Source organism: Providencia sp., from assembly GCF_052096715.1.
Lineage (GTDB): Bacteria > Pseudomonadota > Gammaproteobacteria > Enterobacterales > Enterobacteriaceae > Providencia.
Genome location: NZ_JBQDNB010000003.1, coordinates 138,129 through 195,799 on the forward strand (window position 1 = coordinate 138,129; position 57,671 = coordinate 195,799).

A 57,671-nucleotide genomic window follows, 5' to 3' on the forward strand; every position below is an offset into this window, starting at 1 on the left:
TTTTTCCGTTAAACCCACTAAGTCCATCAACTCTTCGACCCGTGCTTTGCGTTTCTTTTTATTGAACCCTGAAATTTGTAATGGGAATTCAATATTTTCTCTGACGGTTCGTGACCATAATAAATTAAAGTGCTGAAATATCATGCCAATAGAGTGACGAATTTTTAGAATCGATGTTTCATCGCTGAGTGTAATATTATGCTGACCAACAATAATTTCACCATCAGTTGTTTCTTCTAAGCGATTTAATAAGCGTATTAGGCTACTTTTTCCTGCGCCGCTATAGCCAATAATGCCAAAAATATCACCTGCTGCAATATTGAGATTAATATTATCAACAGCAATAGTTTGCTTTTTGCTCTGGCTATATATTTTGCTGACATTTTTTAGTGTTATCACAATCTTCTTATACCTTTGATGAACTAGAAACATCATTAAAACAAAATGGATGTTTAGACGTCTATACTTCCAAATTAATATGAAATGTGAGGAATGTCAAATAAATGATTTAAATGAGTTAGAACAAAAAAATCTAACATTATTCGTAGGGAATAATCTCAGTAAATGCGAGAGGTGAGTTTTATTTTCATTTTATTATCAGTGTATTAAGCGTCACTTAGTGTAGTAGAGCCGAGGGGGGAATTTATATGGCGTCATCGACTCACTCGCGAGTCAACTTACACTAGCCTGTCATCTTTCAATCATAAAACTGTCATCAAGTTGACGTATTTCTTTCGTAGCATCGTCTATAACGATTAAATCCCAAAGAGGATACAATTTATTATGCGATCTACTCTCTTTTCATCGAATGAGAGTCGTGATGTTTTGCCTAATGCAACGTTAACGGGCAATACCTCTATGATTTCAATTCAAAATCTATCTCAAGCTTTCGCCAATCAATATGTGCTCAAAGGTATCGATTTAACGGTGACTAAAGGTACCGTTTTAGCGTTATTGGGACCATCGGGTTGCGGTAAAAGTACATTACTCAAATTGCTAGCGGGTTTATTACAACCGACTGATGGTGCAATTTATTTCGCAGATAGGCTTGTCGCCAATGCTTACCATCTGACCCCCCCTGAACAACGTAATCTGGGTATGGTATTCCAAGATTATGCACTGTGGCCTCATATGACCGTTTTCCAAAATGTTGCCTTTCCTTTGCGGATGCGAGGTGTTGCGCGTCATGCGGTACAGGAACGTGTAGATGTCGCGTTAGAGCGGGTAGGGTTAATTGATTTTGCAAAACGAAAACCCGCAGATCTGTCTGGTGGTCAGCAACAACGGGTTGCTTTAGCCCGTGCCATTATTGCAGAGCCTGAAATTTTGTTGTTTGACGAACCGCTTTCCAATCTCGATATCGCATTACGCCAATCACTGTGTGAAGAAATGGCTCAGCTATTGAGAACATTAGAAATTACCGCGATTTATGTCACCCATGATCCAAAAGAAGCAACCACACTGGCTCACCAAATTGCGCATATGCAAAATGGAACAATTGAAAGCCTGACAACATTATGAAAAGAGGTTCTGTGATGCAAAAGTTAACTCAAAAAAACGTATTTTCAATATTCAAAAATAGTTCGTTGGCTGGTTTTTCACTAAAAGGTGTAGCGATGAGTATTGGGCTTTCCTGTGCGATGTTTTCGGTATCTTCTCAAGCAATTACAGTTTATACCGCAGGTCCTGGGGCGATGGCGAAACAACTTGCCGCAGGTTTCGAAAAACAAACAGGTACCAAAGTCGATATTTTTCAAGCTACTACCGGTAAGGTGATGGCACGTTTAGAAGCGGAACAAGCTAATCCACGGGCTGATGTGCTGATTTCAGCCTCTTGGGATACTGCTGTCGATCTACAACAAAAAGGCTGGTTACTGCCTTATGAAAGTGCTAATGCAGCTCAGGTGCCTGAGCGTTTTAAAACGCCCTATTATGTCGCGCAAGGTATCTCAGCATTAGGTATTGTGTGGAATAGCAAAAGTGGCACACCAAAGCCGACTGATTGGAGCGACCTTGCCCAGCCAGCGTTTAAAGATAAAGTGACGATGCCCGATCCTGCGCTTTCCGGTGCCTCACTGGATTTAGTCTTAGGGCTACAAAATGCCAAACAAGATGCCGCATGGGCACTTTTTTCTGAATTAAAAGCCAATGGCATGGTGATTTCTGGACCGAATGCCCAAGCATTGACACCCGTACTACAAGGCGCAAAAGCGGCCGTATTCGGTGCGGTGGATTATGTGGCTTATGGCAGTATTGCTAACGGCGAGTCTATCGAAGTGATTTTTCCAACTAGTGGAACGGCGATTGCCCCGCGTCCAATGATGATTTTAAAAAGCAGTAAGCAACCGGATGACGCCAAAGCCTTTATTGATTACGTATTATCACCAGAAGGGCAAACTATTGTTGCGAATGCATGGTTAATGCCAGCGAGAACCGATATAGCAGGTAAACGACCTGATTTTTCAGCGCTGACATTATTACCGGAACCTACTGCAAATAGCGCTGAACGTAGCGATATTTTATCCCGCTTTAGCACACTGTTTCGTTAAGTTTCTTTTTTATTAAGATATGTATTGATGAGAAAAATTCGTTTTTTGCCTTTGGTTGTGGTCACCGCATTAATTATTTTAGTGGTGATCCCGCTGTGCTTTATTGTTCTTCAAGCGTTTTTCCCCCTATTAAGTCAGGGGGTATTTAGTCGACCGTTTGAACCTATTATTGATTTGTTTAATGAATCGGAACTGCCGTTGTTATTGCAGAACACCTTATTTTTAGGCGTTGGTGTTGCGGTGATTAGTGGGGTTATTGCTATTCCATTAGGGGCATTAAGAGGTTTATTTAATCTTCCATTCGCACGGGGCTGGGATCTATTATTTTTAATTCCATTTTTGATCCCGCCTTATATTGCAGGGCTTTCATGGATGCTAACCTTGCAACCGAATGGTTATTCACAACAATTATTTGGTGTCAGCCCCGGGAGTGCCATTTTTTCATTGGGCGGCATGATGTGTATTATGGCGCTAAATTTATTTCCTGTGCTTTATTTTGCGGTATCTCGCAGCATGGCAGCTAATGGTAATCGCCTAGCTGATGTAGCACGTGTACATGGCGCTTCGGCTTGGCAAGCCTTCTTTAAAGTCACCATACCATTATCATTACCATCAATGGCGGCTGGATTATTATTGATTTTCACGTTAGCTATTGAAGAATATGGTATACCTGCGGCAATTGGTTCGCCTAATGGCATACGGGTACTAACGACAGATATCGAACAGCGGTTAGCTGATTGGCCTATTGATTTACCGGGCGCAGCTTCTTTGTCACTATTATTGGCAAGCGTGGCCATTTTTGCTTATACGCTACAACGCACGTTGGTTTCAGGGCGCAATGTCGCGACAACAACAGGTAAGGCGGCGGTATTGGTGACTCGTTCCCTTGGTGTTTGGCGTTGGCCTGTAATGGGGTTGTTTGCTTTTGTCACTTTTTTTGCAGTGGGAATGCCGTTATTAGCCATGTTTGGTACTGCTTTTTCTTCTACGGTGTCGGGTGGACTTTCATTTGATAACTTAACCTGGCGGCATTTTTCGGGGCTAATAGATACTCAAGCGGAAGCGTTAGACGCATTATTTACTAGTATTTCATTGGCAACAGCAACGGCAATCTTAACGGGGTTACTCGGCTTTTTATCTGCATGGTTAGTAGTTTCACAGCGAATACGTGGCGCTGTTATTATTGATGCGCTCTCTTTATTACCTATTGCTATCCCCGGTATTGTTATTGCCGTGGGTTTGATATTGGCATGGAATCAGCCTTTTTGGCCAGTGACGCCTTATCACACATGGGGTATTTTAGTGCTCGCCTATAGTTGTTTATTATTGCCTTATCCTGTTCGTTATTGCAGTGCTGCGTTGACCCAAATTGGCGGTAGTTTAGCTGATGCAGCTAGGGTTCATGGCGCTGGAGCGATAACCACATTACGATTAATTTTATTTCCATTGGTTTTTCCGAGTTTAATTGCAGCGATGATGCTTGTTTTCGCGGTAGCATCCCGTGAATTAGTGTCTTCGTTATTATTAGCGCCTGCTGGAATGCAAACCGTGTCTATTTTTGTTTGGCGACAATTTGAGCAAGGGTCCATTGGCAGTGGAATGGCGATGGCTTGTCTGGCTGTTTTGATAAGTCTGACATTAATGCTATGTGCCCAATGGGTTCAACAGCGATATCATCGAGAATAATTTATTTGTTAAATAAAATAAAAACCCGCAATGAATAGAAGGCGGGTTTTTTGCTATTTATAAACTATCGATTTAATTTATATTGCTATTACGCATTGGCAAGTTGAGCTTCACTTGGCATTTTTTCTTGGCGATTACGTTCGAGTTCTAATGCCCCGAAGTGAGATAAAATGCAGAAGACAATGCAACAAACAATACCACCTAGTAACAGATAGAAACCTGCATGCCACCCCATACGGTCGACAATGAATCCGAATAAACTTGTTCCGAGTGTTGCTCCGAGGATGTAACTCAAGAAACCACGTAGGCCAACGGCTGAACCGACAGCAAAGCTCGGAACGATCTCCATAGTTTGTACGGATGCTAGGAATTGTGGCACGTATATTAGACAACCGACAACGGCAGCGAAGAAAGTAACCATCGCAAGAGACTGGCTCTGCCAGTAACCAATTAAGCAGAAGAAGATCAAGACCATACACATAATAGCTAATGGCATTCTACGACCTTTGAACAACTTATCTGTTAACCAACCTGCAAGTAAAGTCGAAGGAATAGCTGCCCATTCGAAGAATAAAAATGCCACACTCATTTGATCTTTAGAGAAGTTCTTTTCGGTTAGCAAATAAATGGGTAACCAGCTAATCACGCCAAAACGAACCATATAGACGAAAACGTCAACGAATGAGATATACCAAGCATTTTTATTTTTTAATACATAAGTACAAAAAATCTGAAATGCGGTCATGTTCTCGGGTGATTGCTCTTGCTGAGCGGTGGTTAACACCACTTTTTCTTCAGGCATCATTTGGTCAAGAGCGGGTAAACCTTCTTGAACAGGGGAGCCTTTACCGAGCACTAAGACAATGATGGCGAATAAAATTGCAATAACAGCAGGAACCATATAGCTGGCACTTTGCCAATGAGCTGTCCCAAGTACGGCAAAAGCAGCGCCAACGATAGGGGCTACAATACCACCGCCAACATTATGTGAAATATTCCAAAATGCACCGATACGGCCGCGTTCTCTGCGCGGGAACCAGTTGGCGATAGTAATAAATGAAGGGCCAACTCCCATTCCTTGGAATAAACCATTAAGTACTACAAATCCGGCAAATAACCAGAAAGCGTTACTGAAACCCATACCGAAGTTTACGACGGCACAGAGGATCAAACCGAAGGCCATGAAAGCTTTCGGGCTGGCTTTATCTGCAAGGGTACTCATGATCCCTTTACTGATGCCATATGCAATAAGCATGCAACTGGTTAATAAGCCAATTTGTGTTGTACTTAAATCTAAATTTTCTTTTAAGTAAGGAGTCGAAAGTGTGAAGTTATTACGCACAATATAATAGGCTAGGTAGCCGAGAAATACGCTGAGAAGTGCTTGAACGCGGTAACGTTTGTAAGTTGCTGGAACTTGTCCTGCTGGAACTGGTTTTTTTGCCACAGCTGGTTTTAAAAATGACAGCATAGATTCACCTGTGAAATAGATATAAAAATAAAATCGTTGAGTTTTTTGTCGTTTTTTTTCTGACGAGGCCATCATGTTCTGCTTTAAAAAATATCTCAACATCCTGTTTTTGTGTCACTTTTGACTCAATTTTGGAAAGGTAACGGTCAAATTGACTCATAACAATCAAGGCTATAAATGATTTTTTATTTATGACGATTTAATGGTTGCTTTAATGATTGAAGAGTGAGATTAAAGGTTTGGTGATTAGTGGGCTGATTTTGTTTTGTTGAAAGTTTGGCAGACTTTTAGTCGCGCAGCGGAGGTATTTATCACTAATGACCTTAAGAATAAAAATAAATAATCCATTGTTTATGGGCTGGTTATTTAACTTAAATTTGTCTCTATCCTGAAAAGGGTAAGATTTGCCCCAAATAGACTTTTGGACAAAATAAAAAGATTGTCACTTTTTTGATGTGAATCACATCTGTCAGCAGGAGAGAGAAATCGATGATAAAAATAAAGCGGCTCCAGACTGTTATTACGTCCATCATGCTGGTTATTATTGGCGTTAGTTTTAGCCAACTGGGCTATGCAACTATAGCGAAAAATGATGAATTAGTAGTGGCAACGACATTTTCCCCCGAGGCTACAACTTATATTATGAACAGTTGGAAGGTGCAGCCTGAAGCGGTTCCTATTCGTACCATAAATCGTACAAGCGCATCTTTAGAACGTTTATTAGATACCCAAGCACTCGAGAATGTCGATTTAGTTCTCACCTCTTCTCCTATGTTAATGCAGCATTTACAACAGCATGAGCGCTTAGCTGCGTTGCAGGGGATACCTGAATTTTCTCAACGTATTGTGCCCTCATCATTGAAAGAAACCGTCGCGGCAGTCGCTTTTTCTGGTTACGGTATTTTAGTGAATCGAAATTGGATGCGAGAGAATCAGTTACCTATTCCTAAAACGTGGGATGAACTTGCTGATAGTCGCTATCAAGGCATGTTACTGATGAGCAGCCCATCCCGTTCAGATACGTATCATCTTATGATTGAATCGCTGCTACAGCAGCGCGGATGGGATGAAGGTTGGCGAATTTTACTCAGTATTTCAGGTAATTTAGCGACAGTTTCATCACGAAGCTTTGGTGTTGCAGATAAAATTAAAACAGGTTTAGGGGGCGCTGCACCTATTATTGATAATTATGCCAATTTGCTTTTAGGTAATGCTGATTTAGAGTTTCATTATTTGCCAGATTCGGGAACATCACCAACATTTATTGCTATTACGCGTTATAGTTTAAATAAAGAAAAAGCACGGCAATTTATTTCATTTTTACTCAGTGAACAAGGGCAGCGGGTATTAGCGGATACCAACACCGGAAAGTATCCGGTGACTCCGCTTCCCAAAGGGCATCCTCGAGAAGCACAACAGAGCCAGTTATTAAATTCTCCCATACCGCTAGATGAGCATCTCGTCTTGAAGCGTCAGAAATTAATACAACAACTTTTTGATATGGCGATTACTTTTCGTTTAACTGAATCGAAAGATGCATGGCGAGCCGTGTATATGGCAGAGGCTAAATTAAAAAAAACGCTACCGGAAGTGCGCCAATTATTAACCGCTATGCCTGTTAGTGCTCAAGAAAGTATCGATCCTGCATATTACTCACGGTTTGAAGACAGTCGTAAAGCTGAAGAAGAATATATGCGTTGGCAAAGTTTCTTCCAAGAACAGCAGCGTAAAGCGATCGCTTACTTGGAAATGATCAAATGAAACAACGGATTATTAATTACATTGGTTTGTTTAGTATTAGCTCAATTTTGCGAGCCGCATTTGTTGCAGGGACTTTAATGACGCTAATTGTGAGTTGTGTCAGCCTGTATGCATGGAAAGCGCAAAACCAGCAAATTCGTTATGCCCTTGGTGACTATTTTCCGCGTATCCAATCCTCTTTCTTAATTGAAGGACAATTAAATACCTTAGTCGATGAATTAAACGAGTTTTTAAAAGCACCTAATACGGCGACTAGGCTGCAATTACGCAATCAGATAACCACTCATTTAACGCAAGTTACTGCGATTAATCAAAATCTAACTGGGCGCGATCATCAACAAATTGCGGATATTGTTTCGCAGAGCCAAGATTTATTGCATCGGTTAGATAAGGCCTTGTATACATTATTTCTAGCTAATGAACAGGTGAATACCCTTTCATCGCGAATTAACTGGTTGCATGATGATTTTAATACGGAATTAAGTTCGTTATCCCAAGATATTAGTCTTCAGCAAGGCTCTTTACTGGATAAAATTGAGCAAGAACCAAATCAAACGGTCGCCCTACAGGGTAGGTTGCGTAATGTTCAAGGGGAGTTACAGCTGATTTATATGTTGTCGAGATTGGAGGAACAAATTAGTAGCGTACTTTCAGGGCGTTTGAAAAATTTACAAAATGGATCAGAACTGGCTGATATGGATGAAAATGAGAGCTATGTTCGCTATTTACGCTACTTAAAGGCTAATTTCGACGCAAATGAAGCAGTATTTGACCTTTACCCAAGTGCAGTTACATTACGCCAAACGATTGATGAGCTGTTAGATATTGGTTTATCTGATAGTAAAATGCTAAGTGTGCTGCAAAATTATCAACAAGCAAAAACCAAGCTTGCTGCGATGACGACTGAAAAAGAGCGAATTTTAGCTCGATTCCGTTCACAACTGGAATTGCAATTAGGAAATAGCCATTCACAGCTACAAACGCTAAATCATCATTTAACGGATATTATGTCGCTGAGTGGTACCATTATTATTATTACCGCCGTTCTTGCCTTACTTCTAGCGGTGCTATTTAATTACTTTTTTATTCAATCTCGGTTAGTAAAACGTTTTAATACTTTAAATCAAGCAGTTGCAAAAATTAGTTTTGGTGATTTGACGACGCCAATTCCTGTGGGTGGGCGAGACGAATTAGGTCGTATCGCGATGTTGTTACAACGGACAATTGAGCAAATTAATCAGCAAAAAAATCAGCTTGAACAAGAGATTAAAGACCGTAAAGCGATTGAAGAAAATTTAAGAACGACACAAAATGAGTTAATTCAAACCGCTAAATTAGCGGTAGTGGGTCAGACAATGACAACACTTGCTCATGAAATAAACCAACCACTGAATGCACTGTCAATGCACCTCTATATGGCTAAAAAAGCGTTGATATCTGAAGAAATTGACATAGCACAACAGGCATTGAATAAATCTGAAAAACTGGTGACTCGTATGGATGGGATCATTCGTGCACTACGCCAATTTGCGCGCAAACGTGATAGCGATGAACAGCTTCAACCTATTTGCTTAAATCAAAGTATTCAAAGTGCTTGGGATGTTTTGCTATTACAACACAAAACGCGTGACGTTAGCTTATTGTACCCTGATGCTCTGCCGCGGGTATTTGGTGATGAAATCGGAATTCAACAAGTCCTCGTGAATTTATTAGCGAATGCCTTAGATGCCAGTCCAACCAAAGCGGTGATTTCCGTCGATTACACTGAAACAGATGACGAGCTCACGTTATATATTGTTGATAATGGAAGTGGTTGGCCGCTAGAACTTGCAGATTCGTTGATGAAGCCATTTACCACAAGTAAAGAAATCGGGCTTGGTGTTGGTTTATCGATTAGTCATTCGATTATGCAGCAGTTAGGGGGGCAGTTGCGTATAGCATCGACGCTCACTCAAAACGGATGTGCAATTTTAAGCTTTAAGAAGGTCAGTAAACATGCTTGATGACAACTACGATATATTGTTAATTGATGACGATAAAGATGTACTTGAAGCTTACTGCTTATTATTAGCGCAAGCAGGGTATCGGGTTTATAGTTGTGATAATCCATTGATTGCTAAAGAATTAGTTCATCGTGATTGGTGTGGTATTGTCTTAAGCGATGTGTGTATGCCCGACTGTTCGGGTATTGATTTGATGGCATTATTTCTTGAAAAAGATAAATATTTACCCGTTGTGCTGATTACTGGGCATGGTGATGTCCCGATGGCTGTTGAGGCCGTTAAATTGGGCGCATGGGATTTCTTACAAAAGCCAATTAATCCTGAGTATCTTCTATTGCAAGTTGAAAAAGCCTTAACCGCGCGTAAGCAACGTGTGAAGCAACGGCATTGGGGGAAAAAGCAGCTTACGTTGAATTTTGTCGGGCAAAGTGAATGGACGCAACAAGTGAGCCAGCAATTACAGAGTCTTGCTGAAACGCATGCTGCGGTATTTTTTCAAGGTGAGTTTGGCAGTGGAAGAACGTATTTATCCCGTTATTTGCACCAAATTAGTAATAATAAGCAGTCACCATTAGTGATAAAAACATTAATCAATGAGCAAGATGTTCCTCTTGATACATGGTTGAGTGAAGTCGCTGATGGTACATTAGTGCTTAAAAATATTGAGTTTATGCCATTAAGCCAGCAACGATATTTAGTGCAGCATATTCAACAGGAACATCGTTCATTTCGTTTAGTGGGTATTTCAGAAACCCCTCTGATTATGTTGACTAAACAGCAAAAATTGGTCGCAGAGCTTTATTATCTATTTTCAATGACCCAAGTTGTTTGTTTACCGCTATCACAACGCAAAGCCGATATTTCCCCTCTTTTTCATTATTATCTGGAGTTAGCCTGTACGCGTTTAAATCATTCTTTTTCAATATTGGATGAGTCTTTTATTAAAAAACTAACGCGTCGCCATTGGCCAGGAAATGTAGGGGAGTTGGCGAATGCTGCGGAACTTTATGCAGTCGGGATCATGCCGATGGGAGAAACTGCAAATCCGTTATTAGCTTCTGTTGTACCGACAGCATTGGATCAGCAGATTGAAAATTATGAGCGGCAAATTATTACGGAAGCGTTGAATATTCATCAAGGACGTATTAATGATGTATCAGAGTACTTGCAAATGCCGCGTAAGAAATTGTATTTACGCATGAAAAAGTACGGTTTAGATAAACATCATTATCGAATAATATAGTTTGAATATAGCTGATAGGCTGAGGCTAAACCCCAGCCTATACAAGATATTTTATTGAAATAATCAATTAAACAATATCACTAGCATCATGACGTTCTCTAATATACTCAGAGTTATTCACTTTACGACCCCGTTGTACCGCAGGACGAGCATAAACTTCATCAGCCCAGCGAATAACATTTTTGTATTCATGGACAGATAAAAATTCAGCAGCATTATATAGCCAACCTTTTACTAATGCCCCGTACCATGGCCAAATTGCAATATCGGCAATAGTATAATTTTCACCTGCGATATATTTGTGTGTGGCTAAACGGCGATCTAGGACATCTAGCTGGCGCTTGGCTTCCATGGCAAAGCGGTTGATGGGATATTCGTATTTTTCTGGAGCATAAGCATAAAAATGACCAAAACCGCCGCCAACAAATGGAGCTGAACCCATTTGCCAAAATAGCCATGATAATGTTTCGGCTCGTTCTGGTTGTGCGGTGGGTAAAAGAACCGAAAATTTCTCAGCTAAGTAGGTGAGGATCGCGCCAGATTCAAATATGCTGATGGGTTTCGTTCCACTTCTATCCACGAGCGCAGGTATTTTTGAATTAGGATTAATATCGACAAATCCAGAACCAAACTGGTCTCCTTCACCAATATTAATTAGCCATGCATCGTACTCTGCTTCTTTAATACCAAGGGCTAGCAGCTCTTCAAGCATGATAGTGACTTTTTGCCCGTTCGGTGTGCCGAGAGAATAAAGTTGGAGTGGATGCTTACCAATGGGTAACGCTTTTTCATGGGTAGCGCCAGAAATTGGGCGGTTAATATTGGCAAATTTACCACCACTGCTTTGATCCCACTTCCACACTTTGGGTGGAACATATGTTGAGTCTGCCATGAGGATTCCCTTAAATTTGCAAATGTGAGATGAAACGCCTTATTCGGTAAATAATACCGCTCTTGGTACTTTAGCAAGAGGAGATAAATTAGCCACTGATTTTCATTCCCCTTATATTTAAGTGGTGGGTTGTTAATGCGCACAAGTACTATAGTGCAGAACAAAGTCAAATGTGGCTATTAGGGAGTAACTAAAGGTAAATAATTTAGGTCATAATGAATATAAATAAAAAAAAGCGTTTTTATCGAAGAAATTTTAACAATAGAGTTGTGCATATAGCTAATTCAAATAAACAAACAATGTGAATGATTTGTGAACGTTGGCACTTATTTCATCGACTTCATTTTATACATTGAAAGCATATGAGTGGTATCAGCAGTGTTGGAGAGTGCCTGTGCTACAGCCAAATTCAAATATTTATCAAAGCTTATTAAATAGAGCAAAATTGCAGCCAGATGCGATTGCGATTGTTTTTGAAGATCAAAGTTGGCGTTATGACCAATTATTGAAAAAAGTAAATCAAACAATGCGCTGGTTGAGTTCAACATTGCGATTACAAAAGGGAGACCGCATCGTATTGGGTTGGGGGAATACCATTGAATTTTGTCAGTTGTTTTATGCTGCGGTTGGGCTCGGTATTCAAGTGATTCCACTCAGTACTAAAATGAAAGAGTTTGAAGGGAAAGGTCATTTATCTTGCATAAATGCTGATGCAATTTTTTGGGATGACAGCTGCCAGCCTTGGTTATCTCAGTTTAATACTCGGGGAATAAGTCTTTCTCAATGGCAATCATTAATATTGTCGGATGAAATTGAATTTACAAATCATGTTAATGAAGATGACCCAGCAGTTATTATTTTTACCTCGGGCACAACAGGTACACCGAAAGGTGCAGTGATAACGCATAAAAATATACTTTCAGCGATATATGCTTATCAAGAAACATTAAAATTATCTGCAATAGACAAAACGATACTTTCAGTTCCTATTTATCATATAACGGGGTTATCAGCCATATTAGCACTTTTTATTCATATAGGTGGAACGGTTTATTTACATCGAAAATTTAATGCTAAAGATATTTTTTCTACTATTGCAAAAGAAAAAATTACTTTTTTACATGGTTCACCAACCGTATTTATATTGTTAATTAAAAAAATAAAAGAAAATAAAAGTATTAATTTAGAACGATTTCATTCTTTACGTATGATTGCTTGTGGTGCTGGACATTTAAATGAAGGCACAATAAAAGAGCTTTCATATATATTTTCAGAAACATCAATTCATTCTATTTATGGATTAACTGAAACATCATCACCTGCGACAGTATATTTAGATGATATCCGTTCAGGAAATAAAAAAGCCAGTTCAGGTTTACCAGTACCGGGACTAAAAATAGCTATCCGCAATGATATCGGTGAAGATAAACCGGCAAATAGCACTGGCAATATCTGGGTTAAAGGGGATGTTGTTATTAACCGATATTGGCCTGATAGCCCCGCCAATGAAACTGCATTTAAAGCGGGTTGGTTTTTTACGGGTGATATTGGTTATGTGGATGATGATGGTTATCTTTATATACAAGACCGTATTAAAGATATGATTAACCGTGGTGGTGAGAAAATATATTCAATAGAAATTGAAGACTTAATTTCAAATTATCCCGGTGTTAATGAAGTTGCCGTTATTCCAATAGAAAGTGCAATTTATGGTGAAGAGCCGATTGCGTTTATTATTCCGGAAAGTCAGTTTTGTTTAACAAGTAAAGAAATTATTGAATGGCTAAAAGATAGAGTGCCAACCTATAAAGTACCGGTCAGAATTATGTTTACTCGAGACTTTCCTCGAACATGGAATGGTAAAATAAGTAAAAAAGATTTGAAAAAAAGATATTACGATTTAAATAACTAATATTACACTTTAAATAACTAATGTTAACTTAATTATACCAATTAAAAGGCTATGAAATAATTAGCCTTTGGATGGGGTTTTATAATGAAAAATAAATTTATATCTAAATATGATGCCGCTAAATTAATTAATGACGGTGATACGGTTTGTACGGTTGGAATGACATTAACTAGTGCAGCGGAATCTATTTTATCGGCAATTGAGCAGCGGTTTTTATCTCAGGGTTCGCCTAAACAATTAACTTTAGTTCATGCTGCAGGGCAATGTAATCGTATTCGGGGCAATCAACATTTTGCTCATCAAGGCATGGTAAAACGCATTATTGGTTCGCATTGGGGGTTAGCCCCTCGGTGGATGCAAATGATTAATGACAATCAAGTTGAAGCTTATTGTTTGCCTCAAGGGCAAATGGTGCATTTGTATGGCGCAATGGCTGCGGGTCTACCGGGACGATTATCTAAGGTGGGATTAGGCACGTTTATCGATCCTGATCTTGAAGGTGGCAGAATGAATGCTAAGACACTGGCATTGCCTCCTTTGGTCGAGAAAGTCAATTTTAAAGGTGAGCCATGGTTATGGTATCCCGAGATTCCGCTAGATGTTGTTATTATTCGAGGAACTCATGCAGACTCAAAAGGCAATTTGACGACAGATGAGGAAGCTATGTCGTTGGAGGTTTTGCATGCAGTACTGGCAGCTAAACGATTTGGCGCAAAGGTGATTGCTCAGGTTAAATATTGTGTTGAAGACGGGACATTGCATCCTAAGCGTGTGACGGTACCGGCAAGTTTTATTGATCATATTGTTATCTGTGATAACCCCGAAGAAGATCATCGTCAATCATCAAGCTGGTTCTTTGACCCAACACTTTGCGGAGATATCCGTACCCCCGCTCAGCAAGTGGCACCATTACCCTTAGATATTCGAAAATTAATTGGTCGCATTGCGTGTCGCTATTTAACTGAAAATTGCGTAATTAATTTAGGAACTGGAATTCCAAATGATGTGATTGGCGCGATTATTCAAGAAGAGAACGTGAATCAACGTATTGATATTACCGTCGAGTCAGGTATTTGGGGAGGCGTACAAGCGGGTGGAATTGATTTTGGTATTGGTCGTAATTTGTCCGCCATGATCAGTCATCAAGATCAAATGTTGTACTACAACGGTACAGGGGTTGATGTCACTTATATGGGCGCAGGTGAAATGGACATCTATGGGCATGTTAATGCCACACTTCTCGGTAATATTTGCCCAGGAGCAGGCGGGTTTATCGATATTACCCAAAATGCACGCCACGTTATTTTCTGCTCTACCTTTACCGCAAAAGGTTTAGATATTCGTTGTGAAAATGGGCAACTCACTATATTGCGTGAAGGTGATATCAAAAAACTCGTCAGTAATGTCAGACAGATTTCATGGAATGCTGATATTGCTCGGCAGATTAACCAAACAATGCATTTCGTGACTGAACGTGCCGTTTTCACATTAGGTGAAAAAGTACCCGTATTAGTTGAAATTGCACCGGGTATTGATCTTGAGCGCGACATTCTTGCACACATGGATTTTGTACCTGAAATTTCCCCAAATTTAAAAGTGATGTCCTCTTCATTATTTGAAGAAGGCACCTTCAATCTCGCATCGTATTTATAGTTTTAATATAAAAGAGGAATTTATCCATGTTAGTTAAAGATAAAGTTGCAATCGTAACAGGTTCGGCAAGAGGAATTGGTTTTTCTATTGCTGAGGTATTGGCCGAGGAAGGCGCTAAAGTGGTTATTTCTGATTTAGCGACATCTTCGGGTGCCGAAAGTGCTAAAGAATTACAGTTAAAAGGTTATGCAGTCACTTTCATTCCTTGTGATATTTCAAAGCGCGACCAAGTGAATGCGCTGTTTGCACAAACCCAAGTACAGTTTGGGCGAATTGATGTATTGGTTAACAACGCAGGAATTAACCGTGATGGCATGCTACACAAGCTCAGCGATGATGATTGGGATTTGGTCATCGATATTAATCTAAAAGGCACATTTAACTGCATGCAAGAAGCAGCCAAATTGATGAGAGAGCAAGGTAGCGGCCGTATTGTCAATATTTCATCCGCAAGTTGGCTTGGTAATGTCGGGCAAGCTAACTATGCCGCATCTAAAGCCGGTGTTATTGGATTGACCAAAACGGCTTGCCGTGAGTTGGCTCGCAAAGGGGTGACTGTGAATGCGATTTGCCCAGGATTCATTGATACGGTGATGACGCGCGGTGTGCCTGAAAAAGTCTGGGACATCATGATCAGCAAAATTCCAGCAGGTTTTGCCGGAGATCCTCGCGATGTTGGTCAATGTGTTGCGTTTTTGGCTTCTGAAAGAGCGCGGTATATCAATGGTGAAGTGATCAATGTTGGCGGCGGAATGGTGCTCTAGGAGGAAATTATGAAACAAGCAAATGATATTGTGATTGTCAGTGGTGTTAGAACCGCGATTGGTACGATGGGTGGCAGTTTTGCGAATACGCATCAACATGATCTTGGCGCTGAAGTGATCCGTGAAGCGGTCAAAAGAGCTGGTATTGACCCTGCGGATGTTGATGAGGTGATTGTCGGTAATGTGGGGCAAATTGCAGAAAGCGGTTTCATTGCACGTATTTGCCAATTACGCGCAGGTTTGCCAAAAGAAACAACGGCATATTCAGTAAATCGTCAGTGTGGTTCAGGGTTACAGGCACTGGCTGATGGCATGATGTTACTGCAAACCGGGCAATCGAATGTGGTGGTGGCTTGTGGTACAGAAAATATGACACAGCTGCCTTATTATCTGCGCAAGGCGCGTTACGGTTACCGCATGGGTAATGATGTGCTTGAAGATGGTTTAACATCTATTCTGACATGGCCTGAAGGCCCTTATCATAATGGTATGACCGCCGAAAATGTCGCCGAACAATTTAATATTACACGAGAAGCGATGGATGATTTTGCATGGGATAGCCAGCAAAAAGCGTTAAAAGCAATTCAAGCAGGTTATTTTACGGAACAAATTCTACCTCTTGAAGTTCAAGAGGGGCGCAAAGGTAGTCGCATTTTTGATACAGATGAACACCCTCGTGATACACCAAGAGAAAAATTCGCCAAACTTCGTCCGGCTTTTAAGCAAGACGGTGTTATTACGGCGGCGAATTCGTCAGGTATTAATGATGGTGCAGCCGCGCTTGTTATGATGCGTCGTGAAGAGGCTGAGAAACGAGGGTTGAAGCCAAGAATGCGTATTGTCGATTGGGCTGTTGCCGGTTGTGATGCTGCCATTATGGGATTTGGGCCTGCGCCTGCAACTCATCGCTTGATGAAAAAACTCAATATGAATGTGAACGATATTGATTTAATTGAGCTGAATGAAGCGTTTGCCGCACAAGCGATTGCAGTAATGAATGATTTGTCATTAGACAGTTCACGAGTGAATGTTAACGGAGGTGCCATTGCATTAGGGCATCCTGTGGGCGCAAGCGGTGCAATTTTACCGGTCAAATTAATGTATGAAATGGAACGCCGTCAGGTCTCTACAGGGTTAGTGACGATGTGTATCGGTGGTGGACAAGGAATATCAATGTTGTTTGAAAAAGAATAAAAAATACGAAAAGCAAAAAGCCCGACGTGGGGCGTCGGGCTGTTGCTAACGTAATAACAACAGGTATTGGTCACATATGAAGAAGAGCCATACCTGTTTTACTTGCAACATGAGGATCTTAGCTATGTTTTCAACAAATGCAAAGTTAGATTATGCAGTACAGGGCAAAAAAACAAATTCAAAAATATATCGTAATTTAATGCCGCTACTGATATTGGCTTACATTATTAGCTTTATTGACCGTACAAATATTGGGATGGCAAAGACCGCCATGTCAATTGATTTAGGATTATCAGCCACCGCATTTGGTATTGGTGCAGGGCTTTTCTTCCTGACTTATTCGATTCTTGAGATCCCAAGTAATTTGATCATGGAAAAAGTAGGTGCGCGTTTTTGGATCACGCGGATCATGATCACTTGGGGTTTACTCTCTGCCGCGATGGCATTCGTAACCGGCCCTACCTCTTTTTATATTCTACGTTTATTACTTGGTGCTGCTGAAGCTGGCCTATATCCAGGCGTTATTTTGTATATGACTTACTGGTTTAGCCAAGAAGAGCGGGCTAAAGCGACGGGGTTATTTTTACTCGGTGTCTGTCTTGCTAACATCATTGGTGCGCCATTAAGTGGCTTATTGCTGAGTATGGATGGCATGTTAGGTTTCCATGGTTGGCAATGGATGTTCATTATTGAAGGCTTACCTGCGGTGGTTTTAGCATTCGTGGTGTGGTTTGTCTTACCGAATAAGCCAGAGGATGCAAAATGGTTAGATGATGAAGATAGGAATTATATTAAGTATAAGCATGAGCAGGATAAAAATACGACTAGTGTGAATAATAGCAAGTTTTCATTAAAAGCTGCGTTTAAAAATAAAGCTTTCATGATGATTGTGGCTATTTATTTTACCCACCAATTCTCGGTTTATGGCTTGAGTTATTTTTTACCCACTATTATTGGTGAATATGGAAAATTAACGCCAATACAAATTGGTTTATTAACCGCCATTCCTTGGATTTCCGCAGCCATTGGCGGTATTTTTATTGCAAGAAGAGCTAATACACCTCGTCGGTCATCGCGTATTTTAATTTCAGGTTATGCCATCATGGCCGTGGGCTTAACTATCGGTGCACTCGGTGGTCCGATTGTCGGGATGATTGGTTTTTGTTTAACCGCACTGATGTTCTTTGTTGTTCAATCAATTATTTTCTCTTTGCCTCCAACCTATATGAGCGGAAGTATGCTGGCCGGAAGTTTAGCTTTATTGAACTGTTTAGGGCTGTTTGGTGGTTTTCTTGGACCGTTTATTCTTGGTTTTTTCGAAGACTATACTGGAACTGCCACCTCAGGTTTATGGTTTGGTGTTGGTTTATTGGTCGTCGGGACTCTGCTTGCCTTTCGCGTAAAAACGGGTGGAATGAATACGCATGAGCAGGCTGATTTATCTGCATCGGAGCAAACTAAATAGAGATCTCACTGCCATTTATAATAGGAAAGTCTGCATGAAAATTGTTATCGCACTTGATTCCTTTAAAGGAAGTTGTTCAGCCCAGTTAGCTTGCCAGGCTGTTGCCGAGGGTTTCAAGCGTGTTACCACGGATCTGGATGTGACGTTGCTGCCTATTTCAGACGGTGGGGAAGGTTTGCTTGATTCTCTAGAACATAGCTTCATTTTATCTGGAGTGATACCTCATACATTCAGTTGTACTGGGCCTTATGGTAGTTTAGTTGATGCTAGACTCCTCGTTTTAGACGGTAAAACGGCATTTATTGAAATGGCTCAATGCTGCGGCTTAGAGTTAGTTAAAAGTGAACATCGCCAAGTAGAAAAAGCATCAACTTATGGTTTGGGTGAAATGGTTTTACACGCCCTCAATCTTGGTTGTACCCGTATTATTATGGGAATAGGAGGAAGTGCAACTAATGATGGTGGAGTCGGTTTTGCACAAGCTTTGGGCGCTCAATTCTATGGTCGTGATCAGCAAGTAATGACTCATCCTATTTGTGGTGAAGATCTGATTAATATTAAGGAAATCAGCATCGAGGAACTAGACTCACGATTAGATTCTGTTGAATTTAGCGTCTCTTGTGATGTCGAAAATCCATTGTTAGGAGACAATGGCGCCACTTACATTTATGGTCCGCAAAAAGGGGCGGATAAAGCGACGTTAGATAAACTCGAAGCGGGTATGACGCATTTTGCAGCATTGATGTTCAAAACAACGGGGAAAGATTTTTCGTTGGAGGCTGGCAGTGGTGCGGCTGGTGGACTCGGTGCGGGCTTAAAATGGTTTGTGTCCGCTCGACTCGAAAAAGGGATCGATTTAGTCTTAGATTTGCTTGGTGCAGAGTCCTATATTCAACAGGCTGATTTAGTGATTGTCGGAGAAGGGCGGCTAGATAGTCAGAGTGCAAATGGTAAAGCACCTGTGGGGGTTGCACGTATGGCAAATCATTACGGCGTGCCCACTATTGCATTATGTGGTGGATACAGTGACGATAGTCGCCTGTTATATCAACATGGTATTACTGCGATGTGGTCACTTTGTCCGGGGCCTATAACACTGGAACAAGCGATGACTAATGGAGCACGGTATTTATCTGATACAGCAGAAAATCTATTACGTACTGTCTTATCAGGTAAAGCGCTATCAAGTAAGGTATTGTTGGATACTAATAAGATAGTGAAACATTAAATGATGAGGCGATAAGATGCTACTGACGGACAAATTAGCCAATGATATTGTCACGCGTGCTATGGGAATTATCCATCACAACGTCAATGTAATTAATAGTCAGGGTGTTATTATCGCCTCCGGTGAGAAAAAGCGTATTGGTGAGACACATGAAGCGGCGGTTGAAGTCATTCGCTGTGGTAAGCGGATCACCATTTATAACGAAAATGAAGCTCGCGCTTATTCCAATGTAGCGCCGGGGATCAATCATCCTATAATTGTGGCAGATAATGTTGAGCTAGTGATAGGTGTTAGTGGCGATCCCGTTGTAATCCAGCGCTATGCGGAGCTTGCTATTCTTACCGCAGAATTATTGATACAACAAGAAGTTGAGCGCAGAAGTATTAATTGGCAGCATCGCTTACGAGATATGTTATTTGTCCAATTTATTGAGAGTGATACGCCTGTTCAAGGGCGAAGCGCATTATTAAAATTACATAATTCAGGGTTTGCATTTTTATTACCTACCATCCCCGTTATTATTAACATCGAAGCGATTCAATATCGTCCTGAAATTTTAGATTCTATTATTACTGAGCTTTCTTCAATGGAAAATAGCGATGTTTTGCTGCTTAATAGCCGTGAAATATTGATGCTTTTTCCCTCAGAGCAATATAAGCAAGAGTCGTTTATTCCTAGTTTGCATTTCATCTTAGATAGCCAATTAAGTCAGTATTACATTGGTGTTGGCGTACAAGCGGATAGTGAAGAGCATGTACGGGATGCTGTGCATTTTGCCCGCTCGGTGATTGATGTAGGACGTGTGACATTACCAGAAAAACAAGTTTTTTTATTTAAAGAGATGGCTTCATTGTGTTTGTTTAATGAATTAGAAAATAGTTATTTGTTTAATTTTTTCTTGAATATCTGTAAAAAAATCTTGTTACACGACTCAGGTGAAATACTCATTGAAACTTTAGAGTTATTTTTATTGCAAAATGGTGAAGTTGGTAGCACCGCATTACAGCTTGGTATTCATCGAAATACATTAAGTTATCGCTTACAGCAAATAAAAAAACAAACGGGTCTTGACCCGACTAAATTTACGGATTTAATTCAGCTTTCCGTTGCGATTTATGGCTATAGACGCCGATATCCTAAACAACAGCCTTGGCTAGATGCTCTGACGTAAAATACGGTGTTTTTACCCACCATTACTGAATGAAATAATATGGTGGGAGGGTTACTCAAATACTATTTTTGCTGCAATACCCAAATTGCGGCTTCAACGCGTGATTTTAAATTTAATTTTTTGAGTAGGTGTTTTACGTGCACTTTGACGGTGCTTTCTGTTATTTGTAATTTATTGGCAATCATCTTATTGGCTAATCCTTGTGCGATTAAATCTAGAATTGCAGATTCTCTTGGCGTTAATACGGGAGGATGATTGTCATGGTGATTACGGCTCTCTCTGAGAGATTCGGCAAGTACCGAAGCGAGTGTTGGGCTAATCACCATCTTTCCACTGGCGGCTTCTTTAAGTGCCATAAGAAATTTTTCAGGTTCCATATCTTTGAGTAAATAGCCATCAGCGCCTTGTTTTAAGGCGTTGACTAAATCATCACGATAATTTGATACAGTAAACAAAATAATACGACCAGAAAGTTCGCGTTTTCTTAGATTACTCAATGTTTCGAAACCATTCATTCCCGGCATATTAAGGTCAAGTAGGATAAGATCAGGATCGTGTTCTTCTGCAATTTTAATCCCCATTACGCCATCTTCTGCTTCACCAATGACTTTAAGAGTAGGTTCTAAGCTGATGAGCTGCTTGATACCATTTCTGAGCATAGGATGATCGTCAATGAGCAAAATAGTCGATTGACCGATGGGGATATTGATATTTTCCATTAATGATGACTCCAGCGCATTATTTGTTTTAACAACTCGAGTTAATTTTTTGATAAATAAATTTTGTCATTCACTCTATTTATCCTTGCGGCTATATTGTTAATGGATTAGGTCTAATTAAATATGCTACTTCGGTATTACCCCTAAATAGCTGAGTGAGTAAATAATGGAAAAACAAGAACGGTTACTCTTATTTTGAATTGTTATTTAGATTTAATATTCAATGAATTAAATCCATATACTCCTAATACCTCTCTATGGGGTGAGCTGTGTTATAGCTAAAATTCCAACTGAAAGTCTCTTGATTTAGATCAGCTTCACGGTCGCTAATTCGCCACAAACTGCCCCCAGAGAATGATATTTATTGGGGTGGTTTATGTCTCAAAGAGATAATTTAAATTTATCAACAAAGCAATCCAATACTGTTATTCAGGATTGGCGTCCTGAAGATACACAGTTTTGGCAACAGACAGGACAGAAAATAGCGAGTCGGAATCTTTGGATTTCAATTCCGAGTTTATTATTAGCTTTCTGTGTATGGATGTTATTTAGTGCAGTCGCGGTAAATTTAAATAAAGTTGGATTTAATTTTACGACCGACCAGTTATTTTTATTAACGGCACTTCCTTCTGTTTCAGGTGCGTTATTACGTGTGCCATATTCGTTTGTTATTCCTATTTTTGGTGGCCGTCGTTGGACAGCTATTAGTACCGTTTTTTTAGTGATCCCTTGTATTTGGTTGGGTTATGCGGTGCAAAATCCGACTACGTCATATCAAACTTTCGTCATTATCTCTCTTTTGTGCGGTTTTGCCGGGGCAAATTTCGCCTCAAGCATGGCAAATATTAGCTTTTTCTTTCCTAAAGCACGCCAAGGTGGCGCACTCGGTTTAAATGGTGGCCTCGGTAATTTAGGCGTTAGTGTGATGCAGTTGGTCGCTCCCTTTATTGTTGGTGTTGGCGTATTCACCTTTATGGGCGGAACAGGCACGGTTCAACCTGATGGTTCCGTATTGTGGCTAGAAAATGCGGCTTGGATCTGGGTGCCATTTTTACTGTTGTTTACCGTGATGGCTTGGTTTGGAATGAATGACTTAGCCACAAATAAAGCCTCTCTTAAAGCGCAACTTCCTGTCTTAAAACGTGGTCACTTATGGATATTGAGCTTTTTATATCTAGCCACATTCGGCTCTTTTATCGGCTTCTCTGCGGGGTTTGCGATGTTATCCAAAACACAATTCCCCGATGTCATTATTTTAAAATTCGCATTCTTTGGCCCATTCCTCGGCGCACTTGCACGTCCTGTTGGCGGCATGCTGTCTGACCGTTTTGGTGGCGTCAAAGTGACGGTAGTGAATTTTGTGGTGATGTCGATTTTCTCTGGGTTGCTGTTTTTTACTTTACCTGAGCAGGGGCAAGGCGGTTCATTCGCCGCATTCTATGGTGTGTTTATGGTGTTGTTCTTAACCGCAGGACTAGGCAGTGGCTCGACTTTCCAGATGATCGCAGTTGTTTTTCGTAAGTTAACAGTCGACAGAGTGATGTCTCAAGGTGCTACAGAGCAAGAAGCACAAAAAGAGGCGGTGACCGAAAGTGCAGCGGCGTTAGGTTTTATCTCCGCGATTGGTGCAATTGGTGGCTTTTTTATTCCTAAAGCATTTGGTACCTCGCTAACTCTGACAGGCTCACCTGCTGATGCGATGAAAGTTTTCTTTGTGTTCTATATCTCTTGTGTGTTTATCACGTGGCTGGTGTACGGACGTAAACACAAATAATAACAATCAATAAAGATCCATTTTAAGCAATGTACGGCGTTAATCGCCGTCTCTTTGGAGGCAATCCGAATGAGTAAGTTTCTAGACAGATTTCGTTATTTTAAACAGCTTGGTGACACATTTTCAGGCGATCACGGCCAAGATCTCGATGTAAATCGTGATTGGGAAGATGGTTATCGTAGCCGCTGGCAGCATGATAAAGTCGTGCGATCAACTCACGGTGTTAATTGTACGGGTTCATGTAGTTGGAAAATCTATGTCAAAAATGGTTTGGTGACATGGGAAACGCAGCAGACTGATTACCCTCGTACCCGCCCTGATTTGCCCGATCATGAACCTAGAGGTTGCCCTCGTGGGGCGAGCTATTCATGGTATTTATACAGCGCGAATCGGGTGAAATATCCAATGATGCGTAAACGCTTATTAAAACTGTGGCGAGAAGCCAAAGCCGAGCAAGGCGATCCCGTTGCAGCATGGCTTTCTATTATCAACGATCCACAAAAAGCGCAGAGCTACAAACAAGCCCGTGGTCGCGGTGGTTTTGTGCGCTCAAGTTGGCAAGAAGTGAATGAACTGATTGCGGCGGCCAACGTCGCTACGATTAAAGAGTTTGGTCCTGACCGTATCGTGGGTTTCTCTCCTATCCCAGCGATGTCGATGGTTTCCTATGCTTCCGGTGCCCGCTATTTATCATTAATTGGTGGCGCGTGCCTGAGTTTTTATGATTGGTATTGTGATTTACCGCCAGCTTCGCCGATGACATGGGGTGAGCAAACAGATGTTCCTGAATCTGCCGATTGGTATAACTCATCTTATATTATTGCTTGGGGTTCTAACGTACCGCAAACACGGACACCGGATGCACATTTCTTCACCGAAGTGCGCTATAAAGGCACCAAAACGGTCGCTGTTACCCCTGATTATGCTGAAATTGCTAAACTTTGCGACCATTGGCTGAACCCAAAACAAGGGACTGACAGCGCGATGGCGATGGCAATGGGCCACGTGATCCTCAATGAGTTCCACGTGAAACGTGAAGCAGAATATTTTCGCGAATATGTGCGTACTTATACCGATATGCCGATGTTGGTGATGTTGGATAAACGCGAGGATGGCACTTATATCTCTGGGCGCATGCTACGTGCGGCAGATTTAATCGATTCGCTGGGCGAGGAAAAAAATGCTGAATGGAAAACGGTCGCTATTGATGAGGAAACAGGCAGCTTATGTGCCCCTCAAGGGTCGATGGGCTTTCGTTGGGATGCGAGCCAAAAGTGGAATTTAGAACCGCGAGCAGGACAAGATGCTCACGAAATCAAAATGCAATTAAGCCTTGCACAGACACGTGATGAACTGGTTGACGTTGGTTTCCCTTATTTTGGTGGTTTGGAAAGTGAGCATTTTCAAAATGTAGAGTTAAACGAAATTTTACTGCATAAATTGCCGGTGAAACGTATTCAATTGGCTGACGGTAGTGAGTCACTAATCACTAGCGTGTATGACTTGATGTTGGCGAACTATGGTATTGACCGTGGTTTTGGTGATGAAAACTGCGCCGTTGATTACGACGAAATGAAAGCATACTCGCCGGCTTGGGCTGAAAAAATCACAGGAGTGAGCCGCCAAAATATTATTCGTATCGCTCGTGAATTTGCAGATACCGCCGAGAAAACCCATGGTCGTTCGATGGTGATCGTGGGTGCCGGTATTAATCACTGGTATCACATGGATATGACTTATCGCGCCATTATCAACATGTTAGTTTTCTGTGGCTGCGTTGGGCAAAGTGGCGGTGGTTGGTCGCATTACGTGGGACAAGAAAAACTGCGTCCACAAACAGGATGGTCACCACTGGCTTTTGCACTTGATTGGCAGCGCCCACCTCGTCATATGAATAGCACATCATTTTTCTATAACCATTCAAGTCAATGGCGTTATGAAACCGTCAGTACGGAAGAGCTATTGTCACCGTTAGCGGATAAAAAAGCCTTTACGGGTAGTTTGGTTGATATGAATGTGCGTGCAGAGCGCATGGGTTGGTTACCTTCTGCACCGCAATTGGGGGTTAATCCACTCAATATTGCAAAACAGGCTGAAAGTGAAGGGATGTCGCCTGTTGACTATACCGTTAAGCAGTTGAAAGAAGGCAATATCCGCTTTGCGGCAGAACAGCCGGATAACCCTCAAAATTTCCCACGAAACTTATTTATTTGGCGCTCTAACCTGTTGGGTTCCGCAGGGAAAGGGCATGAATATCTATTGAAATATATGCTAGGCACTGACCATGGTATTCAAGGCTCTGACCTTGGGAAACAAGGTGGCGTGAAGCCGGAAGAGGTTGAATGGGCAGATAAAGCAGCAGAAGGCAAAGTGGATTTAGTGGTGACATTGGACTTTAGAATGTCGAGCACTTGCCTTTTTTCTGATGTCATTTTACCAACTGCTACATGGTATGAAAAAGATGATATGAATACCTCGGATATGCATCCGTTTATTCATCCGTTATCTGCTGCTGTTGACCCTGCTTGGGAATCGAAAAGTGACTGGGAAATCTATAAAGGGATCGCGAAAGCCTTTTCTGAGGTGAGTGTAGGCCATTTAGGGAAAGAAACCGATGTGGTGACATTGCCTATTCAACACGATAGCGCGGCTGAAATGGCGCAACCTTTTGATGTGCGTGATTGGAAAAAAGATCAGTGTGAATTGATCCCTGGAAAAACAGCGCCGCATATTATTGCCGTTGAACGTGATTATCCGGCCACTTATGCACGTTTCACCTCGCTTGGCCCTTTAATGGACAAGTTAGGAAATGGTGGCAAAGGGATTAATTGGAATACGCAGGATGAAATCGACTTCCTGAAAAAACTGAATAAAACTCAACCTAGCGGCGCGAATGAAGGCCGACCAAAAATTGAAACTGCGATTGATGCCGCAGAAGTTATTTTGACTTTAGCCCCCGAAACTAACGGGCAAGTGGCAGTTAAAGCTTGGGATGCGCTCAGTAAAATAACCGGACGTGACCATACCCATCTTGCGCGCAATAAAGAAGATGAAAAAATTCGTTTCCGCGATATTGTCGCGCAGCCGCGCAAAATTATCTCTAGCCCAACATGGTCAGGTCTAGAAGATGAACATGTTTCTTATAACGCCTGTTATACCAACGTGCATGAAATGATCCCATGGCGCACATTGAGTGGTCGTCAGCAGTTATATCAAGATCATGAATGGATGAGAGCCTTTGGGGAAAGTTTGGTGGTCTATCGCCCACCAATTGATACGCGTGCGGCGCAGCCATTAATGGGTAAAAAACCAAATGGCTTCCCTGAAAAAGCATTGAATTTTTTAACTCCTCATCAGAAATGGGGTATTCACTCAACGTATAGCGATAACTTATTGATGTTAACTCTTGGACGTGGTGGTCCTGTGGTGTGGCTGAGTGAAGAGGATGCGCGTCAGTTAGGCGTTGAAGATAACGATTGGATTGAAGCCTTTAACAGTAACGGTGCGTTAACGGCAAAAGCGATCGTCAGCCAACGTATCCCTGATGGCATGATCATGATGTATCACGCACAAGAACGTTTGATCAATTTGCCAGGTTCTGAAATTACCTTACAGCGCGGTGGGATCCATAACTCGGTTACACGAGTGTGTCCTAAACCAACTCATATGATTGGCGGCTATGCGCACTTGGCTTATAGCTTCAATTATTACGGTACCGTGGGATCGAATCGCGATGAATTTGTGGTGGTTCGCAAAATGAAGCAGGTGGATTGGCTCGATGGCGAACAAGATGGCTATCAGCAAACACTGAGTGGTAAGGAGAAAGCATAATGAAAATTCGTTCTCAAGTTGGCATGGTCCTGAATCTTGATAAATGCATTGGTTGCCATACCTGCTCCGTGACCTGTAAAAACGTGTGGACCAGTCGCGAAGGGGTTGAATACGCATGGTTTAATAACGTCGAAACTAAACCGGGTATTGGGTATCCCCATAATTGGGAAGATCAGGAAAAATGGAAAGGCGGCTGGATCCGTAATATTAAAGGTAAATTAGTCCCACGTATGGGTAACAAAGTGGGGCTGTTATCGAAAATTTTTGCTAACCCAGATGTGCCTGCATTAGATGATTATTATGAGCCTTTTGATTATGACTACAGTCATCTCAAAAATGCTAAAGAAGGCAAGCATGTGCCTACAGCTCGTCCGCGTTCACTGATCACAGGTCAGCGCATGACCAATGTGAACATGGGGCCAAACTGGGAAGATGATTTGGGCGGCGAGTTTGTTAAACGTGCTCAGGACACTAACTTTGCGAATATCCAAAAAGAGATGTACGGGCAATTTGAAAATACATTCATGATGTATTTGCCGCGTCTTTGTGAGCACTGTTTAAACCCAGCCTGTGTGGCAACGTGCCCAAGTGGGGCGATATATAAACGTTCTGAAGACGGTATTGTGCTTATTGATCAAGACAAATGTCGTGGCTGGCGCATGTGCTTAACCGGCTGCCCGTATAAAAAAATCTATTTTAACTGGAAAAGCGGTAAATCAGAGAAATGTATTTTCTGTTATCCACGTATTGAGTCAGGAATGCCAACGGTATGTTCTGAAACTTGTGTTGGACGCATTCGTTATCTCGGCGTGCTGCTGTATGACGCAGACAAAATTGAGTCAGTGGCAAGTGTGGAAAAGGAAACTGATCTATACCAAAGTCAGCTCGATGTGTTCCTTGACCCACATGATCCACAGGTTATCGAAGAAGCTCAAAAACAAGGCATTCCACTGAGTGTGATTGATGCAGCGCAGAAATCACCAGTTTATAAAATGGCGATGGAGTGGAAATTAGCGCTGCCATTACATCCTGAATACCGCACTTTGCCAATGGTTTGGTATGTTCCGCCACTGTCACCTATCCAGTCGGTTGCGGATTCAGGCATGTTAGCCAATAAAGGGGTTTTACCGGATGTTGAAAGCTTGCGTATTCCGGTGCAATACCTCGCTAATTTATTAACTGCGGGGGATGTTGAGCCTGTGCTATTGGCCTTAAAACGAATGTTAGCCATGCGTCATTATAAACGAGCTGAAACCGTTGAAAACCAGTGTGATACCAGTGCATTAGAGCAAGTTGGTTTGACTGAGGCGCAAGCGCAAGAAATGTATCGTTACTTGGCAATCGCGAATTATGAAGACCGCTTTGTTATTCCATCAAGTCATCGTGAATTAGCCCGTGAGGCATTTCCTGAAGCGAAAGCCTGTGGTTTTAGTTTTGGTGACGGTTGTCATGGCAGCGATACAAAGGCAAATCTATTCAATAGCCGTCGTATTGATGCGCTCGATGTGACGCCAAAAACATCACAGGAGAAGACATTATGATGTCATTGAAAGTGATTTCCCGCCTGCTGGAATATCCATCCGAGGCACTTTGGCAACATCGTGATGAACTGATTGTTGCCTTAGAACAAGCGGATGAGCTACCCGTGACTAGCGCGGTTCAGCTTATGATGTTTGTGCGTGAGTATTTAAATGAAGACCTTCTAGAGATGCAAGCACAGTACTGCGAGCTGTTCGATAGGGGGCGAGCGACATCATTACTGTTGTTTGAACATGTCCATGGTGAGTCGCGTGATAGAGGGCAGGCTATGGTCGACTTAATGGCGCAATATCAACAACAAGGATTGCAGATTGATTGTCGTGAATTGCCAGATCATTTACCCATTTATTTAGAATATTTAACGGCACTTCCACTGGAACAAAGTCGTGAAGGTTTAAATGATATCGCGCCTATTTTGGCATTACTTGGCGAGCGGTTAATACAGCGTGAAAGTCGCTTTGATGTGTTATTTGAGCTATTACTGGAAATTTCAAATAGTGCGCTTGAAACCAACCACCTGAGTGAGCAAGTTGCCGCAGAAGCGCGGGACGATACTCCACAGGCGTTAGATGCGGTTTGGGAAGAGGAGCAAGTGAAGTTTTTTGCGGATGAAAAAACCTGTGACAGCGAAGTGACTGCTCATCAACAACGCTTTGCCAATGCGGTTGTTCCTCAATATTTGAACCTTGATACGGTTTATCATTCGGGAGTCCAAAAATGAATTTTATCAACCAGTTCTTCTTTGATATTTACCCTTATATTGCAGGAACCGTTTTCATTGTTGGTAGTTGGTTGCGTTATGACTATGGCCAATACAGTTGGCGGGCTGGCTCAAGTCAAATGCTCGATAAAAAGAATATGCGCTTAGCATCGAACCTGTTTCATATCGGTATTATTGGTGTATTTGTAGGGCATTTCTTGGGAATGTTAACCCCACACTGGATGTATGAGTCCTTTTTACCAATGCATATTAAGCAGCTAATGGCGATGATTGGCGGCGGTACTTGTGGGCTGATGGTATTGATTGGTGGTGCGATGTTACTTAAACGCCGCTTGACTAACCCTCGTATCAGAGCCACATCATCATTCGGCGATATTATGATCTTAACTTTGCTGGTGGTACAGGTCTGTTTGGGGTTACTCACTATTCCATTCTCTGCTCAGCACATGGATGGTAGTGAAATGTTGAAATTAGTGGGATGGGCACAATCTGTCGTGACATTCCAATGGGGTGCATCGCATTATCTTGACGGTGTTGCACTGGTATTCAAATTGCATTTGGTGTTGGGCATGACGCTATTTTTGGTGTTTCCATTCTGCCGCCTTGTGCATATTTGGAGCGCTCCTGTTGAATATCTTACCCGTCGCTATCAATTAGTGAGAAATCGTCATTAATTATTAGGCTCCATATTGAAAAGCATGGAGCCTATATAAATTCGTTTGTCACCGAGTTCTTGTGTAAACAACAAATATTGCTAATGTAGCTCCCCATTTTTCTCAAAATGGGGTTTTTTATGGCGATTTCATTATTCTCAATACATTCTTGATTTCGTTTATTCATACTGAATTTTTTATGAAATAGTCATAACAATAACAACGGTATCTTCATAGCTACCAGCCTCAACCGTTTTGTTATTTCCTTTTATTTCAGCACTAATATTAATGTTTTTTCCATTTTCTGGGATAGTAATTTTGGGTGATGATTGGTTATCAATCAGTGTGGTCACATTAAAAGGCCCAACTTTTACTACTCCATTATTCGACATCTGAAACGAAAGTGTTGCAGGTAAAGAACATTGAGCATAAATAGTGTCACTTCCTTTTTTTCCAATAAAGTCATTAGTAGAAACATCACTAATTGTTATTTCTTTCGGGACACTCACATCACAACTTACATCAGGAATATTGGGGCCGATTGAGTTTGGAAAAAAAACATAATGTGAAGTACTACATGTTGTCCTTGAATATTTAGGTTCGCCACAAGCGATAATTCTCGATATAGGCTTAATATTTGCTGTAGATGTAAATCCACGTTGTTCAACGGATACATCTCTACCTAAGATAATCGACGATTCTCTCGGCGCTAAAGTTGCGCCGCTCACAAGCATGGGTATATAACCCGATATTTCTGGCACTATAATAGATAATTGAGAAATAGAAGGTGAGCTCGGTGTTAAGTCACTGCAAGCACCATCGACGGTTATCCAACCGGTATCATTAATAGCAAAATTCGTATTTTTGAATTCCTTATATTGATGGATATCACTACCAAAACCACCTGAGCTACCTACGATACTTGTTGCTGATGTTATATAGCATTTATTACCATTGGTAGTTCCTATCGGTAGCGTCCCACTTGATTCAAATTGAATAACACCGCCAGAGAATCCAATTTGGGCAAATTTTACACCAACGGAACACCAGTTATTTGGCCCACTACAACCATAAGTATTTCCATTATAAGCATTATATGTCTCACTAGAGAGACCACCTATTTGGTAAATTGAACCTACGGTACTCCAAGATATTCGATTAAATTGAGTTGCTAATGGAAATTCCCCATAACCGCTATCGCCATATATCCATTGTACTGCGTTTGCTGGTAATGAAAAAAATAAAAAAAATGAGCTTAAAAAACAGAAAAATATCTTCATAAAAACCTCAAAAACAATTGAATATCTGAATTTCATTTTTTATATAAAATGATATTAGATATTTTTATTTATATATGGTGGATACGCCCAGTAATATTTATATTGAAAAATATTATTGATATTCAACCTTAAGAATACCCGTTGAGCTAAATGGGCCTAGTTCTATCTCTTTTCCTATATTTAATACAGGAAGTACGCTGAGTGAGGGCTTTTTAGAGTACATAAAGTTACGAGGCTGATTAGGTGATAACAATGTATTATCCGCTAGTATTTTTAAACCTAAATTAGGGTTTGATGTCTCTACTAAAGTAGTATCAAAATCTGAGCTATTACTTTCAAATATTAACTTTAAACTCGGATTACTTGAAGATTTATCACCACAATCTAAATTGTAATTAATATTTCGAGCATAGCGTTCACTGGTAAATCCATTGAGATTTATTTCATCAAAATTAATTTCAATAGGAAGGTTAGGCCCTAAATCACCATAAACATCACAGCTTTTTTGAATAACATCAATTTTAATACTAAGATTAAAGACTTCAGCGAAACCGAGACCACTGTAGAATAAAAAAATAGTTGATAAAATGCACCTAGCAAGGTGATGAAATATTTTTTTTTCTTTAATTTTAATTGTCATAATTTTTACCTTTCTGTATTAGTCATACAGCATTTCAAAGGCAATTAATGCTGAGAAAGCGCCGGGAATTAGTGGGCCAGAAGTTCTGACAGCAGTGACATAATAAGTTAAACGGTTTTGCCCAGAAGCAATTAACATGGGGTTGCTATCTTTTCCAATAGGGAGTGCTTTGCCTGCAACATTCATCACTTGTAGTCCTAACCCTTGTGCGCCATTAACACGAATAATATCCGTATATTGAGGCGCTGTTGGTGCTATAAACCTCACCTTTACCGCAGGTTGGGTGGTGCTCCAAACAGTGTTACCAGTTTGGAGATTTTGTAATTCAGTATGAACTTCTAAGCAGTCGAGCAATTCTATTTGAAATGGAACTTGACGCCCCCAGCCTGTAGACTGGTTTAGATTTGCAAAAGAAATATTACCAAGAGATACAGATTGATTGCTGGAGTCCATAGCTAATCGGCAAGGGTTTTCAGTTAAAGCCCCCGAAACATGGATAACGCCATGTTGACCATCAACTTCCCAGCCATCTGTGGGCCTAAATATATGGTCGTTATTATCTGCAATTGCAGGTAATACTGCCGCTAAGCAAAATAGGCTTGCTATACATCCTTGATAAAGTCGATGATGTGCTCTTGAGGTCATGAATGCGTCTCCATTTAGCTTCAAATTGGCTTATTATTTTGTTAATGAATCTTGTGCAACAGAGCAAACTGTATTTTGACAGCTAAAGGTTAATTGTGGGCGTCCACCATAATCATTGATATAAGTAATTACGGGGGTATTGCCTAATTGACTATTTGTCATGCCAATATTTTCCTCACCAAATGGTGCAATCATGATAGGGTTAAAGGCTTTCGCATCAGTAGTTGCATTAGCACCCGCATTAATAATAGTCACATAATAAGGGGTTGGGTTTTTAATAAAAATGGTATCCCCCTTTTTCTCAAGTTGTAATTTTTCTTGCCATGGCGCACTATTTTTTTGTGGTGTAATAGTTTCCGGGCGATAAAATAATTTTATTTTTGTTTGTAATGCGATTTGTAATGTATTTGGTTTATCACTTTTAGGTGGTATTTCTCGCATATTAAAGTAAAACAAAGATTCTCTATCTTGTGGCAAGTTTTTTATTGCCGGTAGAGATTCTATTTTCATTTGGCTTGATTTTCCTGGTTCTAATCGTTGAACAGGGGGTAATACAATCAGTGGTGATGTTATTTTTTTACTTTCTTCATTTTCAATCCAACCTTGTGCAAGATAAGGCAGTTGCTTATTATTATTAGTAATGTTTAAAGAGATAGATTTATTTTCGCCATCAAAGATGATCCTTGTTCTATCTAATGATACAGCAGCCTCAGCTATTTGAATTAGTCCCAGTAATCCTAAAAGACTACTGATTAGTGTGTGTTTGATTTTCATTTGGTTATTACCTTTACTCTTTACTTATTTAAATAAAATGATTTTTGTTTAAAAGGACGAGTGAATTAATCACTCATCATTTTGCGTATTGTTAATTGTTGGGCTACAAGGTAGCAATAAATTATCGAGTACTTCTCTATTGTTTAATTCCGCAGGGAAAGTGATTTCGCACGACATATTTTTCCCCCACGTTATATTCATGGTTGCTGAAGGATGAACACCACTGATATAAGTGTTACCTGCATCTCCTACAATTGCGACATTTTGCTTTTTATGATTAGTTACCTGAGCACCTAATGGTGGGTGAGTACCATCATTTAACGTTATTATGGTCATTACTTTTTGACCTGAAATTACCGAGAATGGGCGGTAACCAACCGCACCTTCCGTTAATGTTGCTTGAACAACTGACTGTTGCGCATCAATATCATCTGGTAATTTATTTAAATCTATTTGCGCTTTGCTACGATAGTAACTACTAACATCCGAGATCACTGCTTTCCCAAATCGATTCGATGTTACTGGAGAGCCAACACCTCTAATTGGTATGTTTGGAACCCCATCTGTATCAAGCAGTAAACGAGCACCACCTAAATTACTTACGCGGTGAGCTGCTGCGCCTTCCGTTGTTAACGTAAAACCACCGGAAGAGGATAAGCCAAACGCACTGTATTGGTTATTGGTGTGGCTTGCATTTGCTGACCAACGTGCAACATCCCCTTGATGAGAAACAAAGGCGCTCGCTGAACCACCTTTACGATTTGCGCCTGCACTTATTTGATAGTTTGTTCTATCGTCTAATCGGTCATAATATGAAACTCGATTTACAGTATCATAACGGTTTGTATTCATTGAATAACCAACGTTAGCACCATTACTTAATGGGAAAGACAATGACACATAAGCGCTGTCATCTTTAACGCCATTATAAAAATTACGATTTGCCGATAAACTAACACTCACATTTTTTATTGAACCAATATCCATATATTTCGACAGCATTAAGCTGTAGTAGTCATTATCCGGCCTATCCCAATAAGTCTGATGGTTATAATTTAAATATAGTGATAGTCCTAAATCTTGGAAATTCTTATTCATTGAGATGGTATAGAGCTCTTTACTACCGTAATAACGTTCACCTGTTTTTTTAGCGTTAAGAAAGTCACTCATACTCATATAATTTCGTTCAGAAAAGCGATAACCTGCAAATTGTATTTGGCTATCGAATTCTTCAAATCGCTTAGAATAGTTAATTCGATATGAGCCACCACTTAACGTACTTTCGCCGGGTAAACGGGCAATAGATTGTGTGACATCAAATGAAATTGCACCAAAAGCGAGTAAATCACGACCAAGCCCAATGGATAATGCATTATAGTTTTGGCTATTTAAGCTGCCACCAATTAAAGACCAGCCGTTGTTAACACCCCAAGAAAATTCCCCAGCGATGAAATTCTCGCCTTCACTCTGGCGGTCTATATTTGTTGGTTGACCTAAAGCAAATTTATACTGAATCTGTCCCGGCCTTGTTAAATAAGGTAAGTTGGCTGTATCAACTTGAAATTCTTGGACGGAGCCATCTTGTTCTTTAACAGTAACATCCAGAGTTCCACTAATCGCATCGCTTAAATCTTGAATACGAAAAGGACCAGGTGCAACTTGCGTCTCATAGAGTACACGCCCTTGTTGCTTCACGATAACGGTAGCGTTAGTTTTTGCGATCCCTGTAATTTCGGGAGCATAGCCTCGTAAATTTGGCGGCATCATGCTCAATTCTGATTGAATACTGGCACCGATAAAGCGGAATCCATCAAAAATATTTGAGGTTAAATAATCCTCACCCAGCACTAATTTTGCTTTTAATGTTGATAAGGCTCGATAGGCATAGAAACGGTTCCAAGTGAAGTCAGTTTGACTACTACCTTGGGTGCCTGTTGTATGGCTATAATGGCTTTGCCAATCAGCCCTAAACCGCCAAGCGCCTAAGTTTATACCGGCTACCCCATTACTATTTAATGAAGATGAATCGGGTCCATCATTGTAGGAATGAGTGGTATTGGCATTGATATTATAATCAATGAGCAATGCTGAAATACCATTATCCCAACGAGAGGGTGGATCCCAATTGGGTGATGTATATTCCATATAAGCTTGAGGAATATTGATATAGAGTGACGAGGTGGCTAAATCACCTCTTATTAATAATCCGGGTAAGCTTTCTTGATTAAGACACTGGCCTTCATGCCACCATGTTAGTTTATTTAATGACTCTGAAGTTAGCCCAAGTTTATTGACCAGTTCTGGTGACAAACAAGCTTCGCTACCTTCTGGATCATTTTTTGGGGTGTAATAAGGCACCTTAATTTCAGATATTTGTTCGCTATTAACTTTGAGCGTAAAGTTATAGATACCTGGCATAACATAGCCAGCACGAGAGAACTGGTTTAAGTCAATGTTATTTTTGTCTTCTAAATCTAAAACGTCAGTATTAAATTCAATATGATCAGTCGCACTGGCAGCAGGTAAAATACCGCTGAGTGTTAATCCAATGATAATACTCAACCATTTTAGTTGCGGGGTATAAATAGATAACGAAGACATAAAAAACATCCCTAAAAGCAATTAATTATTATTAGTAGTAATCAAGTTTGAAACGAATTGATGTTTGATATTTGCCTACACGCAATGGTGTTCTATCTGAAACAAGCCTTAACTGGTAACCTAAAATATGTTTTCCAGTTTGAATATTTTGTTGGGCAAGTTTTTTCCCTGGCAAAATAGCTATTCCATTTGTATCGGCTAATGAAAGTGCGACACCGCGTGCTGTTCCTGATGTAGCGAACCAATCTCCATTAGCTAAACCATCAAAAGATATTTCAAATGTTTTCCAAGGTTCACCGGTATAAGAGGTTAATTTGCAACCAATTAAAGTAATAAAAAAAGGTTGTTCCTGTCCTTGGCCTTGATTTCGTAATAATGAAATAGGTAAAGTACCCATATCAATAGATTGCTCATAAGATCCTGTATCAATAGCACACGCAGTATCCATAATGCTACCTTGCATGGTTAAATACATTGAATCTTTTGAATAAATATATTGAGAGTAGGGCACTAATAAAAAAAGTAATAAAAGAAAGTTAATTCCTTTTTTATTTATTTTCATATTGTGGCCATCATAATATGCACTGCAAGTATTATTAACTTGCAGTGCAATAGCATATTATTAATATTTATTAGTTATAAGCTAATGTAAAGTTAGTTACTGCTTGGAATTTACCTGGAGTTACAGGAATAGTTTTGTCGTTAGCATCAAGCAATTCAAGACCAATTAATGATGCTTGGAATTTTAATGTATTATTTCCTTCAACATAATTTTGTTTAGCCGCAGAGTTAACTTTAATTTGAGAACCAGATGCATTCATGATTTTTACAGCTGCGCCGGCGGCATCACCGGTGATTTGTAGAAAACCAGTACTTGTTCCAGCTTCAGTTCCTTTAAAAGTTACAGAGACTTGGTTATCACCTTTTAAATTACAACCTTCTAATTTAATTTGGAAAGGTTGAGCTGATGATTCGCCACCATTATCTAAAGTTGTATTAGATACTTGGCCTAATTCAACTTCTTGATTTTCTTCACCTGGTGCGATAGAACATGGTGCTTCAATAATTGAACCAGAGAATGTCACTGTACCACTACCCGCGTCTACTGCTAAAGCTGATGCACTCATTACACCTGAAACTAAAGTTGCTAAAATAATCTTTTTCATACATTCCTCATTGAGTTAATTTTGGTTGCTATATTTATAGCGATGCAAATATGCCAATTAAATTAATTTATTTAATCGGTTGGTTTTATTTTATTAATGGTTGGTTTTAATAAAAGTAAATTGAATCTAATAAAGATATTTTTTCTTTCAAAACTAATGCGTCATTTGAATTACTACTTCTGATTTCAGTCATCAATAATCTTAATAATTTTTCAAAAGACACATCAAGAATTGTTAATATACTAAATAATGTATCTATACTTAACCTATTAACACCTCTTTCATAACGTGACATTTGCTGCTGTGAAATATTCAGTTGTTTGGCTAATTTAAACCCTGAAATACCTCTCTCTTTTCTTAGCTTTTTTATTACTAATCCGCAATAAAAAGAAAATAGATTATTCTGGGTGTTATCCCCAATCATTTTTATATTCCTATAAATAGTAAGATTTATATAACTAAAAATTTTATATATAAATTTAATAATATTTTTTGTTTCTGAGTTTACCTGCTCAACTGCCGACAATTATAAAGAGTGAAAATTTAAAATCAAATAGCGAGAATTACTGATTTAGAGAGTATTCACTATTTTTACAATGTTTACACATGATGATTAATTCAATGAAATCATGTTGATAACTAAAATTGAGAATTATCTAAAAATTTAGACCACTCAATAATAGATGTATGGCTGTAGTTTTTAAAACTTGATTCGCATCAAAAAACAATTTTTTTAACTTTAATTAATAAATTGTAATATTTTCATTCAAGTTGTAACAAAATCCAGTACTAAAACGATGTGTTTTACTCTTGTGTGGTGTTTTTTTTCGAGGGTGAATGATCTTTGCTAAGTATAAATCATTATAAATCAATTGCATAATTTGCACTCTTATTTGGAGTTACTTCTATACAAAACAAGTTGAAAATGATGATTTGGTAATTTATATCAATAAATATGCGATGACAAATTCATCTTTATTTTAATTTAAAGGAAAATAAGACGTAATATATAAGAGTATTTGAGAAAAAATAATCTGTATTGAATATCTAAATATGATTGGTTGCTGATGAGAAGTTGAAATCAATCTATGGTTTATCTGCCCACATTAAAACGACATCTCTATATTGTTGTTAAGCGGTGATGTCGTTTAATGAATAGGCTTGTGATTTATATTTACAAGTCCTTCTAAGTAAGCAAAAATTTTATAGCCTATATTTCTTAAATGGCAAAAACAGCACTATCCTTTTGAAAAATATAAGAAATTTACACTTTTGATATATGGGTAATAGCTTACACACTATTATATGGTTAATTATATTAATTAGACATTATTTTAGTTTGCATTTTGAATGGTAAATATTTTTTCTATTTATATCATATGAATTGGTTTATAAATAAAACATTGATTAATTATCATTTAATAATAATTCAATGTAAATAATATGTTTATTTTACAGTTAGTTACCTTTAAATATTTCTAATAAGGAATGAGTTGATACATATCAAATAACGATAACAAATGCTTGCCTACTATCTAATGACTATAAAAAATTAATAACATGATTTTTATAATAATTAAAAGGTGAGCAATGTAATGATAAACAACATCAAAAAACAACAGTTTAGCCGGCGGGAGTTTATACAAACCTCGGCGTCAGTGGCAACCACAGCGGCTATTGCGAGTTCGATTACACTTCCATTTACGGCTCAAGCAGCTTCAGAGCCAAAGATTCAACCTGATGAAATAAATGAAACGATCAAATACAGCGCCTGCTTAGTGAACTGAGGAAGTCGTTGTCCTTTAAAGGTTCATGTGAAAAATGATGTGATTACTCGTATTTCAAATGAAACTATGTATGACGATTCTCAGTTTGGATTACATCAAATACGTCCTTGTTTACGTGGACGTTCTGTTCGTTGGAATACTTATAACCCCGATAGAATAAAATATCCTTTATTACGTACAGGTCAACGAGGCGATGGCCAGTTCAAACGTATCAGTTGGGATGAAGCTACCTCAATTGTTGCAGAAAAACTGAGGACAACTATTGATAAATACGGTAATGAAGCGATTTATTATCAATATGGCTCAGGATCGACTGGCGCAAATTTGCAGGGGCGAAATGCTTGCAAGCGGCTATTAAGTCAATTGGGTGGGTTTCTTGATCAACATGGCACTTATTCAACCGCACAGATTAATGGTGTGATCCCTTATGTTTATGGAAAACTCGATGATTCCTTGTTATCTGAAATAGCAAACAGCGATTTAGTGGTTATGTTTGGCCATAATATTGCAGAAACTCGCATGTCTGGCGGAGGGCAATTTTATGAAACTTTGCAAGCGCTAGAAAAAAGTAAAGCTAGAGTTATTATTATTGATCCACGTCGAACAGATAGTGTTACAACCTTAGGTGCAGAATGGATACCTATTTATCCGGGAACCGATGGTGCACTGGTTGCCGCAATTATTCATACTTTAATTAAAGAACAACTCACTGATGAGGCATTTCTCGCTCAATATTGTGTGGGTTGGGATAATCAAACTTTACCTGAGTCTGCACCTGAGAACAGTGCATATAAAGATTATATTTTAGGTAATGGCGAAGATGGCATTGAAAAAACGCCCGAGTGGGCAAGCCAAATTACCGGTATTTCACCGACACGTATTATTCAATTAGCCCGTGAGCTAGGTAATGCCAAAGCGGCTTGGATCTCACAAGGTTGGGGTTTACAAAGAACGGCTTCAGGTGAACAAGCTGCAAGAGCAGTGATGATGCTGCCAATTGTAACAGGCCATATTGGTCGTGCAGGCACAAACGCTGGAGGATGGGGGGGAAACGTTGCCTATTCGGTTCCTGGGTTTGCAATTCCAAATCCGGTGAAAACAAAAATTCCGTGTTTTATGTGGACGGATGCTATTTGGCGTGGCACTGAGATGACGGCGACGAACTCAACCGTTATTGGTAAAGATAAACTTGAAACGAATGTGAAATTTCTATGGCACTACGCAAGTAATGTCACCGGAAATCAACATTCTGATTTGAATAAAACGCACGATATTTTAACTGATGAATCTTTATGTGAGTTTATTCTTATTTGGGATAACCATATGACACCATCGACAAAATATGCGGATTTGATTTTGCCTGATATCACGAGTGTCGAATCTAATGACTTAATCAATAATTCTTATGCAAGTGGTGCATACCATTATGCTATTCGATTGCAAAATGCCATTACACCATTATGGGAATGTCGTCAGTCGTATGATGTCCTTGCTGATATTGCCGAAAAACTAGGTATCAAAGCGCAATTCACCGAAGGTCGTACCCATGAGCAGTGGATTGAATACTGCTATAACCAAATGCGTGAAAAAAATCCTCATTTACCGACGTTTGAAGAAACCAATAATATGGGAATTGTCGATCGTAAATTGGCAAATAGTAGTGATTACATCGCCTTGAAATCATTCCGTGATTCCCCAGAGACTCAGCCATTATCGACACCATCCGGTAAGATTGAAATCTATTCTGAAAGATTGGCGAAGATAGCAAAGGAGTGGGAGTATCCGGCAGATCAGCGTATTCCTGCGGTTCCAGAATATTGTGCCAATACTGAAGGCGTTGAAAATAAAGAGGCTAAACAGAAATATCCGCTCCAAATGACGGGATATCACGATAAAGGACATGTTCACTCTTCTTATTATAACGTTGCCATGTTACGTGAAGCTATTCCGCATCAGTACTGGATTAACCCAATAGATGCTCAAGCTAGAGATATTCAAGATGGTGACATGACCGAAATTTTTAATGACCGAGGCCGTATCCATATTAAAGCAAGAGTTACTGCTCGTGTATTGCCTGGTGTGATTGCCGTACCGCAAGGTGCTTGGCGTGAGACAAATGATGAAGGAATTGATGTGGGGGGATGTATTAATACATTAACCACTCAACAGCCTTCTACATTAGTGAAAGGCAACCCTCAACATACCAATCTTGTTGACGTGAAACGTGCATAAGGAGTGACTCATGAAACAATATGGTTTTTATTTCGACTCAACTAAATGCACGGGTTGTAAAACATGTCAGGTGAGTTGTAAGGACGAAAAAGATCTTGAATTAGGTCCGAAATTTCGGCGTGTTTATGAATTTGGTGGTGGTAGTTGGCAGCAACAAGATGGAATTTGGCAGCAAAATATCTACAACTATTATCTTTCTATTTCATGTAATCATTGCTCTAGCCCAACCTGTGTTGAAGGTTGCCCAACCGGCGCGATGCATAAGCGTGAAGAAGATGGGCTGGTTGTCGTCGATCAATCTATCTGCGTAGGTTGTCGCTATTGTGAATTACGCTGTCCATATGGGGCGCCTCAGTATGATGAAAAGAAAAAACTGATGAGCAAATGCGATGGTTGCTATGAGCGAGTGGCAAAGGGAATGAAGCCTGTTTGTGTTGAGTCTTGTCCACAACGTGCCTTAGATTTCGATGATATTACCGTACTACGTGAGCGCCATGGCAATATTAGTAGTGTTGCACCGATGCCAGACTCAAGTTTGACACAGCCTAATATTGTGATTAAACCACATAAAGATGCCAAACCTTATGGCGATAAGAGTGGCAAATTACAAAACCCTGCGGAGGTATAAGATGCACGAGCTCCCTCTTGTTTTTTTTACGGTATTAGGTCAGTCCGCAGCGGGTTTGTACTTACTATCTTATCTAAGTAAAAAAATGGGTAACATCGATGATAAGCAATTATGTAATGCTAATATTTTAGCATTTATCGTGGTGATTATTGGTTTAGTGATTGGTGGATTGCATGTAGGGCAATCTTTGCGATTCTTTAACATGCTATTGGGTGTTGGCCGTTCACCAATGAGTAATGAAGCCTTCTTAAGTGGTGTATTTGTTGCTTTTGGGGTCGCCACATTGCTGTTTACGCTCTTAGTTAAAAATAAGTTGTTACGTGAGCTTAGTAATCTCGGTGCGGTTATTTTTGGTCTGGCATTCACTTGGTCGATTCCTCAAGTGTATAACATACCCACAGTTGCAAATTGGTTCACAAGCTTTACAACGTTGCAAATGTGGATGACTTTTCTTGTTGGTGGTGGTGCGTTAGCTGTATTCATTGGGGCTCGCCAATTAGGGACTCTTGCGTTTACCGTTGGAGCGCTAGCGATATTCGTGAGTCGAGCAGGTTATCAAGCCTTCTTAGGCGAGACAGGGCCATTGTTGAGTGCTGAACAATCCAGTTTTTGGGGATTTCAGCTTGTGGTTCTAGCACTCGCTTTGTTTGCTTTTGCGGCGATGGTATTCAAAGAAAGAGCACCAAAAGCGACTTTGGCAACCTGTGCCGGCGCTGTGTTATTGGCGGAATTAGCTGGTCGTGTTGCTTTTTATAATTTATGGCAAATCACGATGTAATTTTTTAGTTTGTATTGATAAGTGCCCCATAATTATATTGATTATGGGGCATTTTTTATTCGTGAGGTGATAAAGTATTTGATCATCGATATCATGATTAAAATCTATATGTTTTGTATATCCTGATGTTAATGTTATTTGATGTAAATTAAACGTTCATACTGGAAAGATATTTTGCTTGACTTAAGTCAATAAAATTAAATGGTACTATATAAATATTTAATCTCATTAAACTATTAGCAGTGGTTTGATTTTTTTAATGTTAGAGCAATTTAAAGGTTAAGGTGATTGCATTTATGTTGGAGTCGTTTATCTATTAATCTAATTGAGTTTCAATACACTTATGGTAATGGGATTGGAAAATCCTTTTACTTTAATTATCTAGTTAAGAATATTCTTGATAATTTTATAGTTGATGTTTTTTTTAAATATTTTATTTTCTATTTATTTAAAATGCTGAACAGATAATTACGATTTTTTACATTTTGATACAAGGTGAAATGACATTTAAAATAGTTAATCATTATTTTTAATTTTTTTAAAACCACTAAAAATTTTTATAGTTACTTTTTTTTTATTGATTTATTTGTGTTAATTTTTGTTTAAATTAATTTTATTAAATTTTAGCTTATGTTTTATTTCAAATAAAATCACCTTCAATTCTTCTTATCTTATTGAATAACCTTGTAAATTTTATTTTAAAGCATAATGATTTCTGTGGTTAATTATCATTTGAAATTTAATTTTAAATACATACAAATTATACGTGTAACAGTTTATTAATGGTGAAATATCGTGAAATGATTTATTTTATTTTTTAAGATATATCCCATTAATATTGTTTTAGAATTAAATTTCATATAGATAATTATACTTACCTTTCATTTTAATATTCATAAAGTGCATTTTTTTCACTAAAACAAACGCGTTTTATGAGTATAAAAAACTTTATTAATAATTATTTTGTATATTTTATTTTCTTTTGCTAATTATTTATCATTTTATATTGCACTAATCTTTAAATTATCCCAACACGGAGTAAATATTATTGAGTAATAATTGGTTAGTTTATAAATATCACTAACTTACAATTTTAAAGTTGTGGAATTTGCATAATTTGACATAAACATACTGAAATATAATAATGGCAACGCATTGAAGGAGTATTTAATTTATCGACTTATAGATGGATTCTAATAATTCGATTAATTATTTTCTTCAATTCTAATGAGTCAATTAACCAATTTATATTTTAAGAAGAAATTAAAATAATCAAATTAATAATAACTTGTTATTTTAATTTGTGTCGTCTTTTTATTTAATGGAAATGTATAAAATGAAACTGAATAAACTCGCTTTAGTATTAGGTTTTGGTCTGGCTGTTGCTGCAGGATCTGCTGCTGCAAACCAAGGTGGCGGTGTAGTAACTTTTAACGGTTCAATCATCGATGCGCCATGTTCTATTCCACCAACATCTGAGAAACAAACTGTTGAAATTGGTGCAATCGCTACTGCGGAACTTAATGGTGGTGGTCGCAGTACTCCTCGTAACTTCAATATCGAACTGGAAGGCTGTGATATTTCTACGCTGAAAACAGTTCAAGCAACCTTTACAGGTGCTCCAAGCTCATTTTCTACTGGTGCACTAGCAATCAATGGTACTGCGAAAAACGCAGCTATCGTTATTACTGATGCTGGTGGTACGCAAATCAAACTTGGTGATAAATCTGCTGAGCAAACATTAACAGCTGGTGGCAACCTGTTACGTTTCTCAGCTTACCTGCAAGGTGACGCGGCAAATGCAGCAGTCCCTGGTAAATTTGAAGCTATCGCAACATTTGCTTTGAACTACCAATAGTTGGTATGGCCCGTACAAGGATGTATGGGCTTAAACCTCAATGAGTATCAATCAGTCATTATGTTGAAACGGAGTAGCTATGAATCACTTTGGCAGGATTGTCATTGTGCTTTCAGGAATGATGTTTGCCTCAGTTGTTTGTGCACAAGGTCAAATGTCTCGAGCACAGCAGCCGCAAGGGTATGTCACTTTAGGTGGCTCTATCATTGAAACACCTTGTGCGATTGATGCAGGTAGCCGTGACCAATCAGTTAGCCTAACAACAGTACCTGTTAGTCAGATAATACATGATAGGGAAAGCCCTGAAAGTCACTTTTCTATACGCCTAATAAACTGTGTTCTAACGCCAGTAACGCCTGGAAAACCCAATTGGCAAGCCTTTAGTATTACGTTTGATGGCCCTGCTGATAGAGAGCAATTCAATGTATTCGGACATGCTAATGGGTTAGCAATGAAAATCACTGACTCTGATGGAAATGCAGCAATACCGGGACAGCCTATGGCATCTAGGCCAATAACGACTGGCGATATGATCTTAAATTATGGTGTTCGCGTAGTTTCAAACAGAAAACATTTAAAGCCAGGTAATTATCAAGCCACTGTTCGCTTTAAATTGGATTACTACTGAGTTAACACTAAGGGATTATTATGGCTCTGTTATCTAAAAGTAAAAATAAAGTATCTCCTAACTCAGTAAATAAATTTTTAACGCCTGTTGCAATGATGGTTTTATTTGCAATTTCTCACGTTAATTTGGCTATTGCGAATCAAGGTGTTGAGTTTAATACCGATATTTTGGATCTTCAAGATCGTCAAAATATATCTTTAAGTGAATTCTCGCGTGCGGGTTATATCATGCCGCGCACTTATCCATTCTATATCAGCTTAAATGGTAACGTGCTTTCGACTATTTATGATATCGAATATATGGCTGTTAATGGTGATGACACCGTTACTGTACCTTGCTTGACTCCAGAGCTTATTGAACATATTGCACTACGTAGTGAATGGCAAAGAAAGGTCAATTACACCAATGATGGCCAATGTTTAAACGTTGAATCGATCCCTGGTATGACGGTGAGTGGTTCACTTGCAAAAGAAACAATTGCAATTACGGTACCACAAGCTTATTTAGAATATACCGCGGCGAACTGGGATCCCCCATCACGTTGGGAAGATGGCGTTGCAGGATTATTCTTTGACTATAACGTTAATGCTAACGTATTTAACCCAACAGAGGCGCCAAATTCGCAACAAGTATCAGGTAACGGCGTCACCGGTTTCAACTTAGGTGCATGGCGTGCCCGTGCAAATTGGCAATCAAACTATAGTCATACTAATGGCAAATCGACCCAACGTAATTGGGATTGGAGCCAATATTACGCCTATCGTGCAATTAAATCGCTGAATGCCCAGCTCACCATGGGTGAACAATATTTGCGTTCAGGTATTTTTGATTCATTTCGTTATTTAGGGGCGAGTTTAGTCTCTGATGACCGCATGCTTCCTCCAAATCTTCGTGGCTATGCGCCTGAAGTTACGGGTGTTGCGAAAACAAATGCGAAGGTCACAATTACTCAACAAGGCCGAGTACTCTATGAGACTCAAGTTGCGCCGGGACCTTTTCGTATTCAAGATTTAAGTGATGCAGTGAATGGTAAGCTCGATGTCAGAGTCGAAGAGCAAGATGGTTCTGTACAAGAATTTCAAATGAATACCGCATCAATTCCTTATTTAACTCGTCCTGGAAGTTTGCTGTTTAAATTTGCAGGCGGTCGCCCAAGTAACATGGATCATAAAACTGAGGGACAAGGATTCGGACTTGGTGAATTCTCTTGGGGGATATCTAACGGTTGGTCACTCTTTGGTGGTCTGCTAGGTGCGGGTGATTATAACGCAGTATCAATGGGTATTGGACGAGATCTTCTCGCATTTGGTGCGATTTCCTTTGATGTCACAGAATCTCGGGCCAAATTACGTGTCGATGACAAAATTTATACAGGCGGTTCATACCGTTTAAGTTATTCCAAACGTTTTGAAGATTATGACAGCCAAATAACCTTCGCAGGTTACCGATTCTCTGAGCGTAACTATATGACAATGAGTCAATATCTTGACCGTCGTTTTAGAGCAACTGCGCTAGAAAATAGTAAAGAGCTGTATACCATCACATTTAATAAATATTTCTCTGAAATCGATTTAACAACCTATTTGAATTATAGCCACGAAACTTATTGGAGTCGGCCAAATACCAAACGTTATAACGTCTCTATTGCGAGATATTTTGATATTGGTCGCTTCAAAAACATCAGCTTAAGTCTAACCGCGTTTCGAAATAAATTTGAAGATAGTCGAAATGACGATGGCGTATATATGAATATTTCGATGCCATGGGCTGATATGGCGACAGTTAGCTATAACAATATGGTGACGAGAGATGGTAACTCGCATTCAGTTAACTATTACGACCGTATTGATGATCGAAGCAATTATCGGGTGGGTACAGGACTGAGTTCTCGAGGGAAAGGGACGGTCGATGGTTATTACACTCATTATGCTGATGCTGCAACGGTAACAGCAAGCACTAGTTATATAAATGGTGAAACCACCTCTGCTGCATTATCACTGCAAGGTGGTATGACAGCGACAGGTTATGGTGCTGCATTGCATAGAATTAACACCCCGGGCGCTAGTCGGATCATGGTTGATACTGACGGTGTAAGAGGTGTGCCGATTAAAGGCTTTGGTGCAAATACTAATACCAACATCTTTGGTAAAGCTGTCGTTGCTGATGTGAATGATTACTACCGTACAAGTGCTGCAATAGATATCAATCAGCTCCCTGACAATGTTGAAACCGTGCGTTCAATTCATCAAGTGACACTGACTGAAGGTGCAATTGCCTATCGTGAATTTGATGTTTTAGCTGGACTAAAAACTATGGTGAGACTCGCGCTTGTTGATGGCAGCCATCCTCCATTTGGTGCAACGGTTAGGAATAAAAAAGATAGAGAACTCGGGATCGTTAATGATAACGGCTCAGTGTACTTATCTGGAATTCAGCCAAATGAAATATTAGATGTTCATTGGGATGGTATTTCGCAGTGCCAAATACAAGTGCCTGAAAATATTGAAAATGTTGAATTCAATTCATTGTTATTGCCATGTTCAGGAAATCCAAGTGTGACAAATACCTCTGTGAGTCAGCCGGTTCCTATCAAGCAAGGGGTATCTCCTAAACAGCGCTGGTTATTGAAACCGCCAGATATTAATCACAGCACAGATAATGCTGAGTTATCCGAATTATTAGATTTTTAACGAGTTGGTATCTATGAATATTAAAAAAATTGCGTTTTTTACGACAACAATCGCGTTATCAACCGTGTTATGCGGTCAAGCCATTGCGGCAATTGCTCTTGATAGAACTCGCGTCATCTTTAATGGCGCAGAAAAAACGATCAGTTTGAACATTAAGAATGAGAACCAAGAATTACCTTATCTGGCTCAAGGTTGGCTTGAGGATATTAATGGCGAAAAAATTGAGAGTCCTCTCACTGTTTTACCTCCCGTTCAACGTGTTGAAGCGGGTGAAAAAAGCCAAGTAAAAATCCAATCACTACCTGATGTGAGTAAATTACCACAGGATAGAGAAAGCGTTTTTTTCTTTAACCTACGGGAAATTCCACCGCGCAGTACTGAGCCGAATGTTCTTCAAATTGCGTTACAGACACGAATTAAATTGTTTTATCGTCCAAAAGCGCTGTATGCGACTCGAACAGAGCTTACAAATCCATGGCAGGAAAAAGTGACGTTAACTCGTAAAAGTGATGCTTATGAAATCAATAACCCAACGGGCTATTACATCACTATTGTTGATGCAAGTTCCAAAGTTGGTGGTAATACCGTGGGGCAATTTGAACCGCTCATGATAGCACCGAAAAGTAGCAGTACCCTTAAAGGAAGTGCAAGTGCTTTAGGCTCAGCGCCTGTTCTGACTTATATCAATGATTACGGTGGAAGGCCTAAGTTGACGTTTAGCTGCAATGGTTCCAACTGTACTGTTGCATCAGCGACAGATAACTAACGGAGAAAAAGCATGAAAAGGACTCTCCTGTTCAGCGCCATTATATTCAGTCTCGCCCCAGTGTTGGCATCTGGTATCAGTAGCTGGGAGGTCGATGCCTTACATGGACAATTAACGGTTTACGGTGAAATGACGGAAGCACCTTGCGGTCTGAATGTAGCCACTTCAGCGCGTCAGGTTGTTTCGTTAGGCGAAATACCGTCATATTTATTACGTAAACCGGGTGATAGAGCGAAATCTATCCCCTTTAGATTGGAATTTTTGAACTGTATTAGAACGCAAAGTAAGGTGACTGATTTTAGAACTGATTCGCCTACTTGGGATGCGATGCAACCGATAGTGACAGTCTCTTTTGTTGCGGTTGGTGATAAGCATTTTCCTGAAATGCTGACTGTTAACGGTGTATCAGGAGTGGCTTTAGAAATCACGGATGAACAAAGAGAAGATATTCGACTAGGAAGCCGAGGTCGCCCTCAGTTACTTGATTCGCCAAATGGATCACTGACTTATTTTGTGACGCCTGTTCGAACCCCCGAAAAACTGACAGAAGGAAGTTTCAGCGCAGTAATGGACTTTAAGGTGGACTATGACTGATTTAAATAAGCGACGACATTTATTAGCCTCATGCCTTGCTGGAATTTTATTCACGTCAGCATCTTATGCAGGATTACCGGAGTCTCGTATTTTGCCGCAATCGGGGACACGTGCAACGCCGGGGATTGTCTATGTTGAAATTAAAGGGGTTGTTCTTGCACCACCACCTTGCAAGGTGAATAACGACAATCTAATTGTGGTTAATTTTGGCGAAGTGATGAGTACCCGTATTGACGGCTCAGCTTATGAGCAAAAAGTTAATTATGGAATTTCTTGTGAAAAAATGCCGACACAAGCCATGACTATGTCAGTGCAGGGGAATGGGGCGTTATTTGATACTAAATCTTTAGAGACCAATATCGAAGGATTAGGAATTGCACTTCGATATAATAATCAAAAACTTAATCTCAATGAGAAAGTTAAATTTACGTATCCAAATGCCCCTCAATTTTATGTTGTGCCTGTGAGAGATTTGACGAAAACCCTACAGGGCGGTCCTTTTGAAGCCGTCGCAACCATTATGCTCGATTATCAGTAAGGAGAATAAAAATGAATAAAATAATTAAAAGATTCCCACTGTTAATTGGCTTAGTACTGATACCAATCAGTATGTCATTGGCAAACAACTTAAAGTTACAAGGGACGTTATTGGTTCCACCGCCTTGCACAATTGAAAATGATAACGTTATTGATATTTCTTTTGGTAATAACGTTGGATTGCATAAAGTTGACGGTATCAATTATACCCAAGAAATTGGCTATGACTTACATTGCGAGCCTAATAATAAGGGATGGGAGCTAATGCTTTCGTTACGAGGCCCCAAAAGTACATATGATGACGCTACATTGCAAACCAATATCACGAATTTGGGTATCCGAATTACTCAAAATGGCCAAGCGTTTGATATTGATAAGCCAATTAAAATCACTTACGCCAATCCCCCTGTATTGAAAGCAGTACCAGTGAAAAAACCGGGTACAACGTTGCCAGAAGGGGCTTTTTCAGTGACGGCGACCTTGTTAGCGGAGTATCAGTAATGAATAGGCTTATAAAGTTAGCCATAGCGGCAATATTATTGCCCTATGGAAGCTGCGCGCTTGCGATCCCGAATAATTTATATTTACACGGAACCTTAGTTGAAGAGCCTTGCACGATTAAACCTGGCGATGAAAAAGTTTCGTTAACTTTCGGACCGACTCCAGATAAAAACCTGTATGCCTATGGTCGTACAGTCAGTCAAGATTTTGAAATTAAGCTTTCTGAGTGTGATACCAGTATTGGTAAATCAGTAAAAGTGACGTTCTCGGGTACGCCAAATATGGCTTTACCCGGTTATTTAGCCATAGCGAATACCAGCACGGCTTCAGGTTTTGCTATTGGTATTGAATATGAGGATGGAACACATTTGCCGATTGAGCAGGAAGGCACAAAAATCGCATTACAAGACGGCTCCACCTTACTGAATTTTAAAGCGTTCATCAAAGGTGAACCTGATGCAATCAGTAATATGAATATTAAACGAGGCCCATTTAATGCCGTGGCTACGTTTAAATTAGATTACGAATAACCAAAAGGCTATAAATTATATGAAATGGTTTTTATATTTATTCGTCGGGGCAATGATGACATCGTTTGGTGCCTCTGCATCGATTTTCTCTTATATTACGGCTTCTGATGGGACTCCATCCAATGCGACATATTGGTTTACGATTGAGCGCTGGGATGATTATCCAGATGACGTATTAAATCAGTGCACCTATAACCCATGTTATGTCACGATAAATCATAAACATACTATAGCGGGCACGCCGGGCCAAGGGCTCAGTGGTGTCGGTGTCAATGTTACAGGACTCAAAACTATGAAAGAAGTTAGGGCCAAATTCTTAGCGAAGAATCCCCTACCTTTGAGTAAAACAACGATACACAATGGCGTGGCTTTGAATCAAAACCAAGAATGTGTAGGGTTATTTTTTCAACCAACAGATGGAAGTTCTTTCACTGAGGTAGGCAGAATGCTTCCCGGCTCATTGTGCGGAATAGCGCCACCACCGGTTGGTGCTTGCAAAATCGAAAATACGAGCCTTGTGATTGATTTTGGTCCAGTTGATGAGGCGAGTTTACCCAATGCAACGAAAGATGTGACGGTCAGTGTGACTTGTAATTTAGCGATGGATGTATTGCTGATTGCTTCTGGTATGAATAACGGTCGAGTTAAATTACGTAGTGATGATAGTTTGAACGCAAGGTTGTTGTTAGGAAGTAGCGATATTCCGGGCGAAAGCGGAATAAAGTTATCAATCCCCAAAAATGGAACGAATTCTGTTCAGCTTAAAGCAAGATTAGATGTTAATGGTCGAGTTGCTCCTGGTCCGTTTAGTGGATCTGCTTCTTTAATTTTAACGATGCCTTAATCAATGGTGAAGACATGTACTCAGAAAACGGCAGTGAAAAAATCCATTATATGGTAGGTCAAAGGATCTTAGAGAAGAGGCGTGAGCTGGGTTATACCGGCTTTCAATTAGCGCAATTGCTCGGTGTAAGCCAACAGCAAATATCGCGTTATGAGAGGGGAAAGATCAAAATTGATCTATTCCACTTATTTAAGCTCTCTTTTTTAATGAAGACGCCTATTGATTGGTTTCTAGAAGATATTAGTTCCCAAATATCCAATGATGGAAATTTAGGGAATATTTGATGATAAATAGGTTGAGATACAGCCATTTTTCTTACACAGTGACGAAAAATAATAAATAGTCCGGCATGGTAGAAAACTCAACCTATTTATTTTTATGGTAATCAAAGGCTTCGCTATACCCCCTTTCATTTGTTTTATATCGAATTAATCACACGAATAAAAAACGTTATTCCATGTTTTAATTGACCCATTCGTGGTTTCTTACATTTATTCATTAAATGCAAATGCAAACTAATATCATTTGTGCTTAATGACGTGTAAGATACGGCCATCTTCAAGTTACGAGTCTTTTTATTGTCAGTACTTTTAAATAAAGATGGAGGAAATTAGATGTTTGCAAAATCATTAGTTTCAGGAATAGCCTTATTATCGGTTTTAGTTTTAGCCGGTTGTGATAATTCAAAAGAAACAACAGAGACTTCCCAAGCTGCTGAGAAACAAGTTATCACTGTTGAGCACGCTCAAGGTAAAACAGAAATTCCTCGCCATCCTCAAAAAGTTATCGTCATGAATATGGAAACGCTGGATATCATGGATGCACTTGGTGCCCCAGTTGCCGGTGTTCCTCAAACTAACGTTCGTTTTCCTGAGTTTTTAGCGAAATATAATAGTGCCGACTATATTAACGGCGGCACACTTTTTGAACCCGCTTATGAAACGCTGAGCAATGCAAAACCGGATTTAATTTTAGGTGGAAGCCGTGCTCGTGATTCATATGATAAACTTAGTGGTGTTGCACCAACTATTTCGATGGATATTGATAATAAACGTTTTATTGATAGCCTAACGGAACGCACAACTGAACTTGGTCTGATTTTCGGTAAAGAAAAAGAAGCCGATAAATTGATCACAGACTTCAAAGGCAAAATTGCAGATATCAAAACTAAAGCCCCAACTCAAGGCAAAGCCATGGTGATTTTGATCAGTGGCGGCAAAATCTCGGCTTATGGTCCAGGTTCACGTTTTGGCTTTATTTTTGATGAGCTTGGTTTCGAGCCAGCCTATGTTTTTGAAGAAGATACCGGTAGACACGGTAACATCGTGAATGCAGAGCTTTTGGTTAAATTAAACCCTGATTGGTTGTTTGTTATTGACCGTGACAGTGCAATTGCGCGTTCTGATGCACAGCCTGCGGCTGAAGTTCTTGATAATGCATTAGTGAGAAAAACAGCAGCATGGAATAAAGGTCAAATAGCTTACCTTGATTCATCTGCGGTTTATATTGCTGGTGGTATCCAAACTTATTCCAAATTAATGGATGATGTGAATAACGCATTAGAGAAGAACAAGTCAAATTAACCCATGAAATCGCTTTATTTTTTATGTGGAATTATCGCGTTATTAGTATTGGCGGTATTAAGCTTATTTATTGGGGCGGGTGATGTATCACCCGTTTCGCTTTTCACCGATCCTGAGATGCAAGACATCTTTTTTATTAGCCGAATTCCTAGAACTGTATCCTTGATTTTAGCTGGCAGCGCTATGAGTGTTGCTGGACTTATCATGCAACTTCTCACCCAAAATCGCTTTGTTGAACCTTCTCTTGCCGGTACCACTCAATCAGCTAGTTTAGGTTTGCTGGTGGTGATGGTGTTATTTCCAGCCGCAGGGATCATGACTAAAATGGTTGTTGCCAGTGGATTTGCTCTACTTGGTACGATGCTGTTTATGATTCTATTGCGTCGCGTTATTTTAAAATCCGCTTTAATTGTGCCTCTTGTCGGGATCATGTTAGGTGCGGTGATTAGCGCATTAACCATATTTACGGCTTACTATTTTGATTTATTACAGTCTTTAGGTGCTTGGATGAGCGGTGATTTTTCCAGCATTCTACAGGGGAGATATGAATTATTATGGTTAGTTGGCATCTTGACCTTAGTAGCATGTTGGATTGCCGATAGCTTTACGGTTGCAGGTATGGGACGTGAATTTTCGATTAATGTTGGGCTAAATTATCGCAAAGTTATGACAATCGGCTTATCTATCATTGCGCTAATTAGTGGTGTGGTGGTGGTTGTCGTTGGGGCTTTACCTTTCCTTGGGTTAATCATACCCAACCTCGTTAGTCTTATCATGGGTGATAATATTCGCAAAACTATCCCATGGATTTGTCTGGCTGGAGGCGGGTTAGTCTTGCTCTGCGATATCATTGGACGCTTGATCCGTTACCCATTTGAAATTCCTGCCAGTGTGATTTTAGGTGCTGTAGGCGCCGTTATTTTCTTATATTTACTGTTGAAGCAGCAACGTTATGCAAAAAGTTAATTCATCAATAGCGTTAGTTAAAAAAGGCGTGACTCCGTTACAGCGAATATGGATTTTGTTGGCACTATCAATAGTTGTCATCATATTTTATATGACGATCAATCTTGGTAATAACTTAGCTTATATCCTACCGCATCGCGGTTATATTGTGCTGACGATGATTGTGGTCGCTTTTGCTTCTGGCGTGTCCACTGTCCTTTTTCAAACGATTGCGAATAATAAGATACTCACCCCGTCAATTATGGGGCTCGAGGCATTATTTATCTTATTGCAGACCATTTTTATTTTTTATACCGATAGCTTTCCAGCGTCATGGATGTTGAATATCGGTAAGTTCCTACTGGAATCGACATTACTGGTTTTGTTCTCTGTATTACTCTACCGCTGGTTATTTGTTTCGGTAAAAATGAACATCAACCTAGTGCTAATGGTTGGTATCATTTTGGGTACCTTATTTCGCAGTGTTGCCACACTTTTACAGCGCTTAATGGACCCAAATGAGTTCTCCATTTTACAAGGCCGTATGTTTGCCACCTTTACCAAAGGCACTCCTGAGCTAATTTTGTTTACACTGCTAATCACCGTCGTGGTGGGGCTTTTATTATGGCGGATGCGCTATTGCTTTGATGTTATTGGTCTTGGGCAGGCAAATGCCGTTAATTTAGGGATTAATTACCGACAACAAGTTACGGTAATTTTATTATTGATCTCTATTTTAGTGGCGATTTCCACAGCCTTAGTTGGGCCATTGACATTTTTAGGCTTGATGGTGGCGAATCTTGCATACTTTATCAGTGGTAGCAGCCAACACCGTTACTTGCTGCCAGTTTCTTTCCTATTAGGCATTATTGCACTAGTCGGTGGGCAATTGGTGCTTGAATACGGACTTAATATGGCAGGAACCTTATCTGTTGTCATTGAGTTTGTTGGTGGAATATTCTTTATTTATATGGTGTTAAGAAGGTTTTAGTATGATTGAAATTAGTCAGATATCGAAAAGTTATCAGGATACTAAAGTCTTAGATAACGTCACAACAACAATTAAAAATAGCGGTATTACCTCGATCATCGGACCTAATGGCGCAGGTAAATCGACATTATTGTCTATTATTGGCCGCTTATTAACAGCTGATGAAGGGGGCTATGTCAAAGTCAACGACTTAGATGTCTCAACGACACCAAGTGATAAACTCGCAACTTGTTTATCTGTTTTGCGTCAAGAGAATCAATTCGCGAGTCGATTAACTGTTGAAGAACTTGTTGGTTTTGGGCGTTACCCTTACACCAAAGGTCGTTTAAATCTTGAAGATAAACAAAAAATTGATGAGTCACTCTCTTTTTTGAATTTATCTGATTTGCGTTACCGCTATTTAGATGAATTATCCGGTGGGCAGCGTCAACGTGCTTATGTGGCAATGGTACTTTGCCAAGATACTGAGTATGTATTACTTGATGAACCTCTGAATAATCTTGATATGAAGCATGCGGTTATTATGATGAAGTTATTACGTCGTGCTGCTGATGAACTCGGAAAAACCATTATATTGGTGATCCACGATATCAATTTTGCCTCGGTTTATTCAGATTATATTGTCGCATTGAGCGCCGGAAAACTGTCATATCACGGCTCTCCGGCAGAGATAATGAAATCAGAAATTATTGAAGATATATTTGATACGCCAGTTGATATTAAAGAGATTGATGGTCAACATATTGCTCTTTATTATTAATATTCTTATCATACTTCGTGCTACTTACGCCGTGTTGAAGACAGCTCTGCTATAGCACGAAGTGTTGAGATAATAATGACGTTGAAACTCAAAGAGTTTAAATTCAATGAAATGCTAATCTAATTTATCACTGAGGTGGAATCTCAATATTTTCACTGGTATTGAGCACCTGTAAAGGTTGTAGTACTTCTAATCGTTTAACACCATCTGCATTGACGACCAGTCTGGCTAACTCGTTGTAAGTCTTTTTATTCATCGTAACGCGTCGACAAATATAAATATGGTAAACTTTCTCACCTATGATGGCGGGTTCATCATCGTTCACGGTTAATTCTTCATAACTAATGTCGATATATTTCAAAAAATCAGAAATATTAAAGCGAGTGATATCGACAATTGATGATTGTGTTTGCTCAAATACAGTGGGGCGATTGTGTAAAAGTACATCTTTTCGGTAATACAAAATATCTTCTACTCGTTGAACATTAACGAGATTTACCCAATGCGATTTTTGGCGCATTTCCCGAATATCAGGAGAAAGTGTATTTTCATTAAGAAAGCGAAATGACTCTTTACAGACACCGACCGGCGCTTTGACACCTTCGCGATAAATACGCAGTTGACGATCTGGTATCCATCTTTGAAATAAACGGTAAAGTTGCTCTCTTCCTATCTCTTTCAGACGATCTTTAAAGATATAACCAACCACCATAGCAAGAAACAGGTTTGCACTTAGCGCACCATATTTTCCTTGCCAGAGAAAGGCAATAAGGGTGGCAAATATCATCGAAATAGCTGCTGCAATACCATATATAGAATGCAGTAATAATGGTACACCACGTTTATGTCGAATCTCTAAATAAAGATAACGGTTAATGTATTTCTTTAATAAACTCCGGCGGTAGGTAACCAATTCCGCATCAGTTTCATCATGAGGAAAACTGTCAGGATACTGTTTCTGTAAGTAACGTAGCTCTTGATACCAAAAGTGTCGAATTTCTTCTCGTAGAGGAATGTGTTTATCACTTAATAAAGTATGTAGATAATTCATGGTGTAATAGGACATGAATTCATCACAATAAGAAAATGCATTAGAGTGAATAAGTTCTTCGATATGTTTGGCTTGAGCCGTAAGTGCGCGATAGTGATTGAGGCAGTTTTCAATATCAGTTAATAAACCCGTAATATATTCGGGAGATTGACGTTGTTGATTTTGATTTACCATTTTGATATTCAGACGAATGGTTCTTTTATAGGTCAATGCATAGCGTTTTAAGCGATTTTCATATTCGTCTAATGATGGTGGTGTCAGGGGATCTAGGTTATCCATCCATTTCTTTAATTCATCTAATAGCCCATTTTCTGCGGATAAAGAGGATATTTTAACGATTGGAGGGCGTAGCCGGATATAGTTTTTTAGACTGCGTTGAAAGCTCGATGCCGTATACAGGTCAGGATTAATTTGCAAAGAAGAGGGCAGAAAGAAAAAGGTTTCAACCTGATAGCGGATCTCTTTAGATTTGCGTGGAAACAAGACCTTTTGTTTAATTTCAAACTGTCTTTTGCCGTGGACCCTGAGAGACTCTTTAATCATACCGTTCCTTTTATTCTCTTCTTATTGTTAACTTAGTTTTTATTAAGCGCATTCTATCAAACATAATGATTTGACTGATGAACTTTTATC

47 protein-coding genes and 1 pseudogene (1 of these 48 only partly in view) are annotated in these 57,671 nt (G+C 39.6%); 35 read left to right on the forward strand and 13 right to left on the reverse strand.

Annotated features, from left to right (window positions below; translation table 11 throughout):
• Nucleotides 1–399, reverse strand: partial view of a methionine ABC transporter ATP-binding protein gene (locus ACTH6U_RS03760; RefSeq protein WP_294104034.1) — the beginning only. Its footprint begins 600 nt before the window's first position; the window shows 399 of its 999 coding nt (coding positions 1–399); it begins with the start codon at nucleotides 397–399; its stop codon lies off the left edge, out of view.
• Between the two features lie 384 nt (nucleotides 400–783).
• Between ACTH6U_RS03760 and ACTH6U_RS03765 the strand changes: the two genes are divergently transcribed.
• The 3 genes from ACTH6U_RS03765 to ACTH6U_RS03775 all read left to right on the forward strand — a co-directional run bounded on the left by ACTH6U_RS03765 (nucleotide 784) and on the right by ACTH6U_RS03775 (nucleotide 4,235).
• Nucleotides 784–1,521 (forward strand): ABC transporter ATP-binding protein, encoded by a 738-nt coding sequence (locus tag ACTH6U_RS03765; RefSeq protein ID WP_441830212.1) that lies wholly within the window; start codon nucleotides 784–786, stop codon nucleotides 1,519–1,521.
• A 95-nt stretch (nucleotides 1,522–1,616) separates the two neighbouring features.
• The gene (locus tag ACTH6U_RS03770; protein WP_294104425.1) at nucleotides 1,617–2,549 is read left to right on the forward strand and encodes an ABC transporter substrate-binding protein; all 933 of its coding nucleotides are present in this window, start codon (nucleotides 1,617–1,619) and stop codon (nucleotides 2,547–2,549) included.
• Between the two features lie 27 nt (nucleotides 2,550–2,576).
• The gene (locus tag ACTH6U_RS03775; protein WP_441831606.1) at nucleotides 2,577–4,235 is read left to right on the forward strand and encodes an ABC transporter permease; all 1,659 of its coding nucleotides are present in this window, start codon (nucleotides 2,577–2,579) and stop codon (nucleotides 4,233–4,235) included.
• An 88-nt stretch (nucleotides 4,236–4,323) separates the two neighbouring features.
• Here ACTH6U_RS03775 and pgtP read toward each other — a convergent pair whose 3' ends face one another.
• The gene (gene pgtP / locus ACTH6U_RS03780) at nucleotides 4,324–5,706 is read right to left on the reverse strand and encodes a phosphoglycerate transporter PgtP (protein ID WP_441831607.1); all 1,383 of its coding nucleotides are present in this window, start codon (nucleotides 5,704–5,706) and stop codon (nucleotides 4,324–4,326) included.
• Between the two features lie 531 nt (nucleotides 5,707–6,237).
• On the opposite strand from pgtP, the gene ACTH6U_RS03785 reads away from it, so the two are divergent.
• The 3 genes from ACTH6U_RS03785 to pgtA are packed head-to-tail and all read left to right on the forward strand — an operon-like array spanning nucleotide 6,238 to nucleotide 10,713.
• A complete protein-coding gene (locus ACTH6U_RS03785) occupies nucleotides 6,238–7,467 on the forward strand; it encodes an ABC transporter substrate-binding protein (protein ID WP_441831652.1) in 1,230 nt (409 codons plus the stop codon).
• A complete protein-coding gene (pgtB, locus tag ACTH6U_RS03790) occupies nucleotides 7,464–9,470 on the forward strand; it encodes a two-component system sensor histidine kinase PgtB (RefSeq protein ID WP_441831608.1) in 2,007 nt (668 codons plus the stop codon). Before ACTH6U_RS03785 ends, pgtB begins: the two co-directional genes overlap by 4 nt.
• Complete coding sequence (gene pgtA, locus ACTH6U_RS03795) at nucleotides 9,463–10,713, forward strand: two-component system response regulator PgtA (RefSeq protein ID WP_441831609.1); 1,251 nt, start codon at nucleotides 9,463–9,465, stop codon at nucleotides 10,711–10,713. The genes pgtB and pgtA overlap by 8 nt, the downstream gene beginning before the upstream one ends.
• A gap of 67 nt (nucleotides 10,714–10,780) precedes the next feature.
• Here the strand turns inward: pgtA and yghU are convergent, their stop codons facing one another.
• Nucleotides 10,781–11,605: a glutathione-dependent disulfide-bond oxidoreductase gene (gene yghU / locus ACTH6U_RS03800; protein ID WP_294104022.1), complete on the reverse strand. Its 825-nt coding sequence runs from the start codon at nucleotides 11,603–11,605 to the stop codon at nucleotides 10,781–10,783.
• A gap of 394 nt (nucleotides 11,606–11,999) precedes the next feature.
• Here yghU and ACTH6U_RS03805 point away from each other — a divergent pair, with 394 nt between their 5' ends.
• The 7 genes from ACTH6U_RS03805 to ACTH6U_RS03835 all read left to right on the forward strand — a co-directional run bounded on the left by ACTH6U_RS03805 (nucleotide 12,000) and on the right by ACTH6U_RS03835 (nucleotide 20,992).
• Complete coding sequence (locus tag ACTH6U_RS03805; protein ID WP_441831610.1) at nucleotides 12,000–13,517, forward strand: class I adenylate-forming enzyme family protein; 1,518 nt, start codon at nucleotides 12,000–12,002, stop codon at nucleotides 13,515–13,517.
• A gap of 84 nt (nucleotides 13,518–13,601) precedes the next feature.
• Complete coding sequence (locus ACTH6U_RS03810) at nucleotides 13,602–15,170, forward strand: acyl CoA:acetate/3-ketoacid CoA transferase (RefSeq protein WP_441831611.1); 1,569 nt, start codon at nucleotides 13,602–13,604, stop codon at nucleotides 15,168–15,170.
• 26 nt (nucleotides 15,171–15,196) lie between these two features.
• The gene (gene fabG, locus ACTH6U_RS03815) at nucleotides 15,197–15,934 is read left to right on the forward strand and encodes a 3-oxoacyl-ACP reductase FabG (protein ID WP_294350859.1); all 738 of its coding nucleotides are present in this window, start codon (nucleotides 15,197–15,199) and stop codon (nucleotides 15,932–15,934) included.
• Between the two features lie 9 nt (nucleotides 15,935–15,943).
• Nucleotides 15,944–17,128 (forward strand): thiolase family protein, encoded by a 1,185-nt coding sequence (locus ACTH6U_RS03820; protein ID WP_294104015.1) that lies wholly within the window; start codon nucleotides 15,944–15,946, stop codon nucleotides 17,126–17,128.
• 124 nt (nucleotides 17,129–17,252) lie between these two features.
• A complete protein-coding gene (locus ACTH6U_RS03825) occupies nucleotides 17,253–18,593 on the forward strand; it encodes an MFS transporter (RefSeq protein WP_434719766.1) in 1,341 nt (446 codons plus the stop codon).
• Between the two features lie 34 nt (nucleotides 18,594–18,627).
• A complete protein-coding gene (locus tag ACTH6U_RS03830) occupies nucleotides 18,628–19,821 on the forward strand; it encodes a glycerate kinase (RefSeq protein ID WP_294104012.1) in 1,194 nt (397 codons plus the stop codon).
• Between the two features lie 16 nt (nucleotides 19,822–19,837).
• Nucleotides 19,838–20,992 carry a sugar diacid recognition domain-containing protein gene (locus tag ACTH6U_RS03835; protein WP_294104009.1) on the forward strand — a complete coding sequence of 385 codons (1,155 nt, stop codon included), beginning with the start codon at nucleotides 19,838–19,840 and terminating at the stop codon, nucleotides 20,990–20,992.
• Between the two features lie 62 nt (nucleotides 20,993–21,054).
• On the opposite strand, the gene narL is transcribed toward ACTH6U_RS03835, so the two are convergent.
• Nucleotides 21,055–21,711 (reverse strand): two-component system response regulator NarL, encoded by a 657-nt coding sequence (gene narL, locus ACTH6U_RS03840; protein ID WP_294104007.1) that lies wholly within the window; start codon nucleotides 21,709–21,711, stop codon nucleotides 21,055–21,057.
• A gap of 376 nt (nucleotides 21,712–22,087) precedes the next feature.
• Here narL and ACTH6U_RS03845 point away from each other — a divergent pair, with 376 nt between their 5' ends.
• From ACTH6U_RS03845 to narI, 5 genes are all read left to right on the forward strand, one after another.
• Nucleotides 22,088–23,485 (forward strand): NarK family nitrate/nitrite MFS transporter, encoded by a 1,398-nt coding sequence (locus ACTH6U_RS03845; protein ID WP_441831612.1) that lies wholly within the window; start codon nucleotides 22,088–22,090, stop codon nucleotides 23,483–23,485.
• 69 nt (nucleotides 23,486–23,554) lie between these two features.
• Entirely contained in the window at nucleotides 23,555–27,316 is a 3,762-nt protein-coding gene (locus ACTH6U_RS03850; protein WP_441831613.1) for a nitrate reductase subunit alpha, read from the forward strand.
• Nucleotides 27,316–28,857, forward strand: coding sequence for a nitrate reductase subunit beta (narH, locus tag ACTH6U_RS03855; protein ID WP_441831614.1), 1,542 nt, complete (start codon nucleotides 27,316–27,318; stop codon nucleotides 28,855–28,857). The genes ACTH6U_RS03850 and narH overlap by 1 nt, the downstream gene beginning before the upstream one ends.
• On the forward strand, nucleotides 28,854–29,576 hold the full coding sequence (narJ, locus tag ACTH6U_RS03860) for a nitrate reductase molybdenum cofactor assembly chaperone (protein WP_441831615.1): 723 nt from the start codon (nucleotides 28,854–28,856) through the stop codon (nucleotides 29,574–29,576). Before narH ends, narJ begins: the two co-directional genes overlap by 4 nt.
• On the forward strand, nucleotides 29,573–30,250 hold the full coding sequence (narI, locus tag ACTH6U_RS03865; RefSeq protein WP_441831616.1) for a respiratory nitrate reductase subunit gamma: 678 nt from the start codon (nucleotides 29,573–29,575) through the stop codon (nucleotides 30,248–30,250). The genes narJ and narI overlap by 4 nt, the downstream gene beginning before the upstream one ends.
• 176 nt (nucleotides 30,251–30,426) lie before the next feature.
• On the opposite strand, the gene ACTH6U_RS03870 is transcribed toward narI, so the two are convergent.
• The 8 genes from ACTH6U_RS03870 to ACTH6U_RS03905 all read right to left on the reverse strand — a co-directional run bounded on the left by ACTH6U_RS03870 (nucleotide 30,427) and on the right by ACTH6U_RS03905 (nucleotide 37,759).
• On the reverse strand, nucleotides 30,427–31,509 hold the full coding sequence (locus ACTH6U_RS03870) for a hypothetical protein (RefSeq protein ID WP_441831617.1): 1,083 nt from the start codon (nucleotides 31,507–31,509) through the stop codon (nucleotides 30,427–30,429).
• 112 nt (nucleotides 31,510–31,621) lie between these two features.
• Complete coding sequence (locus ACTH6U_RS03875; protein ID WP_441831618.1) at nucleotides 31,622–32,149, reverse strand: fimbrial protein; 528 nt, start codon at nucleotides 32,147–32,149, stop codon at nucleotides 31,622–31,624.
• A gap of 18 nt (nucleotides 32,150–32,167) precedes the next feature.
• Nucleotides 32,168–32,794, reverse strand: coding sequence for a fimbrial protein (locus tag ACTH6U_RS03880; protein WP_441831619.1), 627 nt, complete (start codon nucleotides 32,792–32,794; stop codon nucleotides 32,168–32,170).
• 33 nt (nucleotides 32,795–32,827) lie between these two features.
• Complete coding sequence (locus ACTH6U_RS03885) at nucleotides 32,828–33,568, reverse strand: fimbria/pilus periplasmic chaperone (RefSeq protein WP_294103994.1); 741 nt, start codon at nucleotides 33,566–33,568, stop codon at nucleotides 32,828–32,830.
• 69 nt (nucleotides 33,569–33,637) lie between these two features.
• Nucleotides 33,638–36,169 carry an outer membrane usher protein gene (locus tag ACTH6U_RS03890; protein ID WP_441831620.1) on the reverse strand — a complete coding sequence of 844 codons (2,532 nt, stop codon included), beginning with the start codon at nucleotides 36,167–36,169 and terminating at the stop codon, nucleotides 33,638–33,640.
• 31 nt (nucleotides 36,170–36,200) lie between these two features.
• Nucleotides 36,201–36,731, reverse strand: coding sequence for a fimbrial protein (locus tag ACTH6U_RS03895; RefSeq protein ID WP_336431533.1), 531 nt, complete (start codon nucleotides 36,729–36,731; stop codon nucleotides 36,201–36,203).
• Nucleotides 36,732–36,801: 70 nt separating this feature from the next.
• Nucleotides 36,802–37,335: a fimbrial protein gene (locus tag ACTH6U_RS03900; protein WP_294103986.1), complete on the reverse strand. Its 534-nt coding sequence runs from the start codon at nucleotides 37,333–37,335 to the stop codon at nucleotides 36,802–36,804.
• A 106-nt stretch (nucleotides 37,336–37,441) separates the two neighbouring features.
• Nucleotides 37,442–37,759, reverse strand: a complete 318-nt coding sequence (locus ACTH6U_RS03905; protein WP_294103980.1) for a helix-turn-helix domain-containing protein — start codon at nucleotides 37,757–37,759, stop codon at nucleotides 37,442–37,444.
• A 1,171-nt stretch (nucleotides 37,760–38,930) separates the two neighbouring features.
• On the opposite strand from ACTH6U_RS03905, the pseudogene ACTH6U_RS03910 reads away from it, so the two are divergent.
• The 17 genes and pseudogenes from ACTH6U_RS03910 to ACTH6U_RS03990 all read left to right on the forward strand — a co-directional run bounded on the left by ACTH6U_RS03910 (nucleotide 38,931) and on the right by ACTH6U_RS03990 (nucleotide 55,987).
• A pseudogene (locus ACTH6U_RS03910) lies at nucleotides 38,931–41,354 on the forward strand (DMSO/selenate family reductase complex A subunit).
• 10 nt (nucleotides 41,355–41,364) lie between these two features.
• Entirely contained in the window at nucleotides 41,365–41,982 is a 618-nt protein-coding gene (locus ACTH6U_RS03915; protein ID WP_294103978.1) for a DMSO/selenate family reductase complex B subunit, read from the forward strand.
• A 1-nt stretch (nucleotide 41,983) separates the two neighbouring features.
• The gene (locus ACTH6U_RS03920) at nucleotides 41,984–42,760 is read left to right on the forward strand and encodes a dimethyl sulfoxide reductase anchor subunit family protein (protein ID WP_441831621.1); all 777 of its coding nucleotides are present in this window, start codon (nucleotides 41,984–41,986) and stop codon (nucleotides 42,758–42,760) included.
• 1,336 nt (nucleotides 42,761–44,096) lie between these two features.
• The gene (locus ACTH6U_RS03925; RefSeq protein WP_294103974.1) at nucleotides 44,097–44,618 is read left to right on the forward strand and encodes a fimbrial protein; all 522 of its coding nucleotides are present in this window, start codon (nucleotides 44,097–44,099) and stop codon (nucleotides 44,616–44,618) included.
• Nucleotides 44,619–44,697: 79 nt separating this feature from the next.
• On the forward strand, nucleotides 44,698–45,246 hold the full coding sequence (locus ACTH6U_RS03930; protein WP_336429231.1) for a fimbrial protein: 549 nt from the start codon (nucleotides 44,698–44,700) through the stop codon (nucleotides 45,244–45,246).
• Between the two features lie 20 nt (nucleotides 45,247–45,266).
• A complete protein-coding gene (locus ACTH6U_RS03935; protein ID WP_441831622.1) occupies nucleotides 45,267–47,936 on the forward strand; it encodes an outer membrane usher protein in 2,670 nt (889 codons plus the stop codon).
• 13 nt (nucleotides 47,937–47,949) lie between these two features.
• Nucleotides 47,950–48,702 (forward strand): fimbria/pilus periplasmic chaperone, encoded by a 753-nt coding sequence (locus tag ACTH6U_RS03940; protein WP_294103967.1) that lies wholly within the window; start codon nucleotides 47,950–47,952, stop codon nucleotides 48,700–48,702.
• A gap of 12 nt (nucleotides 48,703–48,714) precedes the next feature.
• Nucleotides 48,715–49,296, forward strand: a complete 582-nt coding sequence (locus ACTH6U_RS03945) for a fimbrial protein (protein ID WP_441831623.1) — start codon at nucleotides 48,715–48,717, stop codon at nucleotides 49,294–49,296.
• Nucleotides 49,289–49,834, forward strand: a complete 546-nt coding sequence (locus ACTH6U_RS03950; protein WP_434719778.1) for a fimbrial protein — start codon at nucleotides 49,289–49,291, stop codon at nucleotides 49,832–49,834. The genes ACTH6U_RS03945 and ACTH6U_RS03950 overlap by 8 nt, the downstream gene beginning before the upstream one ends.
• 11 nt (nucleotides 49,835–49,845) lie before the next feature.
• Nucleotides 49,846–50,334: a fimbrial protein gene (locus ACTH6U_RS03955; protein ID WP_434719779.1), complete on the forward strand. Its 489-nt coding sequence runs from the start codon at nucleotides 49,846–49,848 to the stop codon at nucleotides 50,332–50,334.
• Nucleotides 50,334–50,864: a fimbrial protein gene (locus tag ACTH6U_RS03960; RefSeq protein WP_441831624.1), complete on the forward strand. Its 531-nt coding sequence runs from the start codon at nucleotides 50,334–50,336 to the stop codon at nucleotides 50,862–50,864. The genes ACTH6U_RS03955 and ACTH6U_RS03960 overlap by 1 nt, the downstream gene beginning before the upstream one ends.
• A 19-nt stretch (nucleotides 50,865–50,883) precedes the next feature.
• A complete protein-coding gene (locus tag ACTH6U_RS03965; protein WP_294103957.1) occupies nucleotides 50,884–51,708 on the forward strand; it encodes an MrpH family fimbial adhesin in 825 nt (274 codons plus the stop codon).
• A 14-nt stretch (nucleotides 51,709–51,722) separates the two neighbouring features.
• Nucleotides 51,723–51,992, forward strand: a complete 270-nt coding sequence (locus ACTH6U_RS03970; protein ID WP_336429222.1) for a helix-turn-helix domain-containing protein — start codon at nucleotides 51,723–51,725, stop codon at nucleotides 51,990–51,992.
• Nucleotides 51,993–52,322: 330 nt separating this feature from the next.
• The gene (locus ACTH6U_RS03975; RefSeq protein ID WP_294103955.1) at nucleotides 52,323–53,291 is read left to right on the forward strand and encodes a siderophore ABC transporter substrate-binding protein; all 969 of its coding nucleotides are present in this window, start codon (nucleotides 52,323–52,325) and stop codon (nucleotides 53,289–53,291) included.
• Nucleotides 53,292–53,294: 3 nt separating this feature from the next.
• Nucleotides 53,295–54,257: an ABC transporter permease gene (locus ACTH6U_RS03980; RefSeq protein ID WP_294103954.1), complete on the forward strand. Its 963-nt coding sequence runs from the start codon at nucleotides 53,295–53,297 to the stop codon at nucleotides 54,255–54,257.
• Complete coding sequence (locus ACTH6U_RS03985; protein WP_441831625.1) at nucleotides 54,244–55,227, forward strand: iron chelate uptake ABC transporter family permease subunit; 984 nt, start codon at nucleotides 54,244–54,246, stop codon at nucleotides 55,225–55,227. The genes ACTH6U_RS03980 and ACTH6U_RS03985 overlap by 14 nt, the downstream gene beginning before the upstream one ends.
• A 1-nt stretch (nucleotide 55,228) precedes the next feature.
• Nucleotides 55,229–55,987: an iron ABC transporter ATP-binding protein gene (locus tag ACTH6U_RS03990; protein WP_294103952.1), complete on the forward strand. Its 759-nt coding sequence runs from the start codon at nucleotides 55,229–55,231 to the stop codon at nucleotides 55,985–55,987.
• A 127-nt stretch (nucleotides 55,988–56,114) separates the two neighbouring features.
• On the opposite strand, the gene ACTH6U_RS03995 is transcribed toward ACTH6U_RS03990, so the two are convergent.
• Nucleotides 56,115–57,581 (reverse strand): hypothetical protein, encoded by a 1,467-nt coding sequence (locus ACTH6U_RS03995; RefSeq protein WP_336429215.1) that lies wholly within the window; start codon nucleotides 57,579–57,581, stop codon nucleotides 56,115–56,117.
• Nucleotides 57,582–57,671 lie beyond the last annotated feature (90 nt).

What these genes read in the sequence shown, in the direction of transcription:
- ACTH6U_RS03850 (WP_441831613.1), top strand. Translation starts at nt 23,555, where the DNA reads ATGAGTAAGTTTCTAGACAGATTTCGTTATTTTAAACAGCTTGGTGAC.
- pgtA (WP_441831609.1), top strand. Translation starts at nt 9,463, where the DNA reads ATGCTTGATGACAACTACGATATATTGTTAATTGATGACGATAAAGAT.
- ACTH6U_RS03875 (WP_441831618.1), bottom strand. Translation starts at nt 32,149, where the DNA reads ATGACAATTAAAATTAAAGAAAAAAAAATATTTCATCACCTTGCTAGG.
- ACTH6U_RS03940 (WP_294103967.1), top strand. Translation starts at nt 47,950, where the DNA reads ATGAATATTAAAAAAATTGCGTTTTTTACGACAACAATCGCGTTATCA.
- narH (WP_441831614.1), top strand. Translation starts at nt 27,316, where the DNA reads ATGAAAATTCGTTCTCAAGTTGGCATGGTCCTGAATCTTGATAAATGC.
- narI (WP_441831616.1), top strand. Translation starts at nt 29,573, where the DNA reads ATGAATTTTATCAACCAGTTCTTCTTTGATATTTACCCTTATATTGCA.
- ACTH6U_RS03930 (WP_336429231.1), top strand. Translation starts at nt 44,698, where the DNA reads ATGAATCACTTTGGCAGGATTGTCATTGTGCTTTCAGGAATGATGTTT.
- ACTH6U_RS03935 (WP_441831622.1), top strand. Translation starts at nt 45,267, where the DNA reads ATGGCTCTGTTATCTAAAAGTAAAAATAAAGTATCTCCTAACTCAGTA.
- ACTH6U_RS03915 (WP_294103978.1), top strand. Translation starts at nt 41,365, where the DNA reads ATGAAACAATATGGTTTTTATTTCGACTCAACTAAATGCACGGGTTGT.
- ACTH6U_RS03770 (WP_294104425.1), top strand. Translation starts at nt 1,617, where the DNA reads ATGAGTATTGGGCTTTCCTGTGCGATGTTTTCGGTATCTTCTCAAGCA.
- ACTH6U_RS03945 (WP_441831623.1), top strand. Translation starts at nt 48,715, where the DNA reads ATGAAAAGGACTCTCCTGTTCAGCGCCATTATATTCAGTCTCGCCCCA.
- ACTH6U_RS03950 (WP_434719778.1), top strand. Translation starts at nt 49,289, where the DNA reads ATGACTGATTTAAATAAGCGACGACATTTATTAGCCTCATGCCTTGCT.
- ACTH6U_RS03820 (WP_294104015.1), top strand. Translation starts at nt 15,944, where the DNA reads ATGAAACAAGCAAATGATATTGTGATTGTCAGTGGTGTTAGAACCGCG.
- ACTH6U_RS03955 (WP_434719779.1), top strand. Translation starts at nt 49,846, where the DNA reads ATGAATAAAATAATTAAAAGATTCCCACTGTTAATTGGCTTAGTACTG.
- ACTH6U_RS03825 (WP_434719766.1), top strand. Translation starts at nt 17,253, where the DNA reads ATGTTTTCAACAAATGCAAAGTTAGATTATGCAGTACAGGGCAAAAAA.
- ACTH6U_RS03835 (WP_294104009.1), top strand. Translation starts at nt 19,838, where the DNA reads ATGCTACTGACGGACAAATTAGCCAATGATATTGTCACGCGTGCTATG.
- ACTH6U_RS03765 (WP_441830212.1), top strand. Translation starts at nt 784, where the DNA reads ATGCGATCTACTCTCTTTTCATCGAATGAGAGTCGTGATGTTTTGCCT.
- ACTH6U_RS03985 (WP_441831625.1), top strand. Translation starts at nt 54,244, where the DNA reads ATGCAAAAAGTTAATTCATCAATAGCGTTAGTTAAAAAAGGCGTGACT.
- pgtP (WP_441831607.1), bottom strand. Translation starts at nt 5,706, where the DNA reads ATGCTGTCATTTTTAAAACCAGCTGTGGCAAAAAAACCAGTTCCAGCA.
- ACTH6U_RS03980 (WP_294103954.1), top strand. Translation starts at nt 53,295, where the DNA reads ATGAAATCGCTTTATTTTTTATGTGGAATTATCGCGTTATTAGTATTG.
- ACTH6U_RS03830 (WP_294104012.1), top strand. Translation starts at nt 18,628, where the DNA reads ATGAAAATTGTTATCGCACTTGATTCCTTTAAAGGAAGTTGTTCAGCC.
- fabG (WP_294350859.1), top strand. Translation starts at nt 15,197, where the DNA reads ATGTTAGTTAAAGATAAAGTTGCAATCGTAACAGGTTCGGCAAGAGGA.
- pgtB (WP_441831608.1), top strand. Translation starts at nt 7,464, where the DNA reads ATGAAACAACGGATTATTAATTACATTGGTTTGTTTAGTATTAGCTCA.
- ACTH6U_RS03845 (WP_441831612.1), top strand. Translation starts at nt 22,088, where the DNA reads ATGTCTCAAAGAGATAATTTAAATTTATCAACAAAGCAATCCAATACT.
- ACTH6U_RS03810 (WP_441831611.1), top strand. Translation starts at nt 13,602, where the DNA reads ATGAAAAATAAATTTATATCTAAATATGATGCCGCTAAATTAATTAAT.
- yghU (WP_294104022.1), bottom strand. Translation starts at nt 11,605, where the DNA reads ATGGCAGACTCAACATATGTTCCACCCAAAGTGTGGAAGTGGGATCAA.
- ACTH6U_RS03880 (WP_441831619.1), bottom strand. Translation starts at nt 32,794, where the DNA reads ATGACCTCAAGAGCACATCATCGACTTTATCAAGGATGTATAGCAAGC.
- ACTH6U_RS03895 (WP_336431533.1), bottom strand. Translation starts at nt 36,731, where the DNA reads ATGAAAATAAATAAAAAAGGAATTAACTTTCTTTTATTACTTTTTTTA.
- ACTH6U_RS03870 (WP_441831617.1), bottom strand. Translation starts at nt 31,509, where the DNA reads ATGAAGATATTTTTCTGTTTTTTAAGCTCATTTTTTTTATTTTTTTCA.
- ACTH6U_RS03905 (WP_294103980.1), bottom strand. Translation starts at nt 37,759, where the DNA reads ATGATTGGGGATAACACCCAGAATAATCTATTTTCTTTTTATTGCGGA.
- ACTH6U_RS03925 (WP_294103974.1), top strand. Translation starts at nt 44,097, where the DNA reads ATGAAACTGAATAAACTCGCTTTAGTATTAGGTTTTGGTCTGGCTGTT.
- ACTH6U_RS03785 (WP_441831652.1), top strand. Translation starts at nt 6,238, where the DNA reads ATGCTGGTTATTATTGGCGTTAGTTTTAGCCAACTGGGCTATGCAACT.
- ACTH6U_RS03885 (WP_294103994.1), bottom strand. Translation starts at nt 33,568, where the DNA reads ATGAAAATCAAACACACACTAATCAGTAGTCTTTTAGGATTACTGGGA.
- ACTH6U_RS03890 (WP_441831620.1), bottom strand. Translation starts at nt 36,169, where the DNA reads ATGTCTTCGTTATCTATTTATACCCCGCAACTAAAATGGTTGAGTATT.
- ACTH6U_RS03960 (WP_441831624.1), top strand. Translation starts at nt 50,334, where the DNA reads ATGAATAGGCTTATAAAGTTAGCCATAGCGGCAATATTATTGCCCTAT.
- narJ (WP_441831615.1), top strand. Translation starts at nt 28,854, where the DNA reads ATGATGTCATTGAAAGTGATTTCCCGCCTGCTGGAATATCCATCCGAG.
- ACTH6U_RS03965 (WP_294103957.1), top strand. Translation starts at nt 50,884, where the DNA reads ATGAAATGGTTTTTATATTTATTCGTCGGGGCAATGATGACATCGTTT.
- narL (WP_294104007.1), bottom strand. Translation starts at nt 21,711, where the DNA reads ATGGAAAATATCAATATCCCCATCGGTCAATCGACTATTTTGCTCATT.
- ACTH6U_RS03775 (WP_441831606.1), top strand. Translation starts at nt 2,577, where the DNA reads ATGAGAAAAATTCGTTTTTTGCCTTTGGTTGTGGTCACCGCATTAATT.
- ACTH6U_RS03920 (WP_441831621.1), top strand. Translation starts at nt 41,984, where the DNA reads ATGCACGAGCTCCCTCTTGTTTTTTTTACGGTATTAGGTCAGTCCGCA.
- ACTH6U_RS03900 (WP_294103986.1), bottom strand. Translation starts at nt 37,335, where the DNA reads ATGAAAAAGATTATTTTAGCAACTTTAGTTTCAGGTGTAATGAGTGCA.
- ACTH6U_RS03970 (WP_336429222.1), top strand. Translation starts at nt 51,723, where the DNA reads ATGTACTCAGAAAACGGCAGTGAAAAAATCCATTATATGGTAGGTCAA.
- ACTH6U_RS03975 (WP_294103955.1), top strand. Translation starts at nt 52,323, where the DNA reads ATGTTTGCAAAATCATTAGTTTCAGGAATAGCCTTATTATCGGTTTTA.
- ACTH6U_RS03995 (WP_336429215.1), bottom strand. Translation starts at nt 57,581, where the DNA reads ATGATTAAAGAGTCTCTCAGGGTCCACGGCAAAAGACAGTTTGAAATT.
- ACTH6U_RS03990 (WP_294103952.1), top strand. Translation starts at nt 55,229, where the DNA reads ATGATTGAAATTAGTCAGATATCGAAAAGTTATCAGGATACTAAAGTC.